The organism is Streptomyces sp. NPDC052396 (assembly GCF_044593195.1).
Lineage (GTDB): Bacteria > Actinomycetota > Actinomycetes > Streptomycetales > Streptomycetaceae > Streptomyces.
In genome coordinates, this window is sequence record NZ_JBIUAW010000023.1 from 1 (window position 1) to 57,671 (window position 57,671).

Annotated in this window: 49 protein-coding genes and 1 pseudogene (1 of these 50 running past the window's edge); 29 read left to right on the forward strand and 21 right to left on the reverse strand. The window is 66.6% G+C overall.

The window, feature by feature from the left end:
- Positions 1-278 precede the first annotated feature (278 nt).
- The 9 genes and pseudogenes from ACIHFE_RS32745 (at position 279) to ACIHFE_RS32785 (ending at position 13,034) form a co-directional block, all read left to right on the forward strand.
- Entirely contained in the window at positions 279-1,160 is an 882-nt protein-coding gene (locus ACIHFE_RS32745) for a hypothetical protein (protein ID WP_400112461.1), read from the forward strand.
- Positions 1,161-1,234: 74 nt separating this feature from the next.
- A pseudogene (locus tag ACIHFE_RS32750) lies at positions 1,235-1,561 on the forward strand (transposase); the annotation flags it as partial.
- Positions 1,562-2,508: 947 nt separating this feature from the next.
- Complete coding sequence (locus ACIHFE_RS32755; RefSeq protein ID WP_400112463.1) at positions 2,509-2,970, forward strand: hypothetical protein; 462 nt, start codon at positions 2,509-2,511, stop codon at positions 2,968-2,970.
- A 109-nt stretch (positions 2,971-3,079) separates the two neighbouring features.
- Positions 3,080-4,036, forward strand: a complete 957-nt coding sequence (locus tag ACIHFE_RS32760; protein WP_400112465.1) for a hypothetical protein — start codon at positions 3,080-3,082, stop codon at positions 4,034-4,036.
- Positions 4,037-4,983: 947 nt separating this feature from the next.
- Positions 4,984-6,027 carry a hypothetical protein gene (locus tag ACIHFE_RS32765; protein WP_400112467.1) on the forward strand — a complete coding sequence of 348 codons (1,044 nt, stop codon included), beginning with the start codon at positions 4,984-4,986 and terminating at the stop codon, positions 6,025-6,027.
- A gap of 3 nt (positions 6,028-6,030) precedes the next feature.
- Positions 6,031-6,738 (forward strand): ABC transporter ATP-binding protein, encoded by a 708-nt coding sequence (locus tag ACIHFE_RS32770; RefSeq protein ID WP_400112468.1) that lies wholly within the window; start codon positions 6,031-6,033, stop codon positions 6,736-6,738.
- Positions 6,735-8,000 carry an ABC transporter permease gene (locus ACIHFE_RS32775; protein ID WP_400112470.1) on the forward strand — a complete coding sequence of 422 codons (1,266 nt, stop codon included), beginning with the start codon at positions 6,735-6,737 and terminating at the stop codon, positions 7,998-8,000. The genes ACIHFE_RS32770 and ACIHFE_RS32775 overlap by 4 nt, the downstream gene beginning before the upstream one ends.
- Positions 8,001-8,114: 114 nt before the next feature.
- Complete coding sequence (locus ACIHFE_RS32780) at positions 8,115-12,413, forward strand: hypothetical protein (RefSeq protein ID WP_400112471.1); 4,299 nt, start codon at positions 8,115-8,117, stop codon at positions 12,411-12,413.
- Between the two features lie 75 nt (positions 12,414-12,488).
- Positions 12,489-13,034, forward strand: coding sequence for a hypothetical protein (locus tag ACIHFE_RS32785; protein WP_400112472.1), 546 nt, complete (start codon positions 12,489-12,491; stop codon positions 13,032-13,034).
- Between the two features lie 637 nt (positions 13,035-13,671).
- Here ACIHFE_RS32785 and ACIHFE_RS32790 read toward each other — a convergent pair.
- Positions 13,672-14,160, reverse strand: coding sequence for a hypothetical protein (locus ACIHFE_RS32790; protein ID WP_400112474.1), 489 nt, complete (start codon positions 14,158-14,160; stop codon positions 13,672-13,674).
- 855 nt (positions 14,161-15,015) lie between these two features.
- On the opposite strand from ACIHFE_RS32790, the gene ACIHFE_RS32795 reads away from it, so the two are divergent.
- Positions 15,016-17,295 (forward strand): ATP-binding protein, encoded by a 2,280-nt coding sequence (locus tag ACIHFE_RS32795; protein ID WP_400112476.1) that lies wholly within the window; start codon positions 15,016-15,018, stop codon positions 17,293-17,295.
- Positions 17,296-17,725: 430 nt separating this feature from the next.
- Positions 17,726-17,917, forward strand: coding sequence for a hypothetical protein (locus ACIHFE_RS32800; RefSeq protein ID WP_400112477.1), 192 nt, complete (start codon positions 17,726-17,728; stop codon positions 17,915-17,917).
- 65 nt (positions 17,918-17,982) lie between these two features.
- On the opposite strand, the gene ACIHFE_RS32805 is transcribed toward ACIHFE_RS32800, so the two are convergent.
- From ACIHFE_RS32805 to ACIHFE_RS32820, 4 genes are all read right to left on the reverse strand, one after another.
- Entirely contained in the window at positions 17,983-18,474 is a 492-nt protein-coding gene (locus tag ACIHFE_RS32805) for a hypothetical protein (RefSeq protein ID WP_400112479.1), read from the reverse strand.
- A 113-nt stretch (positions 18,475-18,587) separates the two neighbouring features.
- Positions 18,588-19,613 carry a 3-oxoacyl-ACP synthase III family protein gene (locus ACIHFE_RS32810; protein ID WP_400112481.1) on the reverse strand — a complete coding sequence of 342 codons (1,026 nt, stop codon included), beginning with the start codon at positions 19,611-19,613 and terminating at the stop codon, positions 18,588-18,590.
- Positions 19,610-20,275, reverse strand: coding sequence for an SRPBCC family protein (locus ACIHFE_RS32815; protein ID WP_400112483.1), 666 nt, complete (start codon positions 20,273-20,275; stop codon positions 19,610-19,612). The genes ACIHFE_RS32810 and ACIHFE_RS32815 overlap by 4 nt, the downstream gene beginning before the upstream one ends.
- Entirely contained in the window at positions 20,272-21,978 is a 1,707-nt protein-coding gene (locus tag ACIHFE_RS32820) for a thiamine pyrophosphate-binding protein (RefSeq protein WP_400112484.1), read from the reverse strand. The genes ACIHFE_RS32815 and ACIHFE_RS32820 overlap by 4 nt, the downstream gene beginning before the upstream one ends.
- Before the next feature lie 209 nt (positions 21,979-22,187).
- Here ACIHFE_RS32820 and ACIHFE_RS32825 point away from each other — a divergent pair, with 209 nt between their 5' ends.
- From ACIHFE_RS32825 to ACIHFE_RS32865, 9 genes are all read left to right on the forward strand, one after another.
- Positions 22,188-22,439, forward strand: coding sequence for an acyl carrier protein (locus ACIHFE_RS32825; protein WP_400112486.1), 252 nt, complete (start codon positions 22,188-22,190; stop codon positions 22,437-22,439).
- On the forward strand, positions 22,436-23,329 hold the full coding sequence (locus tag ACIHFE_RS32830) for a class I SAM-dependent methyltransferase (protein ID WP_400112488.1): 894 nt from the start codon (positions 22,436-22,438) through the stop codon (positions 23,327-23,329). Before ACIHFE_RS32825 ends, ACIHFE_RS32830 begins: the two co-directional genes overlap by 4 nt.
- Complete coding sequence (locus ACIHFE_RS32835; protein ID WP_400112490.1) at positions 23,326-24,651, forward strand: NAD(P)/FAD-dependent oxidoreductase; 1,326 nt, start codon at positions 23,326-23,328, stop codon at positions 24,649-24,651. Before ACIHFE_RS32830 ends, ACIHFE_RS32835 begins: the two co-directional genes overlap by 4 nt.
- On the forward strand, positions 24,648-25,670 hold the full coding sequence (locus ACIHFE_RS32840; RefSeq protein WP_400112492.1) for an SDR family oxidoreductase: 1,023 nt from the start codon (positions 24,648-24,650) through the stop codon (positions 25,668-25,670). The genes ACIHFE_RS32835 and ACIHFE_RS32840 overlap by 4 nt, the downstream gene beginning before the upstream one ends.
- Positions 25,667-26,602, forward strand: coding sequence for an SDR family NAD(P)-dependent oxidoreductase (locus tag ACIHFE_RS32845; protein ID WP_400112494.1), 936 nt, complete (start codon positions 25,667-25,669; stop codon positions 26,600-26,602). Before ACIHFE_RS32840 ends, ACIHFE_RS32845 begins: the two co-directional genes overlap by 4 nt.
- Positions 26,603-26,763: 161 nt before the next feature.
- Positions 26,764-28,158, forward strand: coding sequence for an MFS transporter (locus tag ACIHFE_RS32850; RefSeq protein WP_400112495.1), 1,395 nt, complete (start codon positions 26,764-26,766; stop codon positions 28,156-28,158).
- A gap of 26 nt (positions 28,159-28,184) precedes the next feature.
- On the forward strand, positions 28,185-29,192 hold the full coding sequence (locus tag ACIHFE_RS32855; protein ID WP_400112497.1) for an acyl-CoA desaturase: 1,008 nt from the start codon (positions 28,185-28,187) through the stop codon (positions 29,190-29,192).
- Positions 29,193-29,194: 2 nt separating this feature from the next.
- Entirely contained in the window at positions 29,195-30,859 is a 1,665-nt protein-coding gene (locus tag ACIHFE_RS32860; protein ID WP_400112498.1) for an AMP-binding protein, read from the forward strand.
- A gap of 91 nt (positions 30,860-30,950) precedes the next feature.
- Positions 30,951-32,060: a pyridoxal phosphate-dependent aminotransferase gene (locus ACIHFE_RS32865; RefSeq protein ID WP_400112500.1), complete on the forward strand. Its 1,110-nt coding sequence runs from the start codon at positions 30,951-30,953 to the stop codon at positions 32,058-32,060.
- An 88-nt stretch (positions 32,061-32,148) separates the two neighbouring features.
- On the opposite strand, the gene ACIHFE_RS32870 is transcribed toward ACIHFE_RS32865, so the two are convergent.
- A complete protein-coding gene (locus ACIHFE_RS32870) occupies positions 32,149-33,351 on the reverse strand; it encodes an IS110 family transposase (RefSeq protein WP_400112502.1) in 1,203 nt (400 codons plus the stop codon).
- A gap of 206 nt (positions 33,352-33,557) precedes the next feature.
- Between ACIHFE_RS32870 and ACIHFE_RS32875 the strand changes: the two genes are divergently transcribed.
- Complete coding sequence (locus tag ACIHFE_RS32875; RefSeq protein WP_400112503.1) at positions 33,558-34,202, forward strand: hemerythrin domain-containing protein; 645 nt, start codon at positions 33,558-33,560, stop codon at positions 34,200-34,202.
- A gap of 286 nt (positions 34,203-34,488) precedes the next feature.
- On the opposite strand, the gene ACIHFE_RS32880 is transcribed toward ACIHFE_RS32875, so the two are convergent.
- The 4 genes from ACIHFE_RS32880 to ACIHFE_RS32895 all read right to left on the reverse strand — a co-directional run bounded on the left by ACIHFE_RS32880 (position 34,489) and on the right by ACIHFE_RS32895 (position 37,433).
- On the reverse strand, positions 34,489-35,715 hold the full coding sequence (locus tag ACIHFE_RS32880; protein WP_400112504.1) for a hypothetical protein: 1,227 nt from the start codon (positions 35,713-35,715) through the stop codon (positions 34,489-34,491).
- A gap of 3 nt (positions 35,716-35,718) precedes the next feature.
- Entirely contained in the window at positions 35,719-36,360 is a 642-nt protein-coding gene (locus ACIHFE_RS32885) for a DUF6000 family protein (protein WP_400112506.1), read from the reverse strand.
- Between the two features lie 140 nt (positions 36,361-36,500).
- Positions 36,501-36,881, reverse strand: coding sequence for a hypothetical protein (locus ACIHFE_RS32890; RefSeq protein WP_400112508.1), 381 nt, complete (start codon positions 36,879-36,881; stop codon positions 36,501-36,503).
- 18 nt (positions 36,882-36,899) lie between these two features.
- Complete coding sequence (locus tag ACIHFE_RS32895) at positions 36,900-37,433, reverse strand: hypothetical protein (RefSeq protein ID WP_400112510.1); 534 nt, start codon at positions 37,431-37,433, stop codon at positions 36,900-36,902.
- A 706-nt stretch (positions 37,434-38,139) separates the two neighbouring features.
- On the opposite strand from ACIHFE_RS32895, the gene ACIHFE_RS32900 reads away from it, so the two are divergent.
- Both ACIHFE_RS32900 and ACIHFE_RS32905 read left to right on the forward strand, forming a co-directional pair.
- The gene (locus ACIHFE_RS32900; RefSeq protein WP_400112512.1) at positions 38,140-39,108 is read left to right on the forward strand and encodes a hypothetical protein; all 969 of its coding nucleotides are present in this window, start codon (positions 38,140-38,142) and stop codon (positions 39,106-39,108) included.
- A 519-nt stretch (positions 39,109-39,627) separates the two neighbouring features.
- A complete protein-coding gene (locus ACIHFE_RS32905) occupies positions 39,628-41,190 on the forward strand; it encodes an FG-GAP-like repeat-containing protein (RefSeq protein WP_400112514.1) in 1,563 nt (520 codons plus the stop codon).
- A gap of 227 nt (positions 41,191-41,417) precedes the next feature.
- Here the strand turns inward: ACIHFE_RS32905 and ACIHFE_RS32910 are convergent, their stop codons facing one another.
- Positions 41,418-42,347 (reverse strand): isochorismatase family protein, encoded by a 930-nt coding sequence (locus ACIHFE_RS32910; RefSeq protein ID WP_400112516.1) that lies wholly within the window; start codon positions 42,345-42,347, stop codon positions 41,418-41,420.
- Positions 42,348-43,505: 1,158 nt separating this feature from the next.
- Between ACIHFE_RS32910 and ACIHFE_RS32915 the strand changes: the two genes are divergently transcribed.
- Positions 43,506-44,009, forward strand: a complete 504-nt coding sequence (locus ACIHFE_RS32915) for a hypothetical protein (protein ID WP_400112518.1) — start codon at positions 43,506-43,508, stop codon at positions 44,007-44,009.
- A gap of 30 nt (positions 44,010-44,039) precedes the next feature.
- Here ACIHFE_RS32915 and ACIHFE_RS32920 read toward each other — a convergent pair whose 3' ends face one another.
- The gene (locus ACIHFE_RS32920; RefSeq protein WP_400112520.1) at positions 44,040-44,354 is read right to left on the reverse strand and encodes a hypothetical protein; all 315 of its coding nucleotides are present in this window, start codon (positions 44,352-44,354) and stop codon (positions 44,040-44,042) included.
- 477 nt (positions 44,355-44,831) lie between these two features.
- On the opposite strand from ACIHFE_RS32920, the gene ACIHFE_RS32925 reads away from it, so the two are divergent.
- A complete protein-coding gene (locus tag ACIHFE_RS32925) occupies positions 44,832-45,620 on the forward strand; it encodes a DUF5707 domain-containing protein (protein WP_400112521.1) in 789 nt (262 codons plus the stop codon).
- Positions 45,621-46,616: 996 nt separating this feature from the next.
- Entirely contained in the window at positions 46,617-46,880 is a 264-nt protein-coding gene (locus ACIHFE_RS32930) for a hypothetical protein (RefSeq protein WP_400112523.1), read from the forward strand.
- 298 nt (positions 46,881-47,178) lie between these two features.
- On the opposite strand, the gene ACIHFE_RS32935 is transcribed toward ACIHFE_RS32930, so the two are convergent.
- The 3 genes from ACIHFE_RS32935 to ACIHFE_RS32945 all read right to left on the reverse strand — a co-directional run bounded on the left by ACIHFE_RS32935 (position 47,179) and on the right by ACIHFE_RS32945 (position 48,601).
- Positions 47,179-47,406, reverse strand: coding sequence for a hypothetical protein (locus tag ACIHFE_RS32935; RefSeq protein WP_400112525.1), 228 nt, complete (start codon positions 47,404-47,406; stop codon positions 47,179-47,181).
- Positions 47,407-48,070: 664 nt separating this feature from the next.
- Complete coding sequence (locus ACIHFE_RS32940; RefSeq protein WP_400112527.1) at positions 48,071-48,361, reverse strand: hypothetical protein; 291 nt, start codon at positions 48,359-48,361, stop codon at positions 48,071-48,073.
- A 96-nt stretch (positions 48,362-48,457) separates the two neighbouring features.
- On the reverse strand, positions 48,458-48,601 hold the full coding sequence (locus ACIHFE_RS32945; RefSeq protein ID WP_400112529.1) for a hypothetical protein: 144 nt from the start codon (positions 48,599-48,601) through the stop codon (positions 48,458-48,460).
- 395 nt (positions 48,602-48,996) lie between these two features.
- Between ACIHFE_RS32945 and ACIHFE_RS32950 the strand changes: the two genes are divergently transcribed.
- From ACIHFE_RS32950 to ACIHFE_RS32960, 3 genes are read left to right on the forward strand one after another with little or no spacing between them, the layout of a single operon-like run.
- Complete coding sequence (locus ACIHFE_RS32950; RefSeq protein ID WP_400112531.1) at positions 48,997-49,476, forward strand: hypothetical protein; 480 nt, start codon at positions 48,997-48,999, stop codon at positions 49,474-49,476.
- 2 nt (positions 49,477-49,478) lie between these two features.
- Complete coding sequence (locus ACIHFE_RS32955; protein WP_400112549.1) at positions 49,479-49,751, forward strand: aspartyl/asparaginyl beta-hydroxylase domain-containing protein; 273 nt, start codon at positions 49,479-49,481, stop codon at positions 49,749-49,751.
- Positions 49,748-50,371, forward strand: a complete 624-nt coding sequence (locus ACIHFE_RS32960; RefSeq protein WP_400112533.1) for a histidine phosphatase family protein — start codon at positions 49,748-49,750, stop codon at positions 50,369-50,371. The genes ACIHFE_RS32955 and ACIHFE_RS32960 overlap by 4 nt, the downstream gene beginning before the upstream one ends.
- 298 nt (positions 50,372-50,669) lie before the next feature.
- On the opposite strand, the gene ACIHFE_RS32965 is transcribed toward ACIHFE_RS32960, so the two are convergent.
- From ACIHFE_RS32965 to ACIHFE_RS32990, 6 genes are all read right to left on the reverse strand, one after another.
- Complete coding sequence (locus tag ACIHFE_RS32965; protein ID WP_400112535.1) at positions 50,670-51,665, reverse strand: hypothetical protein; 996 nt, start codon at positions 51,663-51,665, stop codon at positions 50,670-50,672.
- Between the two features lie 1,307 nt (positions 51,666-52,972).
- Entirely contained in the window at positions 52,973-53,239 is a 267-nt protein-coding gene (locus ACIHFE_RS32970; protein WP_400112536.1) for a hypothetical protein, read from the reverse strand.
- Between the two features lie 165 nt (positions 53,240-53,404).
- Positions 53,405-54,973, reverse strand: a complete 1,569-nt coding sequence (gene murJ, locus ACIHFE_RS32975) for a murein biosynthesis integral membrane protein MurJ (protein ID WP_400112551.1) — start codon at positions 54,971-54,973, stop codon at positions 53,405-53,407.
- Positions 54,974-55,100: 127 nt separating this feature from the next.
- Positions 55,101-55,319: a hypothetical protein gene (locus ACIHFE_RS32980; protein WP_400112538.1), complete on the reverse strand. Its 219-nt coding sequence runs from the start codon at positions 55,317-55,319 to the stop codon at positions 55,101-55,103.
- Positions 55,320-55,687: 368 nt separating this feature from the next.
- Complete coding sequence (locus ACIHFE_RS32985) at positions 55,688-56,173, reverse strand: protease inhibitor I42 family protein (RefSeq protein ID WP_400112540.1); 486 nt, start codon at positions 56,171-56,173, stop codon at positions 55,688-55,690.
- A 311-nt stretch (positions 56,174-56,484) separates the two neighbouring features.
- On the reverse strand, positions 56,485-57,671 hold the 3' portion of the coding sequence (locus tag ACIHFE_RS32990) for a hypothetical protein (protein WP_400112542.1). Its footprint extends 52 nt past the window's final position; only the last 1,187 of its 1,239 coding nucleotides appear in the window; the start codon falls outside the window, past its right edge — the gene reads right to left on this strand; the stop codon is at positions 56,485-56,487.

The following is a 57,671-nucleotide window of genomic DNA, read 5'->3' on the forward strand; positions in this document are numbered from 1 at the left end:
AGGACCCTCGACAAGTCCCATCGTTGCAGGTCAGGAGCACTTCTCTCGTTCACCGTCAACACACGGATGACCAAGCCCGCGAAAGCGCGAGGCTAAGGGGACCACGACCAAGATCGCAGACGGTGATCGCCAATGATCCCAAACGACAACTACCGCCCGACCACGGCTCGTTACCGACCTCAGGTGGACGGCGGGAGGCCAACCGCAACAGCAACAGGACGGACGCCGAGTTGCTGCGAGCCAGAACGGTTTCGGGATCAGCCCCGTAGGGTCATCTCATGCCGACTGAGGACAACCCGCAGAGCACCGTCAAACACTGGCAGGTCTGCACCGATGTGTATGACTTCCTCGAGCAGATCCGCCTCCGCCCCAGCATGTGGCTGCCTGGCGGCTCACTCCAGCACCTGAAGTCCATCCTCATCGGCTACCGAGCCGCGCTCGGCGTGCACTCCATAAGCGGACCCTTCGACTTCTGGCCCGAAGACGGGTTCGTCCAATGGCTCTGGAAGCGCTACGGCCGGCGGAGCTCTCTCGGCTGGGCTGCCGAGATCGAACGGGCAACACCGGCAAGGTCCACCCCGGTCGAAGAGTTCTTCCGACTGCTGGACCAGTACCGCATGGAGCAGGCCCAGCCATCACCCCGCCCGCAGACACCGGCCATGCACCCGGGCTTGCAGGCCGTCCGCATTGAAATCTCCCGGCACGACTGGAGTGATCTGCAATGTGGCTGCGAGGGGACAGCCGCCCACGTGCCCTCTGACCTTCTGGACCTGATCACTGCCCAGACACCCGGCGAAGCGACGCTGACAGCGATCGACAACCACGTCATGATCCAGTCCAACCTCATGGATCCGGCCCCGGCCACCACCTCCGTGGTCCTCGCAGCGCTGGCTGACCCTGGCCTCACCACGCCCGAAGCCCGCGCCGCCCTGCTCGAACTCCTGCTGTACCTGGGGTGCGGCGACACAGCCCAGCAAAAGGAATGCGAAGCCAGCATTCGCGGAGCCGTCTGGATCCTCTACCGGGAGCTCACTACACACCCTTCGACCGTCGCCCGGGCACATGCCTACGAAACACTTCACAACCTCGAAACCGAGCGCGACCGTCTCGCCGCCTTCCGACACATCGTCCAAGACCGCCTGCCCGCAGACCTGCGCTGAACACACCATGATGCACTGCGGGAAGCGATCCCCGCAGTGCCGCAAGAGCCGGTGGTCAGGCACATTCGTGAACACCCGGCGTGGGCAAGCAGTTGGGCGCCGTGCTCATCGCGGCGACGGGCGGCGACATGGGCGCCTTCGACAGCGCCGACCGACTCGCCGGATACGCCGGCCTGGCACCTGCCCCGCGTGACTCCAACCGCGTGAGCGGCAACCTGCACCGACCACATCGCTTCCACCGCGGCCTGCCAAGACGTACTGCCAATGCAAACGCGCCGAGGGGAAGGGACACAAGCAGGCGCTGTTGGCGCCCGCGCGCCGACGGTAACGTCTTGTGGGCCATGACCCGCGACGGAGCGTGCGGCCAAGCCAGACTGCCCGTCACCCGCACTCGAGGCAGCTTTCTTGAGGGCCGGGTGCTTCGCCCCTCCCGGTGGGAGGACATCGACCAGGAGGTCTACGGCCGGCCGACGGTCCACCAGATGTTGGTGCTGCTCGCAGATGACGTGGCGAGCAGCAGGCAGGGACCTGGACTGGACTCAGGCCGGATCAGTCTCACCATCCTCCTGAAGCCTCGAGTGACAGGGTGACTACCACTCGCGGCGTACTGGGCCCGGATCTCGGAACTCACCCTCTTTGCGCCACGATCGACCGCACAGTGCTGAACTTCCTTCACTCGCCCTGCCGACGCCGACTCAAGGGCAGGGTGCGCGAGAACCCGCTGGAGGAAGTACTCGCACAACAACAGCCAGCACCCGGCGAGCGGACCGCGCTACAGCCTGCACGCCTACCCACCCAGCTTGGATCTCCACGCCCGACTGCCACGGACTGTCAAGCAGCGCACATGCTGCGCCGCCCCGGAATGGCGAACCTTATGTATCAGGTAGTAAACACGCTGGAATGAGCCAAGAGTGGCCCAGAATGAGCCAGGCTAACTCAAGAAAGCGGAAGAGGGTTCGACTGCTCGGGTAGGTTGCCTGCCGTGCTTATGTCCCGTGAGTTGGACAGGCATATGAGGGGGGAGTCCAGTCAACGGTGTTGTGCCACCTGTCTCTTAGGTGCGCTTTGTGATGTCCGGACATGCTTGATTAAACATTCTCGCTCACTTCAGAGTCTTTGCTTGGGCCTCTCAGGAAATATTGAAGAGTGCCGTTGAGTGAACTTTCCGTGCTTGGCAGATTGATGTGCCGAGAGTTTTTGCTCGCCGCCGCCGAACTTGCGGTACGGCTTGTGTGTCGAAGTGATTATGAAGTGGTTCGGATGGACTGGTCTCCCGTGTTCTCCTCCTTGCCGATTCGAGCAACTACATCTTTCCCTGTCCGAATGGAAGAGTAAGAGAGGTTCAGTGTTGCTGAAGAAAATTTCCGCACTCCTAGCGGCTGTATTCGCTGCATCGCTGGTGTCAGTGACTCCAGCCTCAGCTGATGGGAACGTTGTGTCTTGCGGGCGCAGTGGTGGGGGCTTTGGTCTCTACTACAACAGCAACAACAACGGCTCCCGGACATGCATCTATGGCAACGTCCGTGACTACGACTACGACGACAATCACTGCTCCTCGCAGGGCTGCCCTGCCTACTACTTCGAGGTGGACGGAAGGAATGGCCAAGGGCAGCGCCTGAAGAACGCCGCAGCATCTGTCTATAACTATGACGACGGGTCCCCGTACAAGGTGTGCTACAACGCCGGCTGGGGCGGGTCTGCGGACTTCTGGACCCCGTATGGCCAGTCCGCAGGATCACAGTTCTGGTACGGAAACCTGAACCATACCTTTAACAACAACGCTTCGCAGTTCCGGTTGTATGGCAGCTGAGCCCGCTATCGTCGTGCATTGAATTGGGGCGGTCCAGATTCTCACATCGGGCCGCCCCACCACATGTTCGGCGTCTGGGAGCCGGCACCGTACCAGAAATGAGCCTTTCGTGACCAAGAGATTGTCGTCCCGCACCACTGTGGGATTCTTTTCCCTCACACTTGTCCTGCCGGTGCTCGCCGGATGTTCGAACGGGAACGGGCAGAGCCACGCGCAATCCACCTCCATGCCAACGGTGGATCAGCCCACGCCCACAGATATCCCTCAGGTGCGATCGGATGAAATACCGCAATTTCCCATCGAGTCCTACATGCACAAGTACTCGGATGAGGCGCAGGTTATTTTGGCGTCGAAAATTCTGATCCACCAGTGCATGCAGAGGTTTGGGTTCGACTATGCGGGGCCCAATGTAACTGCCACTGCACTGGCAAGCCAGGACAGCGACATCAACCGGGAACGCAGGTACGGCATCATCAGCCCACGCGTGGCGGAGACACACGGGTACCGCCTGGTGGAAGAAACGCGAGGAGCCGGCACATCCGCCCCGCCGCACAAGCCCATGAGTGATGCGGAGAACAAGATCTTCATCGGGGACGGGGACCCGTCCAGCGGGGTCAAGAAAGGTGCCAGATATGACGGACGGCCCATTCCCGAAGGTGGCTGCTCGGGCGAGGCGTCCCGAACGCTCGGCCGCAAGGAGAGCAGCCGGACGGCGGAACAGATAAACAATATAAGTTTTGCCCGGTCGCAGGAGAACGGGTTGGTGAAGAAGGTTTTCGCGAGTTGGGCCGCATGCATGAGAGACAGCGGCTACAACTTCAAGAGCCCGATGGACCCGTTGGCGATATCACCGAAGGGGGAACTCTCCTCTTCCGAGATCACCATGGCGAAGACCGATGTGGCTTGCAAGCGAAAGGTGAACCTGGTGGGCACCTGGTTCACGGTGGAGTCCGGAATCCAGAAGCAGCTGATAGCGAAAAAAGAGGAGGTGCTTGCCCAGGACAAAAAAGACTTTGATTCCTTACTGAAGGAGGCAACCCGAGTGGGCGCCAACGGTGCATCGTAAGCAAATTCCAAGATACAGGGGGGTGCAGTGCACTCGCAGGGAGTCTCCCCAATGCGTATATCGGAGTCGGAGAATGCCTCCCGGCTCGTGGGCCAGAGGCTGGTTACCAAGAAGTTCGCTGCGTTCCTCTTACTGATCGGGATGGCGACCGGATGCTCCAGCGGCGGTCATCAGCATCAAGTGTCAGACCATAACCACGCGTCCCGATCCCCTCAGGGGGCCTCTGGTACACCGAAAGCAGGCGCACAAGCGACCGTAGATGCCGGACAGCACAGTGCCGAGCAGATCCACGACGAAGCCGAGTTCATCATCGGCGAGTATGTGAAGAAATTCGGCGAAGGCAAGCGTTCCTTGTGTTACCCCTCTTCGGGCAACGTATTCGGCCCCGATTGCGCAGCCGCTGCGGAGAGAATTGGCGGAGTCTCGACCCGGTTGGGTAACTATATAGCCGGCAGGTCCGGATACGCCGCACTAAGAACTGCTACAGCCAAGGCCGTGGAGACGAGCAGGGACTATGCAAAACTTCGCTGCGGCCAGCCTGTGACGGATGCCAAGACGCATGCACACTGCCTGCAGGACGCTGCAACGATCGCGCAGAGCCCAGACGATATCAGGGCAGCTTCCATTCTTGCGCTATCCGGGAGGTGAATCGGTACGCCATGTCCAGTCAAACCGAAGGCGGCGTGCCCAATGCTCCCCACCCGGATTCATCGCCCGTTGACGGAGGAAAACTCGGCGGAGGTGCCTTTCTTGCTCGCCGCAGAAGAATCACTATTGCGGTGGTAGCAGGTTCGGTCGTCTTCGCTATGGCTGGAGTGGCAGCGGCTTCCTACGTCAAATCTCCTGCGCAGGCCGCGGCGGACACCGCACCTCCGCCACGCGATGTACTCACTGCCCCGGTGGAGCGACGAGAGCTCTCGCAGACATTGGTGACTCGAGGAAAGGTTGTGGCTTCGCAAACCGTCGACGTGGTACAGGGTGGCGGCCCTGCCGGTGATGGCGTCGGGCGTACCGTGGTGACCAAGGTCAATGTGAAGACCGGGGACGCCGTCACTTTCGGACACGTGCTGCTTGAGGTGTCCGGTCGCCCCGTCTTTGCTTTGCCCGGCCGTATACCCGTATACCGTGATCTGGCGCCTGGTGCCCATGGTGAGGATGTGGCCCAGCTGCAGAGGGCACTTACAACGCTGGGGCTGCGCTGGAAGCCGGACTCAGCAGGGATCTTCGGAGACGGCACGCAGCGTGCCCTGGCAGCGTTCTACGCCTCGATCGGTTATGAGCCCGTGCGGCTGAGGCAAGCTCCCGGCGATGCAGGTCGCGCGACAGCCGGATTCCGCAGCACCACCTTGCCGGAGTCCCGCGCACCGGCTCCGCAGGCCATGAGTACGGGCATCACGCTTCCCATGTCCGAGGTCTTCTACCTGAATTCTCCGCCTGCGCGGATCGATTCTCTGACGGCGAAGGTGGGTTCGGGCGTGAAGGACTCGCTGATGACTGTGTCAGCGGGCGAGCTGAGTGTGGACGGATCCCTTGCGCCCTCCCAGAAAGGGCTTGTCCGGCCCGGACAGAAGGTGCAGATTCTCTCCGAGACCACTGGTCAAGAAGCCACGGGCTCGGTGACATCCGTTGCCACTGCGCCCTCGGCGCCGAAGAGGGACGATCCGCAGTCAGGTCAGAGCTTCGCCATGCGGGTCACACCGGACAAGCAGTTGCCCGTCGGCTTTGCCGGTCAGGAAGTGCGACTCACAGTGACAGCCGCCTCGTCAGGGGGCAAGGCCCTCCTCGTCCCTTCGGCCGCCATCTCTTCCGGTGCGGATGCCCGGACCACGGTGACGGTGCGATCAGCTCACGGCAGGCAACACCGTGTGGAGGTGCGTACCGGCATGTCGGGTGACGGCTACGTACAAGTAACGCCCGTCGGTGCGGGATCGCTTGCTGCCGGCGACCAAGTCGTGGTTGGCCTCAAGACCGGTACGCAGCGGGCGGGGTGAGCGATGAGTGACGACATGCTGGTCCCGGTGATTGATCTGCGGGGAGTCGGCCTGACTTATCCCGGCCCGCCGCCCGTGGCAGCTCTCAAACCCTGTGACATGCGCATCGAGCGAGGTGTGTACACCACCATTGTCGGCCCGTCAGGATCAGGGAAATCGACCTTGCTCAACGTGCTCGGCCTCCTCGACGCTCCATCAGCAGGGACCTATCACCTGGACGGCATAGATACCGGATCCGCGAGTGAAACACGCCGTACGAGCCTGAGGGCGGCGCGCATCGGATTTGTCTTCCAGTCATTTCACCTTCTACCGCACCGCAGTGCGCGTGAGAACGTGGAGTTGGCCATGGTCTACCAGCGGGTACCCCGGCGGGACCGCCGGTTGCGAGCGGGGGAGGCGCTGGAACGTGTCGGTCTCGGCCACAAGATCGAGAGATTACCCACCCGCTTGTCCGGCGGCGAGAGACAGCGTGTTGCAATCGCACGGGCCCTTGTGGGCGAGCCCTCACTCCTGCTCTGCGATGAACCGACTGGCAATCTCGACTCCCGAACGGCAGCCGCAATTCTTGATCTCTTGGATGCCCTCCACCGTGACGGCATGACCATCGTTGTCATCACCCACGACTCGCAGGTGGCGGCAAGGGGGCAGCGCAGGATATCCGTCCATGACGGAGTACTAACGGACGTGACCTCTGCACTGCCGGCATCATGAGCCGGCCGGAACCCCCCGGGACGGAGCGCAGTGACTGCCTCCGGTCCACCAGGAAGTCGAAGCTGACTCCGCATGATCTCGCCGGTGAAGCGCTGGCCGGCGTTCTTCAGCGGCCGGCTCGTTCGCTGCTGACGGCGCTTGGCACTGTGCTCGGTGTCGGCTCCTTCATCTGTGTGCTCGGTTTGACCGGTACCGCTGCGTCCCAGATCGACGCACGCTTCAACAAGTTGTCGGCGACAGAAGTCACGGTGGCCGACACGGGCGGCGGCGATGCCGACCGGGTGCCTATCGCCTTTCCGGAGAACGCCGATGAACGTGTGCAAGGGCTCCATGGGGTAACCGCAGCCGGGATGTACTGGCAGGTCCGGCTCGGAGCGGGACAGACCGCCAAGTCAACCCCATCCCGTGTGAGTGAGAGCGATGATGCCCGTACTCCGGTCGTCGCGGCCTCTCCGGGACTGCTGAACGCGATGGGCCCTCGTCTGGCCCAGGGACGCACCTTCGATGCCTACCACGATCTGCACCAGCAGAGAGTTGCCGTGATCGGCTCAGGCCTGTCACACCGGTTGGGCATCACCACGCTGGATGCCCAACCTGCTGTCTTTATCGGCGATGTCCCGTTCACCGTCATCGGGATTGTCGACGACGTGGAGCGCAAACCCGACCTCTTGTTGTCGGTCCTCATCCCCCACTCCACTGCCCGGTCCCTCTGGGGACCGCCGGGCGACGATCGCGCCCACATGCTGATCTCCACAAACCTGGGAGCCGCTCCCCAAGTAGCCGACGAAGTACCACTGGCCCTGAGGCCAGATCATCCAGAGTATTTCAAATCCACACCACCACCCGATCCCAAGGCGTTGCGCTCGGATGTCGGCGGGGACCTCAACCAGCTCTTTCTCCTGCTTGCCGGAATTTGCTTGGTCATCGGGGCGGTTGGTATCGCCAACACCACCCTGGTCGCGGTCATGGAACGCGCAGGGGAGATCGGGCTTCGCAGGGCGCTCGGCGCGCGCGGAAAGCACATCATGCTCCAATTCCTCGCGGAATCAGCGGCATTGGGACTCTTTGGCGGGCTCATCGGGACATCTCTGGGCGCCGTCTCCATTGTGATCGTCTCCGTGGTCCGGCACTGGACCCCGGTCATCAGCCCCACGATGGTGGCTGCCGCACCAGCTCTCGGGCTCGTTACAGGAGTTCTGGCCGGGCTGTATCCGGCGTGGCGAGCCGCTCGTATTCCCCCGGCAGAAGCACTGCGCCGATGAGGGACATGGTCCACCGGCCGGGCAGCGCCGAATGGTGCGTCTGGGCGGAGAGGAAACCAGCAAAGGAGAAGAGTGAGACTTTTCCGAAGATTACTCCGAATACAGGCGGTGGCCGTGCCCACCGCCATGATGGTGGGGCTCTTACCCGGGAACGGAGCCTGGGCGGTGCACGGCGAGGGGGCTGCCGCGCCGACGACGCGGAAAGAAGGCCCCCAGAGAGCTGAAGGCGTTGATCCGGCACGTCGATCATCCCTCTTAGGGAAAGACTGGAAGAAGTCGAACGACCGGGCGTGGACGACGTCGGGTGACGCGACCGGTTTCCATGTGCTGGTCGCTGATGCCAATACTGGCTACACATGGCATACAGCGGCGACGCTGTCGGAGCCCAGCCTGGAGACCGATCAGTGGATCGGCAATGCCTGCCTCACCGGATCCGGGAAACGAGCCGTGGTGGTGTACGCCCCTAGGGCATTCATCAATCGCGAGTACCTCTTCGACCGCGGCGCGTTCACGGCAGTCGTCGACCTGGCATCAGGCAAGGTGACCAAACTGCCGCTGAACGCCAGCCTCGCCTACTTTAACCCCGGTTGCGGGGCGGGCGAGACCGCAGTGGTCACACAGGCCAACTCCGACGGCAAGAGCCAGCAGACCCAGCTGCAAACCGTAGATGCCACAACCGGAAAGATTGTTTCCACGGGAGTGGTCAACGGTCAGGCCACATCCGCCATCCCTGTCGGCAAGAATGTCATCGCCGCCGCTGGAGCGCACCTGATCCAGGTCAATCCCTCAGGCAAGAGCAACGTGCTGGCCACCACCCACGGCACAGCGATACGACTGCACCCGGACGGCGAGGGCAATGTCGCCTTTCTGGAACCGGTCAAGGGCGACAAGGTCAAGGTTCAGTACTTGCAAGGCAGCAAGGTCAGGACCTTGGCAACCGGCACGTTGGGGGAGGTGGGTCTGGCCCAGGGCGCCTACGGCAAGGTCTTCGTCACCGGCCGCTCCAATGAAACGGACGAGGACCGGCCTTCAACGGTGCACCGCGTTACCGGGGCGCCGGCACAGGCGGAGCTGTCCACAGACGGCAAGCTGGCCATCGTCCAGGCCGCCCCACACCACCTGGCGGACAGGGTCGCCACTCCGCTGGAGCGGGCCAGAACCCAGGCCGCCGAGCCTGTCGACATCAAGGCAACCGCCATCAAGACCGAGAAGCACCTGGCCTTCACGGTCGAGACCGCTCAGACGCGGGGGCAGACCGAGACAGGCGGGAAGCCTTCACCGTTGCTGCCGTTCATTGCGGGCGGCAAGAAGGCAGTGAAGAACGCGCTGGCCAACTCGGGCAAGACTTCAGCCGCCTCGGACGCCTCCACCAACCCCGTCGATGGCGATCGCTACTGCTCGGTTCCGCGCAACGATGTGAACACGCAGGTATACCAGCCCACCCCCAACCAGGTGGAGTGGGCGGCCGACATGGCCATCCGAGGCCTGCTGGTCTCCGGGAACATCCACCGGCCGGCCAACTGGAACAACTCGGGCCTATCCGCCTGGTCTCCGCAGGGTATGTTCCCGCCGCACGACCTAGTTGGCGGTGGCCGGATTCCCGCGCAGGTTATGTTGGGCATCCTCTCGCAGGAGTCCAACCTGTGGCAGGCGACCTCGCACGCCGAGCCGGGTGAATACGGCAACCCCCTCATCGGCAACTTCTACGGCACCAACATCTACGCCGGCAACAAGGGCTACGACCCGAAGCGGATCTGGAAGGTCAACTGGAAGGAAGCCGACTGCGGTTACGGCATCGGCCAGGCCACGGACGGCATGCGCATAGCCGGCCACGCCAAAGACAATGAAGTGCTCCTGCCTCCGGAGCAGCAGCGTGCCGTGGCTGTGGACTACGCCACCGGCATCGCCTACTCGGTGCGGATCCTCCAGGACAAGTGGAACGAGCTCCACGACCCCAGCCATCAGATCAAGCTGAACGACGACGACCCCTCACGCCCAGAGAACTGGTTTGCCGCCGTCTGGAACTACAACTCGGGCTTCAACCTGCCTGGCACTGACGCGGGGACGCCGTCGGCCTGGGGGCTGGGCTGGGGAAACAACCCGGCCAACCCCAAGTATCCCGCTGACCGCTACCCGTTCCTTGACAACAACCACTATGCGGACGCCGCCAAGCCGCAGAACTGGTCCTACGAAGAGAAGGTGATGGGCTGGGCCGCCTACCCCATCGACACAGGCCGCTCCTACGACAACGACGGTAACCAGGACAAAGGCAACACCCATGGCTTCTCGGCCGCATGGTGGTCTACCACCAAAGACCGCATGTTCGCGATCAAGCCTTCCCTGAACACATTTTGTGATTCCACCAACGACTGCTTCTTCATGGAGCCGCCGGTCTGTCACGACATCCCCTGCTACACCCCCCACTGGTTCCACCACGACGTCAAGTGGAAGAACTGCTCGACCACATCGGACTCGCTGGGGGTACGGCAGTGCGGCAACGAGTACCTCACCTATAAGACGGTGCGGGGCGAGCCGGGTGACGCCCGACCGCACCCTGGCCCCTGTGGCTCTGCAGATCTACCCAGCAATACCGTGCTCGTCGACGACGAACCGGACGATGCCCCGCAGAACAGATGCGGCGCCCGTGTCTGGTCCAGCCGTGGCTCGTTCTCCTGGTCCTTCCCAGTCGACGACGAAGGCCACTACGAGGCCAAGGAAGATCTCCACCAGATCGGCGGCGGCTTCGGCGGCCACTACTGGTTCTCTCACGCCCGTCAGCCCAACAACTGGGACAACTATCTGACGACCAACGGTACTTGGATGCCCCAGCTGAGCGATCACGTCTACAAGATCCAGGCGTTCATCCCCTACCTCTCGCACACCACCAAGAGCGCTCACTACGAGATCACGACCAAGGACGGCAAGGTCCGTGAGCGGATCGTCGACCAGTCCAAAGCCAGCAATGACTGGTTGACCATCGGCTATTTCCAGCTTGGATCCAACGCCAAGGTCTCCCTCAGCAACGTCACCGATGACTCCACCTCCGGTGAGCTGGACGTGGCCTACGACGCGCTCGCGTTCGTTCCGGTGGAGGGGGCCTACGAGCACCACACCTTCGACGCGGCGGCGATCTTCGAGAGCAATCAGAACCTGGACACTGACACCCCCTGGCTGATGAAGACGCCCATGCGCACGCGTCAGACCATCTACGACTGGGGGCACTCGCGCACGGCCGGCGGCACGACCTTCGACAACCACGGAAAGCTGGTCGGCCTGTCCAATTTCAAGGCCTGCGACAACGGTGAGCACAACGACCTCTGTGTGGGCAGCGCTGTCTCCTCCGCAGTGAAGTCCTGGCAGGCCGACGTCGACGCGGCCGGGACCGACCCGAACAACCATCCCTCCGAGGCCGACTGGCTGGGATTCGCGATTCCCGCGCCACCGGCGACGATCGACGAGCACACCTTCGACGACGACCGCTCCTACAAAATCAAGACGCATATCGACGCGTCGTATGTCGTCGGCCCGGATGGCAAGATCATCTCGGGGTCGGAGGAAGTAGTGGACTCGAGTCGGACTGGCAACACCGAGATCGCCCCGTTCGCCCGCAATTTCATCCAGGCAACGGTCAAGGACTACGGCTCTCTCGGCGTCAGCCTGCCCGACCTGTCGTTCGACGCCAAGGATGGGAACGTCACCGGTCAGACAACTCATGTGGCGAATCCGCTGGAGACCGGCGTCACCCCCGGACAGGCCTACCGTTCGGGCCGGCAGCCGACCAGCATCGACTCCAGTGGTACGTGTGTGACGACCAAGTACATAAGCGGCGGCAGCATCGGTTACCGCCCGCTCGACGAGGCGCCCAGCACCGACGCCAACATCAGCGCCTGGGTGGACAAGCTGAAAAGCCTGGCCGATCAGCGGTCGATCCCGGCCGAGGTTGCGGACACAGCCGGCGACATCTACAGCCTGTTCTTCCGCAAGCCCGCGATCGACGGCGATACCAACCCCCAGGGCTCGCTGTTCAACATGGCGCCCCCGATCTGGCAGGAGGTCAGTATGGCCTTCTGCGCAGGTGGCAGCGTCAAGTCCACGGCTGCGGCGAACATCGACGACAACCCAACGACGGGGATCGTGTACCAGAGCTACATGCCCAATCTGTACCTCTACCTTGACGGTCACATGGTCGACGAGACCGGGCAGCCGATAAGTGGGCCTGTGCAGCGAGGCGATTTCAGGTCGTTCTCGAACGTGCCGCTCGGTGACGACCACCACACCGGCTACGGGTCGTGCGGGACCGAGATCCGGGGCAACGGAGGAAATCCGTGGGGCCTCAGGGCGGTGCCGTCCGGCTTCCCCGGCGGCACCCCCACCGTCCCGATGTTCTGCGACGACGGGAGCCACGCTGGCTGATTCCCGGCCCCGGCAGGATCCGCAACCGTGGGCCCTGCCGGGGCTATCGTTTTCGGCGAGAGGACAATGCAGGCCATGATGGTGCGACGCCCCACTCTGCCCGAGCTGCTGATGGCGCTTCCGCCCCTGCTCTTTCCGCTCGCCGTGACCCTGCCGTCCGGCCTGCCCGTCGGCCAGGTGGTCCTCGCCTCCACGATCGGCATCTTCCCGGCTGCACTCTCCTGGTGGCTGGGAAGCCGGGTCCTAGCCCGGCACAACCGCCTGCGCCATGCAGCGCTCACGGGGTGCGTCTCGACATCGCTGTTCGGCTGCCTGGTCGTAGGTTCCTTCTATTACGGATTCATCTTTGCGATCCCACTCGTCCTTGTCTTCGGCTTCCTCGGCCTGTTGAGCCTCTGGGGCACCTGGGCCCTGGCCCTGGACAGGCGATGGGGAGCGCCGGTGGCCTCCCTCCCGATGTTTCTGATCGCGGTCTTCGGGCTCCGCTTCTCCGCCGGTGGAGCAGCGGCGACCCTGGCGCGTCTGGTCGGTTGGACATGCCTGGCCGTTGCCGTCCTGTTGTGCTCTCTGACGCTCTTCGTACGCCCCGTACCCAACATTGCGCCTCCCAAGGGCGATTAATGCGCCGTCACCTGTGTGTGCCTGCGGTCACCAGGCTCGGCCTCCGCTGCCGAGCAACACCGCGACTTGAGATCGGCCTCGCGGTTGACCCCGCCCAAGTAGGCTTCCGCCGTCGCGGCCGCGCACTGGTCCACTTGGAACAGGCCGCCCGAGAGCCCCAGGTCACGGTTGCCGGACCACTGCCCTCACACGGGTTAGGCCCCCCCTGAACCGGCCACTCGAGAGCCATCAGACAGGTACCAATCGGGAGTATGCCCGCCCATGGGTGGCCGTCCTCTGCCGGTTCATTCTGCTGGTTGCGGCGACCGCTTACGCGATTCAAGGCCCAGCCTTGCCGACGTGCCGGAGTGGCCGGGCTCGGTCCGTTGGCGGTCGCCCCCCAACCGGGCTCGATTGCGCGCCGGAGCCGGCCGCTCGTGTGATTTACAAGCGCATCCGGCACGGGCGGGCTTTATGAGAATAGGACATCACTGCACGTAGGCTGACTATCCGGGAACTTAAATAGCCAAAAAGATGGCTCTGGCTTGACGGCCAGAGCCACCCTAAAATTTCCAATAGCACTTCAGTATGGAAGATCTTTCCCGGATTCAAACTTTGCCATTCGAGCGAGATTTACGACTCGTGGAGCCTGTTTATCTTAAACGATAGCAAGTGGAGATCCCGTAAGCTCCCACTTCTCCATGCCCTCCTTGCCGTCGTGGATCGTGAAGGTTACCGAGGCGTCTGCGAAGTAGAGACTGCCGGGAGTTATGTTTTGTGCGGGAAGCCCGCAGGTCACCGACTCTGCGTCTGCGTTAGCCAAAGTGGAGTTAAGCTTTTTTGTCAAGTCGCACCTCATCTGTGCGGCGACCGTTTCGGTACCGTCCTTTGATGGACGCGTTTTGAGGCGAGGGGTTACGGTAAAGGAATCCCACCGCTGCCCCTGATCCAGCGCTTGATCGTCAAGTATCTGCCACGTGAAGCCTACCGACGCATGGATCTTGCCATCGACCTTTTCTGTGCACACCTCGGCATGCACTTCGGTGGCCGGCTTCTTTCCTGGAAGGTCAAAGTCCTTGGAGTTTACTTCGGTATCTGCACAGGTCAATGCTTCTGACGCCGTTGCAGTTGGTGTGGCGATGAGCATGCAGGCCAAGGCGCCCGCCCCTGCAAGTGCTGCTGAACATACGCGATTTATGTGACCCATAGAACACCCCTTGCCGCCAGCTGCAGGTAATCGCTGCCATGAGTTGATAGACAATGGCAGTGTTGTGGCTCTTCGTGGCAGATTTTGCTCAGCGGTAGCCACCGCTCTTCGGCTCATGCCTCTTGGAGGCCTGGACGGAAGCGTCAAAAGGTGGAACAAGAACACGAGTGGAGCCGCCTGCAATTTAGCTCACGCAAGCGTAAGGACTGGCCGTCCTCGACCTTTTTAACAGACCGCTGATGCGAAATCCGTCTGTCCCCTCTCTGGCTGTTTTCGTCACCCCGATGGTCGGGGGATTAAAAATAAGGGTTTCGCACTCGTGTTGTCAATGAGACCAAAGGGCACGTGTGTTGCAAATGGGGCACGAAGGAAAGGTTGAAGATCGCTTAACTGCTTTCGATTTACGTTTTCGCAGGTGGGGGTGGATCTCGATGGCTTCGCTGGTCCGGAGCGTCGTGTTCGTCGAACCGTTTCTTAGCGGTTTGGGCAGAGGTCGACTGCCAAGGGGTTCCCCCCACGGCAGGGATATGATTGGCCCGCTGCAGTGACGGCGGGACTGCACTTAGATGACCGATCGCCCGCCGGCGTGGAAGCTGTCGCTACTCGCATCGGACCCGTCTGCATCGCGATGACGCCCGCTTCCGGCCGTGAATCGGCCGTTCCGCATTTGCGCCCTTCCGATTGCTTGGAACCCTGGTGTCATCTGAGAAACATCACCTAGCATGGCGATCACAACATCAAATTTTCGCAAAGTGACGTGGGGAAATCGCCTTGCAAGAAGCATTAAGACCGCTCTTGCCCCTGCCCGGCTCCGGTCTGGCCCCCGCCATCAGTAACCCGCTCAGCCTTGGCTTCGACGAGCTGTACGGACGCGAAGCGGAACTGTCGCTGCTCACCTGTCTCCTGCGCCGGCGGCATGACCGGTTGATCACCCTGACCGGCCCGGCCGGCGTGGGGAAGAGCCGCTTGGTCCATGCGGCGCTGGGGAACGGGGGTATGGCCCATGGTGAATCGGCGGAGTGGACGGACCTCGCAGACAGCCGGGACGGTGATCCCGTCTGGGCCCGGTGTGGGGCCCGTTCGGCTGACGAGGCGGCCCGGCACATCGGTTCGGAGGAACTGCTGCTCGTCCTGGACAACTGCGACCCCGTCGCCTCGTCCATCGCCCTGGACATCGCCGGACTGCTCGGATCCTGTCCACGGCTGCGGGTCCTGGTCACCAGCCGGGTGGCGCTGGACATCCGGGCCGAACGCATCTTTCCGGTGAACCCGCTGCCAGTGGGGCCGGGTTCGCCTGCCGAGGAGCTCTTCGTCAACCACGTCCACCCGTACTACCGTCCGATGCTTCTCGCAGGCCGGGGACCAGTGGCGGTGACGGACATCTGCCGGGAACTTGGCGGCGTACCACTTGCCCTCCAGATGGCGGCGGAGTCCGTGGGGGCCGAGGGCCCTCATGCCGTGCTGCGGGTGCTGCGCGATGGCTCCTACCGTGACCGGCGCAGACTGCGAGATGTGCCGAAGCGTCACCGCACCATCGCCAATGCGATGAGCTGGGCCGGTCATGTGCTGACGGACTCAGACCGGGCACTGCTCCAGGCTCTTGCGGTGTTCAGGGGGAACTTCGACCTGAGTGCCGCCGAGCAAGCGGTCGGCGGTGACAGGGAGGCGGCGGTGCGCGGCGCCGAATCCCTGGTGCGCAAGAGCCTGTTGCTCCGCGCCGCCGACGACGGACATGTCGGCGAGCCGGAGTTCAGGCTGACATCGATGGCCCGCTACTACTTCCGCCGGCAGCTCGAGGGCGACCCCCGGGCGCTGAATACGGCGCTCGACCGGCACGCCGCGGTCTGTACTGGCTTCGCTCTCCGTGTGGCCCATGAGCTGCGCTCGGGACATCCTGCGGACCGGATCGTGGCCCAGGTCGAGGCCCGACTGCCCGACTTGTGGTGGGCGGTGCAGTACCTGCGAGCGCGTGGGGACCACGCCGGGGTGCTGCGGCTTCTCACTGCCTTGCAGGGGCCGCTGCTCGACCACGGGGTGGCCCCGCAGGCCGCCGACGAGCTGGAGGCGGCGGCTTCGGTGCGCACCCCCGGGGATGGTGCGCTCGCCGCCGAGGCGTTGATGAGTGTGGCCCGCCGGGCGCTTGACGATGGCGACGACCGGCGCGCTGAGGCCGCGCTCGACCGGGCTCTGAAGGCCGCCGCCGAACTCCCCCCGGTGCGGGCCCGGATCGCGGCGCTCACCGGTGAAGTTCTGCGCCGCCGGGGCGAGACTGCCGCTGCAGATGACCTGCTTGCCACGGCGGTCGACCGGCTCGACGCTGCCGGTGACCCGCGCGGCGCCGCGGGGGCTCGCCGGTCGCTGGCCCTGCTGCGGGCGGCACGCGGTGAGCGGGATGCGGAGAAGCTCCTCCGCCTGGCGCTCGACGAACTGGTCTCGGCACCCGCCAGGCCGACTCACCCGTGGTGTGACACGGCGCCTCTCGCCGCGCTCCGCGCTAGCCTGCTCGTCGCCCTGGCCCGGGTGCGGAGGGAGCTCGGCGAGATCGCCAAGGCCCACGCCGACGTCCGCGAGGCCCTGCGGCTACTGCAGCACATCGCCAGCCCTGGCCAGGCGGCCGAGGCCCTGGAGGTCACAGCACTGGTGACCGTCGTCTCTGACACGGACGAACACCGCGCCGCGGCTGACCGGTTGATGGCCCACGTGGACGTTCTGCGGCGCCACTACTGGGTCCGCGCCGGTGGCCAGGCCGGGGAACAGGTCGAGGGGCAAGACGAGGAAACGGAGCGCCTCGTCCTCGACCAGGCCCTGCTGGCGGGGCTCGCTGCACCACCGCCGCGCGTGGAGCATTCAGACCTCGCGGCCCCTCCCGGGGGCTCCAACCCGGTGCAGCGGCTCACCAAGCGGCAGCACGAGGTGGCCGAGCTGGTCTCCGAGGGGCTGACCAACCGGCAGATCGCGAGCCGGCTCGGTATCTCGGAGTGGACCGTGACCAACCATCTCCGCACGGTCATGCAGAAGCTGGAGTGCACTTCCCGGGTCCAGGTGATGCGTGCCCTGCAGCGGGCGGACCGGTGAGCTGCCCCGGGCCACCCACCTCTGGATCGGCCGAACCGGCGCAACGGTGCGCGCTGAGAACGTGGCGCTGCTCGGCATGGACGAGCGGCGTCGACTGGCCGGGTACGCGTACGAGGCACACCGGGCCTGGTACAGCGGGCACGTGCGGCGATCCGCCGCACGTGCGCCCGGTGGCATGGGGTGGCGCCGCACAATGTGGTCTGGGGCAGGCAGGCCTGCCCCGGGTGTGGGGACGAGGGACACGGGCAGCCCGTGATCCGGTGGCCGCAGACGGAGTGGCGGATCGGCGTCTGCCGTTCGAGGCGTCGGCGGTGCTCCGCCGATGCCTCGATGCCGGGGAACGCGCCTAGGCTTCCGCTGCCCGGTCGGGCGCCGAGCGCGACGAGACCCTGTTGCGCTGCTGGGTGCGGAAGGAGACGGTGGCCAAGTTGTGGGGGTCGGCCTTGGCGCCGTCCTGTCCCGGGTGGCCGTACGCCCTGCGGAGGATCGAGTCGGGCCCGGCCGGGGCCGCGGGCCGGAGCAGAGGGAAGCGCGCGACGTGGCGGTGGACCGGATGGGGCTGGTCGCGGTCGCCCGTACCCTGGCGACTGCTGTGGAGCCGGTCGTCCTGCACGCGCTGTGACGAGCGGGCCGGGCTGCGCGCGCACAGCCCGGCCCGCCGTTGAGGGGGGAAATCTCAACGGGGGGTCAGAAGGTGATCGGGCCCGGGGACTGCAGCGAGACGGCCTTGCAGGTGTTGGTTTGGCCAAGGACGTTGAGGGTCAGCGAGGTGTCGGTGGAGCCCACGGCCGGGATGTACGAATCGACCTGCTCACCCGACGTCACCGGGGCGGTCAGAGGGCCGATGGTGACGGGCTGGCCGGCAGCGGCCGCGTCGTTGGCGGTGCCGGCAAAGGTCACCGTGCCCCCGGTGCTCTGCTGCAGGGCCAGCGATGCTGATATGGAGTTGGCCGGGATGTCGACCGGGGCGAGACCGCTCGGGGTGGAGATCGCAATGGAGCCGGTGCCGTTGCCGGACGACGCCCGGAGCGTCAGGGTGCTGACGCCGTAGGCACCACAGTCGTACTGCGCCGTCACGGTCTGGACGGACGAGTCGGCCATGGCGGGAGCGGAGACGGCCAGACCGCCCGCGAGGAGGGCGGCTGAGACAACGGTGACGGACTTGGCGAGTGCACGCATGTCGGTTCCTTGTCTGGTCTATCCGATGACAGAGGTCTCCCGGTAACGGGAGTACGTTCACCCGGTGGCGCGCTGCGGCGCCCCGCGCCACCGGGAGCCCGGGGGCTCAGTGCTCAGCCGCCTCCGGCACGCCAGCGCACGGCAGCGGCCCCGGCGAAGTCGCCGGCGTGGGCGAAGCCGGCGAGCATGATCAGGCTGCCGTCCCGCACCCGGCCCTCCCGGATGCCGTGGTCGAGGGTGATGGGGACGGCCGCGCCGAAAAGGTTACCGAACCGGTCGAACGTGTCCAGGTGGCGGTCGGGGCCGATGGCGAGGCGTTCCTGCCACTGCTTGAGGAACATCCGGCTGGGCTGGTTGGTGATGAGCAGGTCCAGGTCGCCGGTCGTGAGCCTGAGTTGCCCGCACAGGGCGAGCACCACCTCGGGGACGAGCCGGTTCCCGCGCTCGACGATGTCGGCCACCCGGTCGGGGGTGAACCCGACGTGCATCTGGCTGGTGCCCGGCTCCCAGTACTTGCGGCCGTCGGCGAGGGCGAGGCCGCAGTCCCGGGTGTATTCACCGTGGTTGGCGATGTGGATGCCCAGTACCGGTGACTCGTCGGACGCCGCCACGTAAGCCGCAGCACAGCCGTCCCCCGGGATAGCCGCCTCGGGGAGCTTGCGCACCTCGGGCTGGGTCATCACCGGCCCCCCGCAGTTCTGCACGTTGAGGAGGAGCGCGGACTGCGCCTGGCCGCTGCCGATCAAGGCCTGGGCCATCCGCAGGAGATGGACGAACGAGCCGCAGCCACCGTTGTGCGCGTCGAGCACCCAGTCGCCCCGGATGCCGAGCCGGTGGGCAACCTCCGCCCCGGGACCGGTGAACGGGACCTCAGGAAGAAGCGTGTTGGTAAGCACTACGTCGACGCCGCGCAAGGTTTCCCGGCCGATGCGTTCCCCCAGACAGAGGGCGGCCTTCTCCATCATGTCGGCGGGCGTCTCGTCCCGGGAGACATGGTGGCGGCGGTCCGGCGCCTTGAACATCGGGTTCACCGCTGACTCGCCGTCGGCGGATTCCGGGCGGTAGCGGAGGAAGTACTCCGTCTCCACCGGCTCCCCGGGCAGGTAGGAGGCGAGTTCGAGCAGACTGACGGGTCTCATGCGGCCCTGGCCGGGTACCGGTGCTCGAGGATTTTCTTCAGGTTGTCGGCCTCCAACTGGTGGCCGGCGAAGAAGAGGTGCCAGGTATCGCCGACCCAGGGGCGCTCTGGCGGGGCCAGCTCGGGGTGGGGGTTGGCGTCGTAGTGGCGGTGGCGGCAGTTGGTCCAGATCACCACGGAGCCGGGCTTTCCGAGGACGGTCTCTGCGGGGACGATCCGGTGCAGGTAGTTCATCCAGAGCTCTTCGCCCTGGTCCCAGGCGCACCGCATGTCGATGGTGAGGGCGTCCGGGTCGCTGTCGATCCGCATGAAGATCTTCGTCTGGTCGTCGAACAGGGTGTCGCGCCCCTGGTAGAGGCCGGGTATGTCGGTGGGGGCGAAGTCGCGGGTGCTGTAGGTGTATTCGTTGAGGTTGCGGATGTCGGTGAGGTAGTCGTAAACCGCCTTCGGCGGCGCGTCGATGTACTGGTGCACCGTGACGAACTGCCCGTACACCTCGTCGTAGGTGTAGGACTCCTTGGTCAGCGCGGCAGCGCGGGCGAAGGCATCCTCCCGCGGAGTGGTCTCCCACCGCAGCAGGCCGGGAACCTTCTTGATGCCCTCGGGAATCGGGGCGGGTGCGATGTAGTGGGGGTCCGGAACCGGGTGGACGGTGGTGGTCATCCTGGTACCACTCCTTGTATGACGGGCAGGCCATGGCGTTCGGCCTTGAGGTGCTGGAAGAAGGGCTGGAACGGGGGCATTTCGGCGGGATCGACGTTGACGCACACCAGCGCGGGGCGCCGGGCGGTGAAGGCCCGGCTGAGGGCCGTACGCAGGTCGCCCACGGTGCGTACGGTCACAGCGGACAGGCCGGGGAAGAGGGCAGCCGCGCCCTCACCGATCCGGGCCGGGTGAAAGAGGTTGTAGGAGTACTCGCCGGAGAAGAACAACTGTTCCCGCGTGTAGCACATGCCGTGTGCGTTGTTGTTGAGGACGACGAAAGTGACGGGCAGCCGGTGCTCGATTGCGGTGTGAACCTCCATGCCGTGCATGAAGAACGCCCCGTCGCCGGCGAGTACACAGGCGGGCCGGCCCGTGGCGAAGGCGGCACCGATGCCTGCGCCAAAGCTGTGTCCCATTCCGGCCATGCCCATTGCCGCGATGAACCGGCCGCCTGCGGGCACGTCGACGTGGTGGATGACGGAGGCGCCCGCGTTGCCCGCGTCACTCACCACCGTCGCTCCTTCGGGCAGGGCCGCGGAAACAACGAGGGCGGCTGCGCGCATGTTCAGGGGGGCGGACGAGTCCGGAGGCGCGGGCGGCGCAGCGGCAGGTGCGGGCGCCGAGGGGGGTTCGGGGAACTCGGCGGCGAGCCGGTCGAGTTCTTCGGCGAGGGGGCCTGTGAGCTGGACCATCTCGCCGCGGTCGGTGAGGAACGGCGGCCGGGGGTCGACGCTGATCACCGGGGTGCCCTTGAGGCGGTTCCGGAGCGCGGCTCCGGTCATCTGCGGCAGCCGGGTGCCGACAAGCATCACGAGTGACGCCCGCTCCACCGCCTCCAGGACCCGTTCCGGCCCGATGGCCCCGAGGATGCCCAGCAGGTGGGGGCTGCTGGCGGCGACGACGTCTTTGGCGTCGGGGGCAACGGCCACTCCCGCCCCCAATGCGGCGGCGACTCGGGCCAGCTCGGTGCGGGCGTCCGCACGGGCTACGCCCTCACCCGCGATCACCACGGCCCCGCCGGGTCCGGCCTTCCGCAACAGGGCCACAGCCTGGGCCCGTTCGGCGGCTCTGGACAGGATGGATTTGCGAGGATGCATCCGGGCCGGCGGCTGCCCGGTCGGCAGGACAGCCTGCTGCACGTCCTTGGGCAGCAGCAGCACGGCCGGTCCCGGTGCCACCGGATCCGTGGCCGCCGCCCAGGCACGGGGCAGTAATTCGGCTATGGATTCCGGTTTGTCGGCCCGGGCGCAGTACACCGCGATCTCGTCGAAGAGCCGGATGGCGTCGATCGACCCGGCGAGCCCGCTGGTCTCCTGGAAGGAGCCATGGCCGTCGAGGGCGGCGGGCGGCTGCCCGATCAGCGCCAGCGCCGGTACGTACGAGGCCCGGAGTTCGGCGAGGCCCGGCACCAGGTTCATGGCTCCGGCGCCCGAGGTGGTGGCGAGCACCGGGATGCGCTGGCCGGCGCGGTGGTAGCCGTCCGCCATGGTGGCGGCAGAGAATTCATGCTTGGCGACCACACCGAGCGGTCCGCCCGGCGCGTGGTAGAGCGCATCGTAGAGATCCTCGATATTGGCGCCGCCGACCCCGAAGAGATGGCGGACCTCCTGTCTTTGGAGAAACGCCACGATGAAGTCGACAACGCGGGGTGAACTTCTCAAGAGGCGCACCTTTCACGCGGCATCGACGTCATTCCAGCCCGCCCCGTCCCCGGTGCTCAAGTGGCACGACCGTGCCATGCACTGCCGGCGAACTGCCATCCGGAAGCCCGGCGGCATGGCATGGATGTGCCATGCCGCCTGTCATGTGGCCGCTGCGGCAGGAAAGTTAGGTTCCGGACACACCGCTCGTCCGAAGGAGAGAACCACCCGTGATCACCGTCGCCACCGTGTGCGCCCTGATAGCGAAGAAACTCGGCAGCAAGGCCGCCGGTCTTGTGCTCGACGCCGACACGGCCTTCGACTCGGTGGGGCTGTCCAGCCTGCAGATCACCGACATCGTCTACACCATCGAGGACGAGGCCGGAATCGAGCTCGACCCGAGCCAGGCCGCGAACGTGAAGACCGTCGGTGACCTAATCGCGCTGGTCGAGGCCACGCGGGCCGCCGACACCACCGCATGAGCCGCACCGCATACCGGGGCGCGACCGCCGAGGCGATCCGGCACCACTACGACGTCTCCAACGACTTCTACGCCCTCTGGCTCGACGCCTCCCTCACCTATACATGTGCCCTGTGGGCAGGTGACCCCCACGCCCCCGGCAACACCGATGACCTGGAGACCGCCCAGGCGCGCAAGCTCGACCACCTCATCGAGGGCGCGCGAGCAGCAGGGGCGCGCCGGGTGCTCGATGTGGGGTGCGGCTGGGGCAGCCTTCTCCGACGGCTCACCGAGCAGTACGGAGTGGCGCACGCCGTGGGGCTGACTCTCAGCGACAGCCAGGCGCAGCTCGTCCGGGCCGCTGCCCTGCCGGGCACCGAGATACGGCTGGAGAACTGGCGCGACCACGAGCCCGCGGAGGGCTACGACGCGGTCATCTCCATAGGCGCCTTCGAGCACTTCGCCCGGCCCGGCCTCGCCCGGGGCGAACGGGTCGCCGCCTACCGGGAGTTCTTCGAACGCTGCCACGTCTGGCTGCCCGCGCGTGGCCGCATCGCCCTGCAGACCAACGTCAAGGGCAGCAACACGGTGCTGGACAGAGCCACCGTACGAGAGCTCATGTTCATCATCGAGAGCATCTTCCCGGAGTCCGAGATACCGGCGCTTTCCGAGGTGATCGAAGCATCCGAGAAGCTCTTTGATGTCGTCTGTCTGCGCAATGACCCCGACCACTACGCCCGCACCTGCGGAGAGTGGCTTGCCAGGCTCCGCGCCCGCCGGGGGAGCGCTGTGCGCGTTGCCGGGGAAGATCGCGTCGCCAATTACGAGCGGTATCTCGACGCGAGCATCCGGCACTTCCGCAACCGCCACCTGGGGCTGGCCCGCATCATCCTTGAAAAGGGGCGCCGGTGACTTCCCGCAAACATGTCGTGTACTGGCATGACACCGAATCGGTGGTGCCCTCTCCGCCGTTGCGCGAGGACACCGGCTGCGACGTGGCCATCGTCGGCGGCGGATACACTGGGCTGTGGACCGCCTGCTTTCTCAAAGAGGCCGAGCCGGACCTCGACATCTGCATCGTGGAGGCCAAGCACTGCGGGTATGGGGCGTCCGGCCGGGCAGATGGGTTCGTCACCCCCACCATCGGCAAGGACATCCAGGCCCTGGTGAAGGAGTTCGGCACCGAACGCGCCCGTGCCGCTTCGCAGGCGGTGGGCCGGTCCATTCTGGAGATCGGCCGCTTCCTCCGCCGAAACGGAATCGACGCGGAATACGAGGCCAGCGACTACCTCATGGTCGCCACCGACCAGGCGCAGCTGCGCCGGCTCCGCGAGGACCGGGAGCTGGCCGGCCTGATCGCCGGCCGGGACCAGCCGGAGCTGCTCAACGCCGCCCAGGCGCAGGCGGTCATCGGCTCCCCCGCGCTGCTTGGCGCGATACGGACCGGAGGCGCGCTGGTCAACCCGTTCAAGCTCGCCCGGGGGCTGGCCCGGGTGGTCAAGGAGCGGGGAGTGACCGTTTACGAGAACACCCCGGTCTTGCGTGTCGTGCCGGGGGCGCATCCGGTGGTCGTCACTCCCGGCGGCCGGGTCACTGCCGACAAGGTTGTCATCGCCGCCAACGCCCAGCAGTTCACGTTCGCGCCGTTCCGTGACCGCACCGTGCCGGTGTGGAGCTACGCGCTGGTGAGCGAACCCCTCACCGACGAGCAGCGGGGCCGCATCGCCTGGCCGGGCCGCGAGGGCATGGTGGAGGCGAAGACCTTCCTCACCTGCGCACGGTTCACAGCCGACAACCGACTTCTGTGGGCGGGCGGTCCGGCGTTGTACTTCTTCGGCCGAGACCTGCGCAAACGCCGGATGAACGACCCGCGGGCCTACCGCCAGCTCCACACCTGTTTCCAGCGCTTCTTCCCGATGTGGCAGGACGTGCGCTTCGCCTATGCCTACGGCGGCGCTATCGACATCACCCGTGACTACGCCCCGCACTTCGGCTCGCTGCCGGCCGGCAACGTCTTCTACGGCTACGGCTTCAACGGCAACGGCATCGCCGCCACCCACACCGGTGGCAAGGTCCTGCGCGACCTGATGCTCGGCAGGGACACCGAGTACGCGAGGCTGCTGTATGTGGATGACCGGCACCGCATGGCACGCCGCTTCCCGCCCGAGCCGCTGCTGTCGGTGGGTGCACAGGTCACCACCCGGATGCTGGAGCGGAAGGAGGCCCGGCTGTGACAACCGTTCTGCTGACCGGCGCCTCCGGTGTCGTCGGCCGTGCGGTCCTCCAGGAGGCCGTCGGCCGCCAGCTGGCGCTGATCGCCATGGTCCGCCCCGGCGGTACCGCGCTTGCGGACGGCACTGCGCGGGTGCTCCCCGCCGATGTGACCCGCCCCCGCTTCGGCCTGGGCGATGCCGCTTACCGTGCCCTCGCCGAAGAGGTCGACACCGTGATCCATTCGGCAGGCCTGACCGAGTGGGGGCTTTCTGCCACGTGCTACACCCCCGTCAATGTAGAAGGCACCCGCCGAGTGGTTGATTTCGCCCAACAGGCAGGCTGTACCGTGCACTTCATGAGCACTGCCTTCGTGGCGGCTTTGGCAGACGATGCACCGTTCCTGCTGAGTGACATCAACGTCACCGGCAACTACATCCGTTCCAAGCGCCACGCCGAGATGCTCCTCCGGGACAGCGGGGTGCCGCACGCGGTGTTCCGGCCCACCAATCTGATCGGCGACTCGGTCACCGGCTGGACCTCGCGCGGCCAGATCGTGCAGCTGATGTCGGACTGGATCTGCCGGGGCCGGGCGCCCTTCGTCCCCGTCCATCCGGGCAACCGCGTCGACGTCGTGCCGCAGGACCTCCTCGCCAAGGCAGTGCTCGGCGCCGTCGAACTCGGCCACGACGGCGGCGAGTTCTGGGTCACCTACGGCGCGGAGGCCATGGACATGGGAGCGGCGCTCCAGGTGTGCGCCCAGCACACGGCCGCCCTCGGGCGGCAACCACGCCCCGTCCCGGTCGTCGACCCGGACACCCTCGGCCCCGAGGCTCTGGACGGCCTGCCGCCGCAGGCCCGTTCGTACCTCGCCGTCCTGCGCGACGTGAGCGAGGTGACCCGCTGCAGCGGCGGCATCCTGCCCAGCTCCCTGCCCGAGCTCCGCGAGCGCTACGGCCTGCCCAAGGTGCCCGACACCGTCGCCTACCGCCGCACCCTCGCCCACGCCGCTGGCCTCGACCCGGAAAGGACACCCGCGTGACCGACGCGAACAAACAGCACTACGAGTGGCATGCGCCCTGCCTCGACGGCGCAGTGGCTGTCGTCACCGGCGCCAGCCGGGGAGTGGGGCGCGGCATCGCGCTCGCCCTGGGCAGCGCGGGAGCCACGGTGTACGTCACCGGGCGCAGCACCCGGACCGGGATGCGCACCGAGGGCCTGCCCGGCACCGTCGAGGACACCGCCGACGACGTCACCGCGCGCGGCGGCACCGGGGTGGCGGTGCCTTGCGATCACCGGTTCACCGCCGACAACGAGGCGCTGGCTGAGCGGATCCGGGCCGACCACGGGCGGCTCGACGTGCTGGTGAACAACGCCTGGGCGGGGTACGAGCGCTCCACCGACGTGCGGTTCGACGCACCGTTCTGGGAACAGCCGATGTGGCGCTACAAGTTATGCGAGGGATCGCTGCGGGCCCAGTACGACGTCACCCGGCTGCTCGTCCCCCTGATGCTGCCGCACCGGCGAGGGCTGGTGGTCGGCATCGGATTCACCGACGGCGATACCTATCTCGGCCAGGCGGCCTACGACGTCTTCAAGTCCGCCAACGACCGGCTCTGCCGGGCATTCGCGGCCGACCTGCGGAAGAAACGGATCGCAGCCGTCTCCCTCCACCCCGGCTTCGTCCGTACCGAGCGGGTCGAGGCTGCGTGGGCGGCGCTGGGCGACGGCCCGGCGGCGGTCGTGCACTCCCCTGAGTATGTGGGCCGTGCCGTTGTCCATCTCGCCGCCGACCCCCAGGTGTTGGAGCGCTCCGGTGCGGTGCTTGCCACCGGCGACCTGGCCGGAGAGTACGGCTTCAGCGATGTCGACGGCCGGCGGCTGCCGGCCTTCCGGCTCGAGGGGCGAATGCCCCTGGCCACTCGCATGGACCGGCTGAACCGGGTGGTGGCCGGGGCGGCACCGCGCGCCTGAGGCGCCGGCGGAACGGGACCCGGCACGGGTCGGCCTGCGGCAGACGAGACGGCACAAGGGCAGAAGGGGTGAGGGCATTGAGGAGAGGAACCGCTGGTTCCACCACAGCGGCGTCGGCGGCGAAGGCCGCAGCGACCGCCGGTGCGGGGCTGGTACTCGCAGTGACCTGCGGGGCACAGTTCATGGTCATCATCGATGACACCGTGGTGTCCATGGCGCTGCCGACGATCCGCACCGCGCTGGATTTCGACCGGGCCTCGCTGGCCTGGGTCGTCGACGCCTACATGCTGCTGTTCGGCGGTTTTCTCGTGCTCGGCGGCCGGTGCGCCGATCTGTTCGGCAGGCGGCGGGTCTTCCTCATCGGACTCGGCGTCTTCACGGCGGCCTCGCTCGTGTGTGGGCTGGCCGGTTCGGCGGACACGCTGATCGTGGCGCGCGGCGCCCAGGGCTTCGGCGCGGCCCTGCTGAGTCCCGCGGCGCTCTCCATCCTCATCACCTTCTTCAGTGAGGCCACCGAGCGGCGGAAGGCGCTGGGCGTCTGGGGAGGGCTCACCGGCGTCTCCGGGGTCTCCGGGGTGCTGCTCGGCGGCGTCGTCACCGACCTCATCGACTGGCGCTGGGTGTTCTTCATCAATATCCCTGTCGGTGTCCTGCTGTTTGTCCTCACCCTTCGGCCGGTCCTCGCAGACCGCATGGAGGGGACGGGCCGACGGCCGGCGACCGACGGCACCGGTGCCGTGCTGATCACCGCGTCGCTGCTGCTCCTCGTCTACACCGTGATCAGCACCAGCCACCGCCCCTGGGGCTCCACCGCGACCCTGTCGGGGCTCGTCGGTGCGGCGGTGCTCCTGGTGGCCTTCCTCATCCGCGAGCAGCGCGCCCCGGAACCGCTGATCCGGCTAGGCCTCTTCGCCCGCCGGCAGATCGCCACAGCCAACGTGATGATGCTGCTCGCCGCCTCCGGGCTGTACGGGATCTTCTTCTTCCTCACCCAGTACATGCAGACCCTCCAGCACTGGTCACCGTTGCGGGCGGGACTCTCCTGGGCCCCGTTCGGCGTCACGATGGCCGCGTTCTCCGGGATCGCCATCCAGCTCCTGCCCCGGCTGGGCGGGCGGCTGCTGTGCTTCACCGGGCTCGCCACGGCCACCTGCGGGCTCGCCCTGCTGCTGGACTCGCCGGTCAAGGCCTCGTACCCGAGCGACCTCCTGCCCACCCTCCTGCTGTGCGCCGCCGGATACGGGCTGGCGATGGTGCCGCTGGTGACGGCGGCGGTCAGCGGGGTGCCGAGGGCCGAGTCGGGGGCTGCCTCCGGCGTGCTCAACACGGGCCAGCAGATCGGTGGCGCCACCGGGCTCGCGGTCCTCGCCACGCTGGCCAACAGCCGGTTCGACCACCAGCTCACGGCGGGAAGAGCGCTGCCCGACGCGCTGCTGGCCAGCTTCCACTCGGCGTTCCTCCTCGGCACCGCGCTCAACGCGTGTGCCGCCCTGCTCGCGCTGCTGCTGCCCCCGCTGCGTACCGAGTTCGACCCGGAGACGACCTCCGGCGTGTGATCAAGACCGAGAGAAAGGGAGGGTGAGTGGACGGCAAGGAACACCGCTGGTACATGCTGGTCGTCTCCGTCGTACCGTTGCTGGCGCTGGCGGCTGCCATGACGCTGGCCTGGAACCGCGTCTTCGGCTGGACGGATGTGCTGGTCACGGTCGTCATGTATGTGATCTCTGGGATCGGCATCTCCACCGGCTACCACCGGATGCTGACCCATCGCTCGTTCGAGACCCACAAGCCGGTCCGGGTGGCGCTCGCCACCGCGGGTGTGCTGGCCGGCCAGGGCCCGCCGATCATCTGGGCCGCCCACCACCGCAAGCACCACCGGGTCGCCGACAAGGAGGGCGATCCGCACAGCCCGCACCTCGGCTTCGAACCCGGGTTCAAGGGGGCGCTTGCCGGCATGTGGCACGCCCACCTCGGGTGGCTCTTCGAGGAGAATCTCAGCTCCGACCCGATCCGCTACTGCCCGGACCTGGTGCGGGAGAAGCCGCTGCGGTGGCTCAGCGAGAAATTCGCCGCCATTGTAGTTGGCGGCCTCATCCTCCCCGGCTTGCTGGCCTTCGCCGTCACCGGCGGCTCGGTGCAGGCGTTGCTCACCGGGATCCTCTGGGGCGGTCTCGTCCGTATCTTCCTTATCAACCACATGACGTACGCGGTGAACTCCATAGGCCACTACTTCGGCCGCCGCCGTTTCTCCACCACCGACCACTCGCGCAACGTCGCCTGGCTCGCTGTCCCGTCCTTCGGCGAAGCCTGGCACAACAACCACCACGCCTTCCCGCGGTCGGCGCGACACGGGATGAAGTGGTACGAGGTCGATATCTCCGCGACCTTCATCTGGGCGCTGGAAAAGACCGGGCTGGCCTGGAAGGTGATCCGGATCGACCCCGAGCGCATGACCCTGCGTGAGGCAGGGATCGGCAGGGCCATTGGCAGCCGGCTCAGCCGGGACGAACTCCTCGCCACTCAGCAGAAGATCGCGCCCATGGCGGAGCGCACCCGTGAGTCCGCCGTGTCCCTGGTGGACGTGGAGTGACCATGGCGCCCACCGCACAGGAGCTCTGGGAGCCGCTCGTCCGGCGGGACACCCACGGGGTGCTGCACCACTGGGAGGAGAACGGCTTCGGCCACACCCCGTGGCGCGACATCGTCGCCGACGCCCACGGCATGGCCGTCGTCCTGCGGGCGGCCGGGGTACGGCCCGGCACCCGGGTGGCCACCGTCCTCACCAACTCCGCTCACACCGTGCGCGGGCTGCTGGCGGTCTGGCTGGCGGGCGGCGCCGTGGCCTCGATGCCGCTCCCGGCCCGCGGCCAGACGCACCGCGCGTACGGCCGACGGCTGAACGCACTTGCCGAACGACTCGACCCTGTGGTGCTGCTGACGGACGAGCACCTGGCGCCCCTGGTCCCGGAAGAACTCACCGCCGGGCTCCCCGTGTTCACCTGGCCCACGCTGTACGAGTCCCGGCACCGGTACGCCCGCACGCGCCTCGATCCGTCGCCGCCAGGATCCGAGGAGACGGCGTTTATCCAGTTCTCGTCCGGCAGCACCGGTTCACCCAAGGGATGCGAGCTCAGTGCCCGGGCCATCGGCGCCCAACTGGCCATGCTGCGCGAGATGTCGGGCGGGCGGCCCGGCGCGGAATCCATCGCCTCCTGGTTACCGCTGTCCCATGACATGGGCATGTTCGGAACACTGCTGCACGCCTGGGTGTTCGACTACGACTTCGTGCTGTCGTCGCCCGAGCGGTTCGGCATGGCGCCGCGCTCCTGGTTCCGCGACATGGCAGAGTTCGGCGCGACCATGACCGCCGGTACCAACACCGCGCTCCATCTGGCCACTCGCGCCCAGGGCCGTGCGGTGCTGCCCGAGCCACTCCGGCTCCGGGTCTGCGTCGTCGGCGCGGAACGCGTCGACTGGGACACCCTGGAGGCCGCCGCCACCGCCTTCGGCCCCTCCGGTCTCACCCGTGCCGTCTTCATGCCCGCCTACGGCATGGCCGAGGCGACCCTCGCGGTGGCCGCCACCCCGCGTGCCACCGACCCGGTGGCGCGCTCCTTCGACGGCAGCGCGCTTAACGCCGGCCGGATCGTGCCAGTAGCCGACGGGACGCCGGGCGCCACCCTGCTCGTCTCCAACGGCCCGCCGCTGCCGCGCGTGACGGTACGAGCCGCGCACCCGGACCGCGTGGCGGAGCTGGTCGTCTCCTCCCCAAGCCTCGCCACCGGCTACCACGGCGACCCCGGACGTACCTCTGAGACGTTCCGCGACGGCGCCCTGCACACCGGCGACCTTGGCTTCGTCCACGACAGCGAGGTCTACTTCGTGGGCCGCGCCGACGACCTCATCTCGGTGGGCGGCCGCAATGTCTACGCCGGTGAGGTCGAGTCCGCGGTCGAGGCGCTCGGCCCTGTCCGAGCCGGGTGCTCGGCCCTGGTCGACGTGGCCGCCTCCGGACCGCCCCGGCTGGTGCTTTTCCTCGAACCCCAGCGCGCCCGCGACGACTTGGCGCTCATCGCCGACCGGGCCGCTGCTGTCGCCCGGGAGAAGTCGGGCATCGCGCTCGACGAGTGTGTCTTCGTCGAGCGGGGCGGACTGCCCAGGACACCCAGCGGCAAGATCCAGCGGTTCCGCTGCCGGTCACTGCTCGGCCGGGACGACGGCCGGCTGAAGACCCTCGCCCGTGTCCGGCTCGGTTGACCCGCTGGACCCGGCCCCGTGTTCCGCACCCCTTCTCCCTGATTTCTCTACTCCATTCCCGTACCGCTTTGAACAATTGCGAGGCCACGCCATGAACCTGGGCCGGGCCCTGCCCGCCGGTTTCTTCGCCGACACTGAGCTCCCCGAGGGCGAATATCTCCGACTGCACCTCAATGAGAATCCCTACGGGCCCCCACCCGGCGCCATCGAGGCGGTGCACGCGGAGACGGGCGCCTTCCTTCATCGCTACCCGGGCAGCGAGTGCACTGAGCTGCGGGCGGTACTCGCTGCCCACTTCGGGGTCGCACCGGAGATGATCGCGGTCGGCAACGGCACCGACGAGCTCGTGCTGCTCGCCTCACTGACGTTCCTCCGCGAGCCTGGCGCCTGTGTGCTCACCACCGCCGGAACCTTCCCCGGGTACGTGCTCTCCGCCGCGTCGGTGGGAGCGGCTGCCCACACCCTGCCGCTGCACGACGCGGCGGTTCCGGTCGAGGCGCTCGCCGACGAGCTGAACCGGGGCTCCGCCGCCCTCGCGTTCGTCTGCAACCCGGTCAACCCGACTGGCACCGTCCTTGACCGGGCCGGCGTTCACCGGCTGGTGGATGCTGCCGAACGCGGCAGAGCCATCCTCGTCCTCGACGAGGCCTACCTGGACTACGCGGGCCCCGCCCACGAGTTCGCCCTGGCCGCCTTGGCCGAGGGCCGCCGGCTGGTGGTACTGCGCACCTTCTCCAAGGCATGGGGGCTCGCGGCCGTGCGGCTCGGCGTGGCCATTGGCCCGGCGGACCTCGTCGCTCGCGTCGCGGCGACCGCCCAGGCCCTGCCCTTCAACGTCAACCGGGCTGCCCAGCGAGCAGTGCTACGGGCCTTGGAACACCCGGAGCACATGGCCCGCGTGCGGTCGGAGAATGCCCGGACCCGGCATCTGCTCCACGGGTATCTGGACAAGCTCGGCTTCCGCTGCATCCCGTCCGTCACCAACTTCGTGATGGCCCGCATTCCGGACGAGTGGCAGGCCGACGCCGCCGGACTGGTCAAGCGGCTCGCGATGGACCACCGGATCCTCGTGCGTGACCTCGCCCCACTGGGATCACCCGGGTATGTGCGCATTTCCGTGGGAACGTCGGCCGAGGTGGAGCGCCTCACCAAGGCCCTCGCCGACCTCCTGGGAAAGCCACTGCCGCATGGCGGGATCTGACCGGACGTCTCCCCGTAACACGCTTTTTCGAGCAGCATCCTTACGAGCCGTATCGCCGAGTCCTCCCCGAGGAGCCTCAATGACGAAGTCAAGCTGCTTGCGTGACCGGCGGGGCGGGGGTGAAGGCCCGGCCGTCACGCAGCAGTGCCCACAGGACACTGGCTCGACGGCGCGCGAGTGCGATGACGGCCTGGACGTGTTTGCAGCTCTCGCTGCGCTTCTTCAGGTAGAAGCCCCGGTTCGGTCCGTCGCGGACGATGCTGGTCTGCGCGGACATGTAGAAGACCAGGCGCAGGCGGCGGCTGTAGCGCTTGGGCCGGTGGAGGTTGCCGGTACGGCGTCCGGAGTCGCGCGGGACCGGCACAAGCCCGGCCGCCGAGGCCAGATGGCCGGCGTCGGCGTAGGCCGACAGGTCGCCGGCCGCGACGACGAACTCGGCCCCGAGTATCGGGCCCATGCCGGGCAGGGACTCGATGATCTCCGCCTGCGGGTGGCTGCGGAAAGTTTCCCGGATCTGCCTGTCGATGCGTTGGAGTCGGTCGTCCAGGGCCAGGATCTGCGCCGCGAGACCGGCGATGATCTGGGCGGCGATGTCCTCGCCGGGCAGCGCGGTCTGCTGGGCCTGCGCGGCCTCCAGCGCGGTCGCGGCGACCGCGTCAGCGCCGCGCACGCTGCGGTTGGCCAGCCAGGCTGTCAGACGGGCCCGGCCGCGGCGGCGGATCGCCGCCGGGGTCTGGTAGCCGGTCAGCAGCACCAGCGCGCCCTTGTGATGCGAGTAGTCGAAGGCCCGCTCCAGCGCGGGGAAGACGCCGGTCAGCATGTCACGCAGCCGGTTGATCATCCGCACCCGGTCGGCCACCAGGTCCGCGCGATGCGCGGTCAGCAGAGCAAGGTCGGCAGCGAGCTGGGCAGGAACGTCGATGGCGGCGAAGTCCCGGCGGTGGCGAGCGGTTTCAGCAATGACGTAGGCGTCATGGGCGTCGGTCTTCGCCTCGCCCCGGTAGGCACCGGACATGCGGTTGACCGTGTGTCCAGGCACGTAGACAACCTGCTGGCCGTGGGCCGCGAGCAGGGCCAGCAGCAGTGCGGAGGATGTGCCGGAGATGTCCACCGCCCAGTGAACCTCCTCGGCCAGGTCCAGGATCTCGCCGAGCGCCGTCAAGATCGCCGACTCGTCGTTGTCGACCTTCCTCGACCACAGAGTCGCTCCGGTCTCGTCGACCACCGCCGCCCAATGGTGGCCCTTGCCGGCGTCGATGCCAGCCCAGACCTGGGCCTGTCGCTTGTTCACTCGCCCCTCCTCGTTCCGCGCGACGTGCCGTCGGCCCGAGGAACACCCCGTCGTCAACTCCGTAAACAGCGACCGAAGCGCACACCTCAATCAGCGAACAGGGCGCCCCGGAGAGCCGGGCGGCCGCTCCTCGGAAGCCACTGAAGACAAGTTCCCATAAGCCACACCCGGCCCTCCCGGGCCGCCCCACAACTTACGGAGTTGCCATGCCCCAGCCGTTTGCCGCCCTCCCCCGGGGTCACCGGACGATGCTCCTGGCCCACCGGGCTATGGTGCGGGACCTGGGCCGAGTCCAGATCACCGCCGCACAGCTGGCCGACGCACCCGACACCGTGCGGGCGGCGGCGCTCGCCGGGTACACGGACAAGCTCTGCCAGGTCATCGAACACCACCACGAGGGCGAGGACGGGTTCCTCTGGCCCCGGCTGCGTGATCTCGGCGCGGACGAGGCGGCGCTGGCGCTGCTCGAGGCTGAGCACGGGGAGCTCAACAAGGTCCTCGCTGCCATGCACGAGGCGGGCAGCCGGCTGGCGGCCGACGGCTCGGCCGCCGCCCAACTGGCTGAGCTCACCGGGCGGGTCCGTGAGCAGCTCACCGCGCACGCCGGTGACGAGGAGCGCGAACTGCTGGACCGGTTCGCCCCGGCGCTCAGCGAGCGGATCTGGAAGGGGTTCGAGGTCCATATGCGGAAGACCGCGCCGGGCTGGACGCTCCGTTTCATGCCCGCCTGGCTGCTGTCGGTTGCTGACCTGCCTGACGAGCGCGGCGGGGTGCCCGTGCCGCCGCTGGCCCGCATGTTCAGCGGCTGGCTGGAACGCATGCAGCGCGAGGCATTCGGTGAGAACTACTGATCCGGCCGGGATCAGGTAAGGGTGATCAAGAAGGGGTCCTCTGGGTTCCTTCGCCATATTCGCGAGTGTCGTTGATCCTCCTTTGCGGGACGAGTTCGATGCTGGCTCGCCCGTCCTGGCTGGTCGCCAGCCCCCGCACCTGCGGGACAGACACTTCCTGACTTATCCGGACACTTTTGAGATCTTCGTGCCCGGATACGACCGAGTGCCGGCCGATTGAGGTAGCCAGCCGTCGGCCTGCTGGCCGGATCAGCGGCTCCGAGTGCCCTTGAGCTGTCGGTTGGCGCTACTGGTGTGTCACGGGGTTCCCGCGAAGACCACCGTCCGCGCATGGCCAGACGCCGCTGTCCAAAGGACCGAGGCCCGTGGATCGCAGGATGAAGAGCTCGTCGTGCAGGGCGAAGGCCACCTGCCCCTGGTCGAGCAGCATGATTTTGCTCATCACGGCGCGCTTCTCGTCTTCCAAAGCGAATAGCTCCCGCATCTGGAAGTCGGTGTCGACAGCGAGCAGTCGGCCATCCCGCCAGAACACTGCGGTGCCTTCATCGTCCAGAGCTGGGTAGGTGGTGTAGTAGCCGGACAGTGCAGGTCCGCGCCGCACTGTGCCATCGGTATCGAGGCCAACGAAGCGCGAACGGGACGGCATAACGTTCTCGGACTCGGGGCCGGTGATGGCGCCGTGTCGGTCGATCAGCAGCATCGCGTGCGTCGGCCACTCCTGCACAACGGCGCCGGAGGAGTCATAGCGGGCTGTGCTGAACGCGCCGTAACCCTGGGAGCCGATGAGGAACTCGCCCGGCCCGACGACCGCCTTGTGGTGACTGGGCCCGGGACGGGTCGCGGCGACGAGCCGACCGGTGGTGGTGTCCAGGAAGAACGTGACGGCGATTCCGCTCCTGCCGTCGGCAAAAGTCGCGGCGATGCGATGGCCGGCGACCAGCAATGGCTCCCAGTGGTGTGCCTCTATGGTCTGCGGTGCCCACGGCTTCGAAGGGCGCATTTCCCAGTTCGTCTCCGCGCTGATCTCGACGCAGCCCGGAAAGGACAAGTGGTCGAGCACAGTCGGTGTCGACCACCTCACCGAACCGTCCTCGCCGTGGCGTGCGACCCGCGCGTGACGGCCGGCCGGAACGGCGCGGTTCCGTTCGGTGGGCAGAAAGGACGCGCAGATACCGTCGGGCAACACCGCGAACGAACCGAGGCGCTCAAAGGGCTCGTGTTCGGGTGTGATCGAGCGCAGGGTCGAGCCGGTGGCGTCCAGTTCGGTCAGCACGGCACCCGTCGGCCCGCGATGGGCGACCCATACGGAGCCGCTGGTACTGACGCGCGGTTGGCTGGGGTGTCCGTCGAACTCGCGGCGCCACAAGACCCCTCCGCCCGCATCCATGGCGGTGAGCACGGTGGTGGACAGGTTCTTGCCGTCGTAGCTGGTGACGAAGACAGGCCCGCCGGGATCCGCCGCTGCCAGGCCCCAGACCTGGCCGGGCATCGGCACGCTCTGCGGTTGGTTCATGGTTCAGGCCCCTTCCTGTGACACCGAGTTGAGACCTTCTGCGGCTGCGTTTTCAGCAGCAAGAGCGCACAGTTCGTCGATGAATCGGCCCGGCGGCGACGGCCTGTACTGGGCGTCGTTCCACCGCTGCCAGAGGCCGCCGGGAGCCAGGAAGTGGGCGGCGTGTTCACTTCCTGTGCGGCTGTCGATGTGGAGGAGCGCGCTGATGGCCCAGTGCTGGTCGTACTGGCAGTCAGGCCGTCGAAGGTACCGGTCCAGGTAAGCCGTCAGATGCTGGGCATCCTCGTTGGTGCCGAAACGTGCGAGGGCAAAGCAGTAGCCCTGGCCGGCGAAGCAGAGCTGGCTGGCCAGGAGCAGGTCGCCGAGGACATCGCGGAAGTGTTCGCGGCGGTCGAAGCCGATCAGCCAGGCGGCCGTGAGGCGGGAGCGCCATTCGCTGTCCAGCAGGATCTCGAGTTCTTCGTCGGTGATCTTGTGGGCGGCGGCACTCAGGGACTGAAGAAAGGGGGCGCGCTCGCTCTCGTCGTCTCGCGTGAAGTTTGCATGGAGGAGGTGCAGGTAGCGCCCGGCTCCCTGCGTTGCTGGCTTGACGTAGCGGTCGACGACGTCGAGCAGTTCGGGGTCCGAGGAACGGGGGAAGCGCATGAGGGCATATTGGCGTTGTCAGCGGGCTATGGCCAGGGGTTTCTGAGTTCATGGGTGATCGCCCGGAGCCGGGAAGGGAAGGGCCTGAATCTGGTTGTGTGTTGACCCTCCCCTTCGTGTCGAAGTGCTGGCCAGTGGGGTCAGTGCACGTCGGATTCCGCTGCCAGCTCTATGACGAGGTGGTATCCCCCGGCCAGGTCGATGTCGGTTCGCTCCCGGAGCAGTTTGATGGCCGAGTCCTGGTTTTTGTTATGGAGCAGGTTCGTCATCTCGCCGACCAGCTGGGCGTCGCACTGGCGCAGTGCGTGCACTGCCTGTCGGTAGTCGGTGGGCAGGGCATGGCCCTGGGTGGGCAAGTCGAGGGCGATGGGTGCCGCATGAAGGCTGAGGCCCGAGTCTTTGCGCAGTCGGCGGATGGCCTGGGCCGTGCGGCCTTGGTCTGCCAGGACCTTCGCCTCGTCCTGGGCTTGCTGTGCGACGGGTGTGATCAGGGCTGTCGTGCGTGTCTTGGTACTCGTCATGAGATGGGGACTTCCCGGTCAGCGGCACTGCTTCTTTATCGAGTCAACGCCGAGCACGGCCGATGCCAAACCGCCAAGGGTAGAGCCCAGTTCGCTGATCTTCTCCTCGCCCCTGGCGACGCGGATCAGCAGGTAGGCAGCCTTCTTCACGCCTCCGGCCTTGCTGATGAACTTCTTGAGCTTGAGGACCTTGACGACGGGAACCGAGCCGCCGGCGACGGCGGCGGTGATGGCGGCCACGCACTTGGTGGTCTGCCACCAGCCGGAGGCCACCGAGCCGTCCTTGTCGGCAGGGAGGTGTTCGGCCAGGTATGCCTGGACTGCCGCCTCGCCCTGTTCCGCGACGCTGTCGGGCATCTCGTTGATTACGTCCAGCGCGGCCACGAACCGTTGCCCGTCAGCCGAGTCGAGTTCTTCCTGGGCCGCCATGGCTGCGGCCGGGTGGGCGGGGGCAGCAGCCACCGACTGTTCTCGGGTGTTGTGTTCGGCCGCCGTGGCGGCAGAGGAGAGTCCGGTGCTGAAGATTGCCGCCGTGGCTATGACAGCCGTCACCGTGGTCGGTCTGGCGATTCTCACGGTCTTCTCCCGTTGCTGTAGCCCTGGCTGGTGAACCCGGGCTCTGTACGACGTCACGCTGGTCGAGTGGGACGCCGTTGGACGGTAGTGATCATGCGGGAGAGGGCAGCGGGCTTGGAACCCTCTCGGGGCGTGCCAGCCAAGATCGGCTGGATTGCCATCGCCGTTGTCCTGATGTCTTCAGCCGCCTGTGTCGGTCAGGTACGTGGAGGCGGCCAGGGCGGGGCATCAGTGGTATTTGGGCAGTGCAAAGTTCAAGTAACTCAGGGCAGGCGTGGCCAGTGAAAGGGCTGTACGGCCAGGCGTGGACATGGCATGATCATTTCGACTCGTTGCGGTCTCGGAGTGCTCTGAGGTAGCGCAATTCGGCGGGGGCTGAAGGGTCGGGGGGAACGACTGTGAACACGAGTAGGAAGCGCCGGGATGTGCCTTGCTGGGCACGTACTCAGCGCTCTGCAACGGGAATTCGTCCGGTGACGGTGCCAGCTGGTCTCCGGACCGCTTGGAATGCCGCTACCGCGCGCGGGTTATCCGCCAGGGGGACGGTGGCGCGACTGACGGACCGATCGGCGTCGGCCGCTGCCGGAACAGCCGAGGGAGCCCCTCCTCCTTCTCATTTCGGGGACCGCCAAGAAGCCGTAGTGGGCGAACTCATCGCTCTTCCCCGGACCCGGAGACTCTGATGCACCTGATGCACCGTCCCGCCCGTCTGCCCGCGTTCGCCGCCGCTGTGGCGTCCGCGCTGCTCCTCTCCCTGGCGCCTGCCCATGCGGAGACGCCCTCGCCCTCAGCTACCGGTTCGCCGACCGCTCCTTCGCGGCCGCGGCTTGAAGTGTTCGGCCTGGGCCCACACGGGCACACGCCGGTACGGGCCGGCAGGCTCGCCGCCGTTCATCTCAGTGGGATGCCGCCAGGCTGGGACAATGCCACTATCGAGGCCCGACCCGCCGACCCCAATGACCACCTGTCATATCCCTTTCGCTATGAAGTTGCGCCACACGATAGCCAGGGCACGGAGAGCGCAGACGAATACGGGCACTACACGACCGACTCTCCAGGCCGGTATGTGGTCGCCGCGATCTATCACGGACGGGAGATTGCCAGCGCTGAGATGGCGGTGGAGGATGCGCCGTATTCCAGCTACGTTCGCCGCTTCGACATCTACCCCCGCTATGCGAGTAACCCTATCGACCCGGCGGGGCAAGCGCATCGGGTGCTCCCTGGTGCGCAGGTAGCCATCTCCCTCGCTGTCGACGATGACGGTGCCGGAACTCTTCAGGCGCAATCGCCGGCTTTTGAGCACTCGCTGGCTCTGCGTATGCACACCAGTGACGACCCGGATCTTCGGCAGGACGCAGAAGACGGACCCTACGTGTATGCAGGGCATGTCCAATTGCGGCCGAATCTTCCCGAGGGTGTATATCCGGTGACGGTGTCCTCGCACGGAGGACGGCAGAGCGTGACGCAGAACCTGATCGTCTCCGCGAAAGCCGAAGACCCGCCGCCTTCATCTTCCAGCTCCTCGGAGCCGTCGCTGTTGAGCCGGTATGCACCCTGGCTTTGGACTGGCCTCGCCATCGCCTGCGCTGGCCTGACGGCAGTCGGTATCCGCGTGATCCGCGCCCGTAGGCGTAGGGGCACCGCAGCCTGAACCTTCTTTTCCTCCCCGCCTTGCGGACCGGAAGTCCCGGCCCGCAAGCCTTTTTGGCGAGCCCGGATTCCTTGTAAGCGCTCGCCTATTAAGCCTTCCCTGAAAACAGAGAAGGCGTAATCCGAACGAAGAGTGAAACACATGTCATTGCACGGAGCGCGCCTCCGGCGTGCCGTCATGGCCGCAACAGGCCTCCTTGTCCTGGCCGCCGGTCCGGCAGTAGCCGCAGGCACACCCACCCCACCCACGCACGAGATATCGAACCCGCCGTCCTCCACAACTGCCCAACTCCCCCAGGCCGCCACCAGCGCGGCCGCACCCCCTACACCGAGCGCCACCTCATCGGCGCCCCCTGCGCAAAACGACACGGACGGTGATGCGGAGGCAGAGGAGCTGAGCCAGTTCTGGACACCCGAGCGCATGGCCTCCGCCACCGACCCTGCTGGACGGCCACCTGCGCCGCCGACCGGGAGCCCGGCCCCGAGCGATGCGGGGCCGGGAGCGGCTGCAGGCGACGAGGTGGACCACTTCGGCGGCATGAAGTCCGTCGGCGCGCTCTTCGGGCTTGATGAGAAAAACCGGCCGCATTACTGCTCAGCCAGCGTTGTACAAAGCCCAGGGCACAACCTCATCCTGACCGCAGGCCATTGCACCAGAAGACTCACGAAAAGGGTGGCATTCGTACCCAAGTACAACGGTAACAATGTGCCTGCCATACCGTACGGAATCTGGCCGGTGAAAGATTGGTTCTTCTATCCGGAATACGTGCACAATGATACTAGTAATGTCTCTGATCTGGATTTTTCGTTCGCCAGCCTGAAGTCGGTCAAGGGTAAGGGCGTGCAGGACGTGGTGGGTGGTAACACTCTCGCGCGGACCAAGAGCTTCTACAACAAGGTCATGATCGTCGGCTATCCCGATACCGGCCACAACCCGAAAGATATGCCGGTAAAGTGCAACACCAAGACATGGCCGCTGCCGGGGTACAATCAAATGCAGATCGACTGTGCTGGCATGTGGGGCGGTGTCTCCGGAGGCCCCTGGTTCTCCAAGTTCCACGATGACGGAACCGGTGAAATCATAGGAAACGTCGGCGGCTACAACGGGGGCGGCATCCTGGACACCAAAAGCCCGATGTACAACCGCATCACCTACAGCCCGATGCACCAGGACTACTTCTTCCGTCTCTACGATGACGCTCAGCACGGCCGCCACCCCAACTACGGCAAGTACCAACAGCCCAGCGTCCCTGGCTACACCATGGGCGGCGCCAGTACCTGGAAGCACGCCAAGCTGATGGCCGCTGGCGACTTCAGTGGCCGCGGGCGCGGCGACCTGATCGTGGTGTGGACCGATGGTGAGGTCACCTACTACAGCGGCAACGGCGGCGGCGGGTTCAGCGAGCAGCAGCAACTGGCGCCCAAAGGCAGCATATGGCAGTACGCGGAAGGGATCACCGCCGGTGACTTCACCGGCTCCAACCAGTTCGACTTGCTGGCGCGCTGGTCCGATGGCGAGGTCTCGCTCTTCGGCGACGTCGGCTCCAGGGGCCTGAACTGGGAAACCACTATGGTCCAAAAGAAAACGGCCCAAGCCGAGACCTGGAAGCACGCCACCCAGATCACCGCGGGCCGCTTCAACGCCGACAAATACGTCACCGATCTGATGGTGCGCTGGTCCGACGGCGAGCTGACCCTCTACACCAACGTCGGGACTGAGAAGAAGTTCTCGGAGGAGCACAAGCTCAAGGACTCCAACAAGGCCTGGGAGGACGCGACGTTGCTGACCGCCGGCGAGTACAGCGGAAACAGCAAGTGGGACCTGCTGGTGCGCTGGAAGGACGGCTCCATCAACAGCTACGTGGGCACCACCGTCAACGGCCTGGGCGCCACGCACACCGTCCACGGGGGCAACTTCAGCACCTGGACCCACAGCACCGTCATGACCACCGGCAACTTCACCGGCAATGACCGCACCGACGACCTCCTCATCCGCTGGTCCGACGGCGAAACCTCCCTCTACGAGGACACCACCAGCGAAAACCTCGGCACCGAGCACACCCTGGTCCCGTCCACCGGCTGACTCGCCAGGGCTGGTGTGGGCATATCCGGGGCTTCAGGCGCCTCGGTCAGCAGCTTTGACCTCCTGCTCTTCTCCCCCGGCATGCCGACCCACCATCAAGGTATCGCAGCTTGAATAACTATTGATCATGGAGATGTGAGGCCCCGCACCAGCGCAGCAGCGCCGATGCGGGGCCTCACCGTCCTTGAGATGCTGACTGCGGGCGTCACCTCAAAAGTGAGTGATCGTCAAGGTTTGCAGATGAGTTCGAGCAGGTCGGCGGTGGGCCGGACGTCACCGAAGGTGCGGTAGATCGTGTAGAGCGCGGCGTTGTGGTCCTCGTCGCGCCGGGCGGCGTTGGCGTCGGCGACCATGATGACCCGGTAGCCCAGAGTGCTCGCGTCACGCGCGGAGGACTCGCAGCAGACGTTGGTTACCGTGCCAGTGATCAGGACAGTGTCGATGCCACGCTGTTCGAGTAGCCCGGGGAGCGGACACCGTCCCGGGAAGAAGGCACTGGCGGCGGTCTTCTCCACGACAAGGTCGCTGTCGAAAACACGGAAGGCCGGCCAGATTCGCTCGTGCAGCGGCCCGGTTCCGGCGCAGTGGCTGAGCATCTCAGCAACGCGGGGGCCGAAGAAGTCCTCGCGTGCGGGTGTTCCCGCTGGGAGAATCCAGGCCACCGTGCCCCCGTTCGCGCGTAGCGCGGTCGCCAGACGCGTGATGTTGGCTACGATGCCCAGCGCGTAGGGCGCCTCTGCGACAAAGAACGGCACCATATCGACCACGACCAACACCGTCCGTGCAGACATGAGGTGTTCGTAGGCGTAACGACGACCACGCCGCTGCTCCTGACGGGCGTACTCCCGTTCCTCGATCCGCCAGTCATGCACTTTAAGCTGCTTGGTCATCAAAGCCCTTCGACGAGGTGACTGGGGCGGGCGTTGGACCGGCCGACACCCGCCACGGTTCCGGACGCTTGCCGCGTGACTGGCGCATCTTCGCGCCCCTCCCTGAAGGTGGTTGAGGAGCCAGTTCGCTAGTGATGCGCTATCCGGTTCACGCAGCGGGATGACCGGGTGCTCGCCGGTGGCGCGCTCGCCCAGACAGTAGACCGGGATGTTGCCGACGCGGTCGACCTGTTCGAGCCATCCCTGCTCGACGAGGTCCTTGCGCACTTGGGAGAACAGCGTCGACGTCCCGCCGAGCTCTGCGGCCAGGCGAGCGGCTGTCCGTGTGACCGCTCCGTTGGACAGCGGAACACCCCCGCATCTGCGGAACACACTCGCGGGTTCGCCAACCTCGCCCGCATCCACGGAACACCCCCGCGCCTGCGGGACGGACACGCGGGGCGGGCGGACCTTCACTGGCAGCATCGGTGCTGCCAGGCTGCTGCCGCACCGCAGAGCCGTCGGCATCGGGCTGGTACGGGCCGGGCTTCCCCCAGTGACCTGAAAGAGCTGGCAGACCTGAGAGCAGGCCGGGGACGTTGAAGGCGCAGAGGCACTCCTCCGGCGGGCCGCCGACGCGGGAAACCTCAGTGCCCTTGGAGACTGGCGCTGCTTGAGCGGGCCGGTGTCGTCGAAGGCGCACGACGACTGCGGCCACGCTATGGACCTCCCGGCTTTCCATGCCGCTTGATGCGGGTGATCGTTACTCAGTAGCGGGACCCTGGCCATCGGCCCTGCTACGCCAAAGGACAAGAGCCTGCCGGGCCATGAGGGTGTGAGGGTGATTGGGGCCCGCTACCCGGTGCAGGTCCGGCAGCAGTTCGGCGAACGCTGCGGCGGCGCCGACGGCATCCCCGGCCTCCCCTCGGCAGAAGGCGAGTATGGCCCGGGTTCGCAGGGTGTCGGGGTGGCCGGGTCCGAGCTCCCGCCGCAAGTCCGGAAGGAGGCGGCCACAGCAGCGAGGTACTGGGCACTGCCCAGCCTTGTCGAGTTCCTCGTGCTGGGTGATAACCGGCAGCCCCTCCTCCATGCCCGAGGGCGGGCTCGCCGAACTGCACACGACGGTGCTGGGCCGGGTCCCCGTCGGGCAGGCAGCCACCGCACCGAGGTGAGCCGGCCGGTCAGGCCGCAACCGCCGCCTGGTGTCCCGGTGCCGGCCCCGGAAGGCCCGGGTAGCTGACGGACCGAGCGGCTCGGATCAGAGAGCATGGTCTGTACTCGAGCTTCCCGCTCAGTCTGAAGTGATGTCACCGGATTCTTGTTTCAGGAGCATGCCGTTTCCTCCGGTCCCTCCTTTTTGAGGACGCTCAGAGATGCTGCTCGCACGCCCTTGGCTGACGCTGCCGATCGTGTCAGTGATGGCGTCATGTGGGGCATCCTGGTGCGATGGATGATGCCGAAGCGACCTGGCAGTCGTGGTTGTCGGACCTTGCTCCGTCGAAGCGGGCCGCAGCGGAGGCGCTCCGGTCGCAGTTCGAAGCTCTCGGCGCGACAGACGCTCCGCATAGGACAAGGTCAAAGATCGACGAGAACCAGCCGCAGCTCGCGCGCTTCGCGTTGCAGCGCTCCTTGTGGCGGGGTGCAATCGACAGTTGGGCCAGCCCGGGCGCGTTGGAGCAAGTGGCCGCGGCCCAGCGCTTGCTGGAGGCAGGCGCGAGCAGGGACGACCTGGTGCTGCTGGCTCGAGCCGTTGCCTACGAAGCCGTCTTCGTCACGGTGGACGAGCTCGATTGCGGAGCCGACGTGAACGTGTCCGGCGTCGATGCCGGCTGGGCAGTCATGGAGTCCGGCGAGGACGGGTCTCCCACCGGCCGTATCCTCTCGGGTCTTCACGAAGGCCTGCTGACGATGGATCCCAGTGGACGAGACGGTGCAGACCTGTGGCAGTAGCTCACCGGGCCGGACTGGGCGGTTGCGCCATCACAGCTGACCGCTGATGCGTCGGGCCAGCCCTTCGGAGAACTCCTGACGGTCGGCCGCGGAAAGGTCGAACGATCGAACAACGAGTGCCTGCGTCACCCCGCCGAACAGGCGGGTGTGCCTTTCATCGACGGCAAGAAGGTCACCTCCCACTCCTGGCGCGCCGGTGCCAACACCAACATGGCCGAAACCAGCGTGCCGCTCGTCAAGCGCGACGCTGCCGACCGAGAAGACGGACGCCGTGCGAACGGCGTACCTGGACGGCTGGCCCATCGCCGTCCTGGCCCACGAACACGGGGTCAGCCGCAGCGCCATTCGTACGGCCGTCATTGACCTCATGCCCGAGCACACAGCCGCCGGCTACGAGGAGGCCTGGCCCCAGAGCTATCCGTCACCCTCGACCGCGGCGTGACCGTATGGCGCGGCCAGGGCTACACCCTCCGCGTCAGCGCCGTCCCCTCCATGCATTGCGGACGTCTCACCCGTTGCCAGCCTTTCGGCGCCCAGGGTGTCCCACCCCAGCGCAAGTCCCGTCGCGAGTACGAGAACCGCGTCAAGTACCTAGCAACAGCCGGGCCGTGATCAGCGGCTTAGCGATAATCGCTGTACCAGTTCCAGTACCGAGGCCGGAAGATGGCGTGAGCCCCGTGCTCGTCCTGGGAGCCGTGTGATCGATGGGCAACTATTCCTGCGACCTGATGGTCATGCCCGTGCCACCCGCGTACTGGGTGGGCATTGTCAGCACCGCCTCGGGTGTTCCTGAGGCGCTGGAACATGGGAGGAAACGCCTTCATGCATCACCGCACCACCGTGGCAGGTTTCGCCGGGGCCCTCGCCCTGTCCGCGCTCGCGATTCCGGGGGCTGCCCAGGCAGATGAGGTCTCGGGCGACATCAGGATCACGAAGGTGGTCGTCAACGGAGGGAAGGACATCGTCCTGGGGACCACGGACGTGAAGACGTTCACCATCGCGGTGACCGCCACGGACGACTCGGGCATCGAGGTCGGAAAGACCTTCCCGGTCATGTGGCACACGCCCCTCCCGAACGGCGACTATTACGGACTCGTGATGCCCGACAACATCGCGGGCAAGTGCCTGCGCCAGAGCTTCACCACGACCACCTGCACCTACACACTGAAAATGAACCCGCGCATTCACCCCCAGGACAACACCACGGCCGGGACCTGGACTGTGAGCGCCACCGCCCTGGCCAACGACGGTGACTACATCACCAAGGACTCCGCCGCGAAGGCAAAGGTCCTGCGCAACTCCAGGCTGACGGTCAATGCCTCGCCGGAACCGGTGAAGAAGAACAAGACGATCACCGTCACGGGCGCCCTGACCCGCGCCAACTGGGAGACCTACAAGTACGGGGGCTACACCAAGCAGCCCGTGAAGCTCCAGTTCAAGAAGAAGGGCACCAGCACCTACAAGACCCTCAAGACCGTCACGACGGACAGCAAGGGCAACCTGAGGACGACGACAAAGGCCACGGCGGACGGCTACTTCCGCTACTCCTTCGCAGGCACGTCCACCACCCCGGCGGTCGCCTCCGCGGCGGAATACGTCCACGTGAAGTAGACCCTCCGGGAGGGGCATGCTTCCTCCAGCAAGCACAGAAGGCTCGGGCCGGATACCCTTCGGCCCGAGCCTTCTTGAGCCCTGGCTGTTTTCCCGGCCGGGCGGGCCGGTCAGCCGCTGCAACCCTTCGTGCTCTCCAAGTTGATCGACGATCTCGGCGTCCCCCAAGACTGCCAGCCGCACCGCAGCAATCCGAAAGCAGGCCTGGGACGTCTGCCTCCGCCGCCACCCCTGTCTGTCACCGTGCCCTCACATCCCGCTTCGCATCCGAGTTTGGTGGAACCCGGAACCAGCATGCCTCCGGCGACCACACACGGTCATCAATAGGGTTGGTTCTATGGTGAATTGGCGCAGTTGAATACGCGAGCCCACCAGTAGGCCATCGCCATCCACGGCGCGTCCGCCCCGGCTGACCCACCCAGGGCGGACGCGGGCGTATCGACCTGGTAGCGGACCGCGCCAAGGAGTAACTGTGCGCATGCGCAGCATCTCGACCGTGTGCGCGATCTTTGTCGGTTCGACGGCCGTGAGCGTGGTCGCGACAGCCGGGTCCGCCGTGACGGACGCGGGGGATCACCCGTGACCTCTTCTGCGACCGCTGCGGCTTCGAAGGGATGCTGCTCGGTCGCCGGCTCTGCGAACGCTGCACTCCGTCCGACCTGCTCTCCGACCTCCTCGACGACGGCACCGGCCGAGTCCACCCGCAGCTGGCACTTCTCATGAACCGGCTCGCAAACTGGCACCAACTGCGGCGCCTGCGAGCGAAGGCCGATGCCGGACCGCTCGGACGCTCCTCCACCCACGAGGCCAGGCAGCAGATCACCCAAGCCGACGCCTGTCTCCTCTGGCTCGCAGTCCGCAACCTGACCCTTGACCGGTGCCGGCAGGCTGACCTTGACGCCTGGCACGCGGACCAGTACGCCATCCGACGGCCCGCCCTTTCCTGCGCTGGTGCATGGATAACGGCGCCATGCCCTGACTCGCCTGCCACCCCACGTGAGCAAGCAGGACCAGGCTCCGATGCACCAGCACCGCCGCCTCGCCGTCCTCCGCCGTGTCCTGTATGACGACACCCTGCCGCTGAGCACCCGAGCCGCGGCCGCACTTGTCCTGCTCTACGCCCAACCTGTCAGCCGCATCGTCCGGCTGACCACCGAGGACGTGGCTGATGACGGAGATGCCCTCACAATCCGGCTTGGAGACCCTCCGTCGTCGCTGCCCGCACCCGTTGCCGATCTCGTGCGCGCCTACCTGGTGTAACAGCCCTGCCTCGCCTGGGTCAGCAGCCGCAGCACGGCCCGGGTGTTCCCCGGTCGGTAGCCCTGGCAGCCGAGGGCCCCGACCAGCTCCGAGCCGCTGGCGTCCCCGTTCAGCGTGGTCCGGCCTCAGCAATCCGCCAACTGGTCCTCCAAGCTCCCGTATCCGTCGTTGCCCGGGCCTTCGGCTCCACGACAAGACCACCACCCACCTCGTCGCGGAGCTGGGGGAACCTGGAGCCGATACGCCCGGTGACCACACCCCGGTGAGTGGGTACGTCGCATCCAGATGGCCACTCTCGTCACTCGGGCAGCGAAAGGCCCAGTTCGCGCAGGTGGGGCAGGCAGGCTTCGAGGCACTGCTCGACCGAGGCGGCATCGGTTCGCACGAGGATGTCGTCACGCAAAGGGGCGCCACTGGCCACGAATGTCCAGGGCTTGCGTCGCTCTGCCATCCGCTCGGCGTCAGCCTTGAAGAGCACGGTGATGCCCTGTTCAGCCAGTGCTTCCATGATCGCCACAACGTCCACCGGTGGTCTCCCCCTTCGGAAATGCTTCGAACACACCACCGTGAACCTACCTGTCGAGGCCAGGCCACGAACCCAACTACTCAGAGCGGCCAGCCAAGTCCCTGCCCGGTGGAATACACGACACCCTCAACATGCGAGCCCACCAGCCGGTCTGGGACCCGCTCTCGCGGCGCGTTCGCAACGATGAAGCCGAGCTGCTGGAACTGATCCACCAGTGCTCGCCTTCACTGACACACGAGTATTGACGCCGATTGCCTACCTGCGTTTTGTAGTCTGCGGCGCTCTTAATGCTCTGGAAAGCGCCGTTGACGTCCTTCACACGGCACCTCGTGCTTCAAGCCCCGGCACCGGCCCCGCCCCGGTCGTCGCCCGCATGCTCGGCTACAACGACGACGCCACCGCATATCTCGCCGAGAAAGCCGGAGGAACCTGGCGTCACAATCCCCCGGCGACCACTCATGGTGACCACGAGCACTCAATGGCATGGGAATACACGACTCACGATTACGCGAGGTCGCCAGTTCCGCCCCTCCACATGGTCCTCCAAGCCCCCGCACCCGTGGCCGCCCGGGCCCTCAGCTCCCCGACAAGATCACCACCCACCTCGTCACGGAGGCCGGCGGAACCTGGAGCTGGTGTGCCGCTGGCAACCGGCCGACGATCGCTACAGGTCTCCGGTAGCGCCCGTCTCGGCGAAGCGGACAACGCAGCGACGGATGTGATCAAGGAACTCCGACAGGTTGTCGGTGACCTTGTCGAACTCCGCATCGTCCAGGGAAGCAGTCCGAGAACGGTGGATCGCGCCGCCCCGATCGGCGACATAGAGGATGCCCCCACCGTTCGACGCGATCACCATCCCATGGGGGTCATCGGCTTCCGGAACGAAGACAGGCCCTTCCTCCGCGAGTCTGCCCAGCACATCGTGCGCCGAGTGGACGAAGTAGCCGTTGCCCACGTCTGGCAACGCCACTTCCCCGATCGACTCGTAGAACGTCAGCAGATCCTCGAATCCCAGGAGCTCCCGGCCGCAGTCACGGGCAACCCGAAGGTCCTATTCATCGGCGACCCGGACTTCATTCGTGCCCGGCTCGTAGCCGTAGGTCTCCTCGAACGTCGAGACCATGGAGCTCACCGCATCTGTGATCTCGGCATGCCACTGTGACAGCCATGCGGCCGAGTACGAGAGCTGTTCCATGGCCCGGATCATGCCACTGCCGCGTTCAGCCCGGGCCTGGCCTGTATGGGCTGTTGACGCAGAGCGGCAAGAGCCCATACCCGTCCGGGAATACGCGACACTTAAACCCTGCGAGCTCACCAGTCCCAGGGCCAACTCCCCAGCGCCTGCGGGACAGACCGACGAGCCCGAAGCCAGCACACGTCTTGCACGGAACACCCCCGCGCCTGCGGGACGGACGGTAGCCGGCACGCGCCCGGTTCCCGCGGGAATCACCCTGGCCAGGCAGCCTGGGACCTGGGCCATCAGCTGCTCGCAGGGCGCTGCCCGAGCGCCATGCCAACTCCGGCGTGAGTGCACCCTCGCTGTGCGTTCTCTTCCAACTCGCTTAATCGCGACGAGGACGCCGCCGACCTGTGCGCCTACATCTCCCGCAACGAAGGCGACGTTCCCGCCCCCAGGCCACCATCAGCGGTCGCAGCGCGTGGGCGCGGCCGGTCGCCCAGGACTGGGTCGAGCAGCGCCACCGATCCACCGAGAGCGACGACGAGCAGGGAGTCGACCATACGTCGCTGGAGCGGGTGCTCAACGGCCTGGACATCGTTCTCCAGGGCAAGGTGAGCGAGCACATGAGTGGCTGCCAGGATCCGAACGTCTTCATTCCCGGCCTGTCCGAGGCCGCTTGGTGGGACAACGATCTCTTCCCGTGGCTGTCTGACGTGGAAGCGGCCATGGAGGACATCACAGCGGAGTTCGAGAGCCTGGGCGGCCTGGTCGGCAAACGGATCGTCGCCAACCCCACCGAACTCGCTGACGAAGGCCGGTGGTCGGCGCATTACCTCTACCACTCGGCCAAGTCCTACCCCAGGAACCTCAATGCCTGCCGAAAACCGTGAAGGTGCTCGAACCGATTCCTGGCGCGTTGGGCTACGGCATGACGTACTTCTCGGTCCTGGATCCTGGAACGCACATCGCGGCGCACACAGGCCTCACCAACGCGCACCTTCGCTGCCACCTGTGCCTGGTGACCCCAAAGGGCGTCCGGATCCGAGTCGGTGATGAGACGAGGAAGTGGAAGAGCGGCAAGGCACGGCGCAACCAAGAGGATCCCTGTCGCGTCCATCGGGGCAATGCACAAGGTCACGACATTGATAGGGGCCCCAGCCTATGACCGGAACAGCCACTCGTTATCTCTACCTCGCCCGGCACGGCGAGGCTACGCCGGATGAGAACGGCCTGACCGACAACGGCCGTCGCCAGGCCGTTCTCCTCGGCAGACGGCTGCGGGGCATACCGTTGTCGGTAATCCACCACGGTCCGCTGACCCGGGCGGAGCAGACCGCCCGGTTGATCAGCGAACAGCTCGACGATGTTCTCCTTCACTGTTCCGAGCCGGCTGGAGACTACGTCCCCTACCTACCGCACAGGGAAGAACTGCCGCCGGATGCTGCCGACGCCCTGCTGCAGCATCTCGCTCAGCTCCCGTCGGAGGAGCGCGAGCGAGGGCCGGCACTGGCCCGTGAGGCCCTCGCTCAATTCACGGGCCCAGTGCAGGGAGACGAGCCTCGCCATGAACTCATCGTCACCCACAACTTCCTCATCGGCTGGATCATCCGGGCCGCTCACGACGCTCCGGAATGGCGCTGGATGGGCCTCAACCACTGCAACGCAGCCCTGACGGTCATCCGTTACGCACCCGGCCGCCCCTCCGCGATGCTCTTCTACAACGACATGCGGCACCTGCCCGAAGAATTGCGCTGGACCGGGTTCCCCCCCGAGTTCCACATCTGAAAGCCGCAGTCACCAACGGCAACGGCTCCCGGCGGGGCCGTGCCGAGCCGGAAGCCGGGGCCAACTTCGAACCGAGATCGCCCTCAACCCATCTACGAAAAGGGGCCAGCTCAAGCCGGGGAAACGGGGCCTGGCTACGTAGGCGATATACAGAAACGGTTGTTGCCGGATTTCGGGAACGACCGCGGACGGCTGCTCTGAGAAATGTTGGCGAGAAGCAAGAGCGGTGTTCTGCGCGTGTCGTGCGACGGCATCCCGCAGCGGTGCTCGCTGACCAAGTTCGGCGCCCTGAAGTGCCTTAGGAGAGCACCCAGCGGGGCGGGTGCCCGGGGTCGGCCGGGCAGGTGAAGACGTGGAGGTCCCGGTCGCGGCCGAAGCGGAGTCGAGTGGGGTGGGCAATGGCCGCACCGCTGCGGATCGAGTCCTTGCCCTGCAGGGACGGGTCGCGGTCTTCCAGCGGTACCCAGCTGTGCGAGCCGGCGTCCATCTCCTCGCCCCCGGCGGTCAGCAGCAGCCGCATCGGGGCCGCGCAGGACCCGCAGCCGATGGCCATCGGACCCGTGGACGCCCAGCTGGGAAAGCCGCCGACCCGCCAGCCGGGCGGGATCGACAGGTCGAACTGGTAGCTGGGGGCATCGGAGCCGTGTTCCGCCACCTGAGCGTCGTCCCATGCGTCGATACGTGCGATCAGCGCCGCAGGCAGCGTGTCGTCCTCCGCCCACGGATAGGTGTCCACCTCTTCCGGGTGCACGACGCAGGGTTCGGGGAGTTCGTGCTCCCACCGGAGCAAGGGCACTTCGGGCGGGGCGGCGAGGAAGCGTTCTGCGCGCTCGGTCTCCGCAGCCCGCCGCCATCGCAGCCGGTAGCGGCGCTCCAGGTGTGGGCCGTGGGTGAACGGGCAGCGGAAGAGCTGCACCAGATCCGCGCCGTCGGGCCCGGCGGCCAGGCCCGGGACGTCCCGGAGGAAGAACTGGGCGAGCCCCACGAAGGGCACCGGTCCGTCCTCCCCGGGCCTTCCGGCGCCGGGCCACGGGCGGCTTCGGGGCCATTCACCCGCGGCCCGGGCGCTGCGGATCTCATCCGGTACGTACCCCTCGGCCTCGTGCTGGTGCCCCTCGTGGCAGACCGGCCACGGCTCGCCGCCCGGCCACAGCATCGGACCGCCGACATGGCTGTCGTGCCTGCCGGGATGCCCCGGCCGGGGGTGCAGCCGGGTCGTCCGGCCCCGGTAGGGGGCAAGCTCCGGGAACACGGCCTCCACGGACACCGGTCTGGCTGGTGTGGTCCTCGTCATGCCCGGACCGTACGCAGCCGGAGGCACGTCACGCGAACGGATTGCCGCGAGCCGTCCGGCGAGGACACCCTCGCCTGGTCACATCAGGCCCAGTTCTCCTCGATACGTCGGACTGCGCTCAACCACAGTCCTGAAGCAAGCACCGAGGCGTTCCTAGAACTCGGCAACATCACTTTCCGGAGGAGCGGAGCGTTCCTGCCACCGAGTAACAGACGTTCTCGAAACCCACCTACACAGCCACGGGGGCCGACTCAGAGCGATATGGCCACGTCGGCCCGAGGCTTCTGTAAGGCCGGGTCGAGGACTGTGAAGTATGCCTGGGCCTCGTCGACACGGGCGAGCATCGCACCGCAGGCACGCTCGTACCCCTTCGTCGACGGTGACTTTGCCGTCCGGGTGCCGCGGGAGGGCCAACAGCTTGTTGTGTTCGGCATCCAGATCGTTTGCGGCAGAATTGATCTTCGCTAGGTACCGGACGCCGCCGGACCACCAGGACCAGAGTTTCCAGCCCCGAACCTTGGGGTCCTCAGGCCTTGCCGGCGTGGAGCCGTACCCAGCGTTCCTGGCGTGGTCATGAACGGACCTGGGCGCGGCGGAGGCGGCGGGGTGGGGGCCCGGCATGGCGATCAGCAGCACGGTGGGAATGGCGAGCCCGAAGGCAGCAGCGGCTTCGGGAAATCTCCATCGCCCGGCTCGTGAGTCGACCCAGTGCGGCACGCGGCCCTGTCCCACCGGAGTACGAACCAGCCTGCGTACCAACCACGCTCCGCCAGCGCCGATCAGGGCCCCGCACGCAGGGCTGAGGACCGCGTGGCGCATGCCCGAGCTGTGGCGTCCTCTCGGGCTGCGCGCCCAGCAGTTGGAGCGACGTTGCGAGTCCCCGGTTCCCAGATTGCCTCTCCGACAGGCGGCTTGGGTGCCCATCAGACGGGACCAGTCGGCGAAGGGATGGTGAACAGCCTCTTCTCGGAGAATTCACCCACGCTCGTCGTTGGTGTCGAGTACCAGCTGGTCGTCAAATGCCGTGCGCGGATCCGCCAGCCGATGACTTGAGCCCAGATCAGGTCCTCCAGTACCAGCGGTGCCAGACCCTCGTCCCCGGGCTCGAGGGTCACCCTCCCGGTTTCGTCCGAGTGCCCACCGCGGTGAGCGGTCGTACAGTCGGGATGCTGCGGGACAGGACGCGGCATGGCGGCCCTCTGCCCCGATTCGCACGTCGCACAGGGCCGCCGCAGTCGGCCGTGTTGGACGGGTCCGCCCCCGGCACCGGATCCGCCGACCCCGGCAGGGTCAGCCCGCCGGGGTGCCTACTTGGCAGCGGGGGCGTGGCTGCGGGTTCCGACCTGGTCGGTGAGCTTGAGGCGGCTTTCGGCCGCCCGGGGTGCGGGCCAGGCCTGGATGAGATGCTGCTCGGGTACCTCATCGCCTTGGTCGGCGTAGACGGCACCAACGGATGATGTGGCGTCCCGGCCCCGGGCGTGGATGCGAAAGCGCCACCACCGGTAGTTGTCCTCGCCGCCCAGAAGCGGGACACCGTCCACGTCATCGGTCACCGGCCCGCCAACCAGGGGCATGGCCTGGGCGGGAGGGGCGACGACTGCGTGCGCAGTCAACCACGCGGCTGATGTCGGAGGTCCGGATTTCATGGCTCGGATGGAAACCACACGTTGAGGGCCCAGGGCGAGTGGTGGTGCTTCGCCCTGGACCCTTGTTATCGGCCTCTGTCTGTGGTGCTCGGGTCACCCCAGCCCTGGCAAGCTGCGCAGCTCCCCGATTCGCAGGAGTCGTGCAAAGAGAAGAAACAGCAGGGCCATCGCGATGCCGCCCGCAGCCAGGGAGACTGCTGGCGTCCAGGAGACTGATGCCAGGCTGTGACTGCAGAAGTGGGCGATGAGCCAGCCAGCAGCCCCCGCGCAGGTGGCAGCCGTGGTCAACTTGGTGTATGTGCGGCAGATCCGGCGGCCGTCGAGCAGCCCATCGGTGCGACGCCTCAGCCGCAGAGCCGTCAACAGCAGGCCGATCGCGTAGGACAGGGCATACGCGGCGGCCATCCCGGTGACCGCCCACCTTGGGGACAGCAGCAGGTGGCAGGCCACGGCCAGAGCAATGTTGATGCCACTGATCCACAGCGCCATGCGGAACGGCGTGCGGGTGTCTTCGAAGGCGTAGAAGCCTCGCAGCAAGAGGTACTGAGCGGAGAACGGGATCAGACCCAGGCCGAAGGCCTGCAGCATGTGGCCCAGCGGGACGGTTCCTGCGGCGCCGGCGGCTCCATGAGCGAACAGCAACTGCGAGATCTGCGGGCCGAAGGCGACGAAGAAGAACGCTGCCGGGACGATGATGACGCCGCTGACCCGGAGCGCGCGGGACAGGTCGGCGCGCAAATCGTCGAGACGATGCTCGTTCACTGCCCGGCTCATGCGCGGGAGGATTGCGGTGACGAGGGAGACGGTGACGATCGACTGGGGGAGCATCCATATCTGCTGGGCGTAGCTGTAGGTGGTATAGCCGACCCCGCCGCTGGGCAGGGCGGCATCCGCGGCGGAAGCCAAGCGGGTGATCACCGTGCTCGCTACCAGGTTGGCCAGTACGAACAACAAGGTCCAGCGGGCCGCGTTCACGCTCTTGCGCAGGCCGGTGCCTCGCCAGTCGAAGCGCGGTCGCAGTCGGAAGCCGGCTGCATGGGCGTACGGAATGAGGGCCAGTGCCTGGAGGGCCAGCGCGAGAGTGGTTCCGATGCCGAGCAGCCTGACCTGGGCGCCGGTGATGTCCGAGACCTTCTCCGGGGCGGTCATCATGCCGAGGTAGAGGCCGAACATCGTGATCAGGACCACGTTGTTGAGGACCGGTGTCCACATCATCGCCCCGAACCGGTTCCGGGCGTTGAGGATCTGTCCAAAGATGCTGAACACGCCGTAGAAGAAGATCTGCGGGAGCAGGAAGCGGGCGAAGACCACGGTCAGCTCGAACGCGTCGTGCGTGGCGGGTGTGTCGTGCTGATAGATGCTGATGATCTCGGGAGCAGCCCATGTAGCCAGTGCGGCGCCGACACCGAGGACACAGAGCACGAGGGTAACCAAGCGCTGCTCGAACGCGGCCCCGCCATCGGGGTCATCGGCCCGGGCCCGGACAAGCTGCGGAACCAGGACGGAGTTCAGCGCGCCGCCGATCAACAGGAAGTACAAGCTGGTCGGCACAGTGTTGGCCTGGTTGTAGGTGGTCGCCAGCAGCCCAGTGCCCAAGGCGGCGGCCTGCAGCACCTGCCGGATCAGTCCGGTGGCCCGGGAGACCACCGTTCCGGCGGCCATCAGCGTGGATGACCGTAATACCCCGTCGGCCTTGGCCTGCTTGGGGGCAGCATGTTTCCTGCGTCCCGTGCTTGACGGCTCTAACTGCGCGGGCGACGTCTCCTCGATCATGGGCACAATCTACGGTTTACGACGCGGCGCTGGAACTCACCGGCGAGATGCTGGGCAGGGCCGAAGCGAACGCCTCGTCCAATGTCTTGCTGGAGTAGAACCGCGATCCACGGGCGGCTATCCCGGTGACGGCGGTGCAGCGGTCGGTGAGAGCGATGCGCATCTGAAGAAACAGACGATTGCGGGCGGCGATGGTCGGCAATCGGCGGTGGCGTGGCGATAGCTCGCCGGCCATGCGACCCCAGGGTCGCGCGCGACCGGCCAGTCCGTCTTCATCCCGCCCTCTGCCACAGTCGATGCACCCGCAGAGCGACCCGCGACTCGGCCGGCCGCGAGGTGGTCATCTGCGGACGACCTCGCGCACGCCGCGCTGCCCGCACTTGTCGCAACCTTCACTGCCACCGTTGTCGTCACCGCCACTACGTGGGTCTGGAAGAAAGTCGGTGCCCGGCACCGCAAGCCCTGGACGATGGGCCCTGCACACAGCGCCCTTCCTCGCCGACGCCTGGACTGCAGATCCACTGGGCCTGGCCGGGACGCCGAACAGGTGCAGAGCCGGCTTCCGCTGAAGCGGCAGGACGAGCAGAGCTCCTTTGCTGAGGATCAGCGCACGGTGACGCGGTAGGTGACCGTGTTCTGGAGGGTGGGCGAGTAGCAACCGGTGTTCTTGTGTGTGCCGCAGTAGTTGGTGAAAACGATGCGGGCGTCGCCGGGCCTGGTTCCTTGGAAGGTGAAGTACAGGGTGTAGCCGGCGCCGTCGAGGTGCTTGTTCCCCGGGGTGTCTTCGGTGCTTGTCCCGAGGGCTTTGAGGGAGTCGGCCGGTTGAGTGGAAGCGGTCCACTCCAGGCGTGCGGATGCGTTCTGGAGCATGGCGATGGAGAAGCGCTTGCCATGCTCGATCTCGATGGGCCCTTCGGTACGGTTTTGTGGCGTCGGGTGGTCGGAGTCGTCGGTGAGGAGCCGGTCGCGGTGGACGGTACCGAGCGACTGGTCTGTCCCCGCCGGGTCGCCGTCACTGCCGCAGCCGGTCAGAGCCAGCAGCACGGTCGCGCAGACGAGAAGGTGGGATCGGGTGGGTACGGATGGCATGGGTGGTGTCCGGCTCACTTCGGCAGGCGGTACTCGTAGGCTTCGGGCAGCTCGGGATCTGACGCCTTGTCCATGTGGTTGTTGATGAAGTCGTCTTCGGTGACCCAGACGGTGTGGCCCCAAGGGTTGTAGATCTGCAGCTTGTCCCGTCGTGCCCCACGATGAGCATCGCGTGGCCCACTCGGTTCCCTTTCGCATCATGGCCCTGCACCCCGATCGGGACCGGCCGGCCGTCGTCCACCGCGGCCTCGATGTCCGGCAGGGCGTCGTGCCGGTCCTGCGCGTTGGACGGTGTGAACCTCTGGTAGTCGTTACCGGAGTAGGGCGAGACTTCCTTGCGCAGGATGTCGCCCTTTGCCTTTGGCGTCCATGCCCCCGTCGGGGAGGTCGCCCCCGTCGCCTTCTTCGTGCACCCGGTGCCGTTTGTCCAGCAGGCGTTTGCGAAACGCCTCCGGGCTGTCGCTCTTCGGGTCTCCCGGGCGTCCGCCCGTGGTCAGGCGCAGCGCGTACAGCGGATCGGCCATCGCACGGGCCGTGACCGTGGAGGAGGCCACGCACGTGCCTTCCTTGTCGTCCTGTTTCCAGGCGGCGCCGGAGAAGTCGGCGGGTGCATTGACGCCGAGCTTGGTGCTGTCGGTGTGGAGCGGTGAGAGATGCTGGGCCAGCCAGTATGGGTTGTGGCCGCGGATGGCTTGCGCGTACGGACGGATGTCGGCCATGTCGTGACCCGCGGCCAGGGCCTTCATCAGGTAGGCCCGTTCCTCGGGGGACTGGGCCTGGGCCAGCAGATGGTCGAATTCCTCCCGGTCGGTGTCGCTGAGCCGGTCGCGGAACTGCGAGGAGCGCTGAAGGTCGCTGGCGGACAGGATGTCGTTGAGGTCGCGAGGCCCGGTGGGGTTGGCGGCGTCCGCGAGCACCAGGCGGTCGGTGTCGGTCAGTCCTATGCCGCCGGGCTTTCCCGCGCGGGCTTGCGAGGCCATCTTGTGGAGCGTTTTCTCGGCACGCTGCCCGGCTTCTTCCGCGCAGGTGGCGACTTGCAGGAGCTGGCCGATGCCGTCGAGGGCGATGCCGCGGACGCGCACCAGGTGGTCGGGGCTGGGATCGGAGTGCTCGGCAAGGAGGGAAGCGGCACTGTCCAGGGCGAGCTGGCCGTTGGCGTGCTGGGCCTGGGCCTGGCGGATGCCGTCGGCCAGGTGGAACAGCGCCGGGGCCGCCTCGTCGAATGTCTTGGCCATACGTTCCGCATCGCGTGCCGCGGCACCTATCGCCTCGGCTGCGCTCTCCCCCGCATGCCCGGTCCATGAACCCGGCAGTCCCACCCGGGCGATGCCGCTGACGTTCACGGAGACGGTGTCGACGGTGACCGCGGCCTGCTGGTAATTCCCGGAGACGGTCTCGATGTGCTCGGGGTCGCCCAGCGGGGCCCGATGGCCCTTCGCCTTGGCGATGGCGTTGGCCAGCTCGATCTGAATCTCCAGCAGGTTCCAGCCGGAGAGTT

What these genes read in the sequence shown, in the direction of transcription:
- ACIHFE_RS32745 (WP_400112461.1), top strand. Translation starts at nt 279, where the DNA reads ATGCCGACTGAGGACAACCCGCAGAGCACCGTCAAACACTGGCAGGTC.
- ACIHFE_RS32770 (WP_400112468.1), top strand. Translation starts at nt 6,031, where the DNA reads ATGAGTGACGACATGCTGGTCCCGGTGATTGATCTGCGGGGAGTCGGC.
- ACIHFE_RS32775 (WP_400112470.1), top strand. Translation starts at nt 6,735, where the DNA reads ATGAGCCGGCCGGAACCCCCCGGGACGGAGCGCAGTGACTGCCTCCGG.
- ACIHFE_RS32785 (WP_400112472.1), top strand. Translation starts at nt 12,489, where the DNA reads ATGATGGTGCGACGCCCCACTCTGCCCGAGCTGCTGATGGCGCTTCCG.
- ACIHFE_RS32790 (WP_400112474.1), bottom strand. Translation starts at nt 14,160, where the DNA reads ATGCTCATCGCCACACCAACTGCAACGGCGTCAGAAGCATTGACCTGT.
- ACIHFE_RS32805 (WP_400112479.1), bottom strand. Translation starts at nt 18,474, where the DNA reads ATGCGTGCACTCGCCAAGTCCGTCACCGTTGTCTCAGCCGCCCTCCTC.
- ACIHFE_RS32810 (WP_400112481.1), bottom strand. Translation starts at nt 19,613, where the DNA reads ATGAGACCCGTCAGTCTGCTCGAACTCGCCTCCTACCTGCCCGGGGAG.
- ACIHFE_RS32815 (WP_400112483.1), bottom strand. Translation starts at nt 20,275, where the DNA reads ATGACCACCACCGTCCACCCGGTTCCGGACCCCCACTACATCGCACCC.
- ACIHFE_RS32830 (WP_400112488.1), top strand. Translation starts at nt 22,436, where the DNA reads ATGAGCCGCACCGCATACCGGGGCGCGACCGCCGAGGCGATCCGGCAC.
- ACIHFE_RS32860 (WP_400112498.1), top strand. Translation starts at nt 29,195, where the DNA reads ATGGCGCCCACCGCACAGGAGCTCTGGGAGCCGCTCGTCCGGCGGGAC.
- ACIHFE_RS32865 (WP_400112500.1), top strand. Translation starts at nt 30,951, where the DNA reads ATGAACCTGGGCCGGGCCCTGCCCGCCGGTTTCTTCGCCGACACTGAG.
- ACIHFE_RS32875 (WP_400112503.1), top strand. Translation starts at nt 33,558, where the DNA reads ATGCCCCAGCCGTTTGCCGCCCTCCCCCGGGGTCACCGGACGATGCTC.
- ACIHFE_RS32880 (WP_400112504.1), bottom strand. Translation starts at nt 35,715, where the DNA reads ATGAACCAACCGCAGAGCGTGCCGATGCCCGGCCAGGTCTGGGGCCTG.
- ACIHFE_RS32885 (WP_400112506.1), bottom strand. Translation starts at nt 36,360, where the DNA reads ATGCGCTTCCCCCGTTCCTCGGACCCCGAACTGCTCGACGTCGTCGAC.
- ACIHFE_RS32890 (WP_400112508.1), bottom strand. Translation starts at nt 36,881, where the DNA reads ATGACGAGTACCAAGACACGCACGACAGCCCTGATCACACCCGTCGCA.
- ACIHFE_RS32900 (WP_400112512.1), top strand. Translation starts at nt 38,140, where the DNA reads ATGCACCTGATGCACCGTCCCGCCCGTCTGCCCGCGTTCGCCGCCGCT.
- ACIHFE_RS32915 (WP_400112518.1), top strand. Translation starts at nt 43,506, where the DNA reads ATGGATGATGCCGAAGCGACCTGGCAGTCGTGGTTGTCGGACCTTGCT.
- ACIHFE_RS32920 (WP_400112520.1), bottom strand. Translation starts at nt 44,354, where the DNA reads ATGGCGCTGCGGCTGACCCCGTGTTCGTGGGCCAGGACGGCGATGGGC.
- ACIHFE_RS32925 (WP_400112521.1), top strand. Translation starts at nt 44,832, where the DNA reads ATGCATCACCGCACCACCGTGGCAGGTTTCGCCGGGGCCCTCGCCCTG.
- ACIHFE_RS32945 (WP_400112529.1), bottom strand. Translation starts at nt 48,601, where the DNA reads ATGGAACAGCTCTCGTACTCGGCCGCATGGCTGTCACAGTGGCATGCC.
- ACIHFE_RS32960 (WP_400112533.1), top strand. Translation starts at nt 49,748, where the DNA reads ATGACCGGAACAGCCACTCGTTATCTCTACCTCGCCCGGCACGGCGAG.
- ACIHFE_RS32965 (WP_400112535.1), bottom strand. Translation starts at nt 51,665, where the DNA reads ATGACGAGGACCACACCAGCCAGACCGGTGTCCGTGGAGGCCGTGTTC.
- ACIHFE_RS32970 (WP_400112536.1), bottom strand. Translation starts at nt 53,239, where the DNA reads ATGCCCCTGGTTGGCGGGCCGGTGACCGATGACGTGGACGGTGTCCCG.
- murJ (WP_400112551.1), bottom strand. Translation starts at nt 54,973, where the DNA reads ATGGCCGCCGGAACGGTGGTCTCCCGGGCCACCGGACTGATCCGGCAG.
- ACIHFE_RS32980 (WP_400112538.1), bottom strand. Translation starts at nt 55,319, where the DNA reads ATGGCCGGCGAGCTATCGCCACGCCACCGCCGATTGCCGACCATCGCC.
- ACIHFE_RS32985 (WP_400112540.1), bottom strand. Translation starts at nt 56,173, where the DNA reads ATGCCATCCGTACCCACCCGATCCCACCTTCTCGTCTGCGCGACCGTG.